General features: G+C 71.0%; 57 protein-coding genes, 2 tRNA genes and 1 riboswitch (1 of these 60 cut by a window edge). Of the genes, 32 read left to right on the top strand and 27 right to left on the bottom strand.

All coding sequences use genetic code 11. The features are described from left to right. From ACZ3OF_RS10005 to ACZ3OF_RS09990, 4 genes are all read left to right on the top strand, one after another. Nucleotides 1–1694: the 3' portion of a UPF0182 family membrane protein gene (locus ACZ3OF_RS10005; RefSeq protein WP_361668631.1), read on the top strand. The gene continues 1288 nt to the left of window position 1, outside the view; the window shows 1694 of its 2982 coding nt (coding positions 1289–2982); its start codon lies off the left edge, out of view; the stop codon is at nt 1692–1694. Between the two features lie 51 nt (nt 1695–1745). Next, nucleotides 1746–1819, top strand: a tRNA-Met gene (locus ACZ3OF_RS10000). A gap of 208 nt (nt 1820–2027) precedes the next feature. Next, the gene (locus ACZ3OF_RS09995) at nt 2028–4049 is read left to right on the top strand and encodes a tetratricopeptide repeat protein (RefSeq protein WP_361668633.1); all 2022 of its coding nucleotides are present in this window, start codon (nt 2028–2030) and stop codon (nt 4047–4049) included. A 46-nt stretch (nt 4050–4095) separates the two neighbouring features. Continuing rightward, nucleotides 4096–4169, top strand: a tRNA-Met gene (locus ACZ3OF_RS09990). A gap of 131 nt (nt 4170–4300) precedes the next feature. Here ACZ3OF_RS09990 and ACZ3OF_RS09985 read toward each other — a convergent pair. The 3 genes from ACZ3OF_RS09985 to hisN form a co-directional block, all read right to left on the bottom strand. Then, nucleotides 4301–4720, bottom strand: coding sequence for a Fur family transcriptional regulator (locus tag ACZ3OF_RS09985; protein ID WP_361668635.1), 420 nt, complete (start codon nt 4718–4720; stop codon nt 4301–4303). Between the two features lie 197 nt (nt 4721–4917). Next, complete coding sequence (locus ACZ3OF_RS09980; protein WP_361668638.1) at nt 4918–5319, bottom strand: CBS domain-containing protein; 402 nt, start codon at nt 5317–5319, stop codon at nt 4918–4920. 174 nt (nt 5320–5493) lie between these two features. Next, on the bottom strand, nt 5494–6294 hold the full coding sequence (hisN, locus tag ACZ3OF_RS09975) for a histidinol-phosphatase (protein WP_361668641.1): 801 nt from the start codon (nt 6292–6294) through the stop codon (nt 5494–5496). A 106-nt stretch (nt 6295–6400) separates the two neighbouring features. Between hisN and ACZ3OF_RS09970 the strand changes: the two genes are divergently transcribed. After that, complete coding sequence (locus ACZ3OF_RS09970; protein ID WP_467303917.1) at nt 6401–7084, top strand: TetR/AcrR family transcriptional regulator; 684 nt, start codon at nt 6401–6403, stop codon at nt 7082–7084. On the opposite strand, the gene ACZ3OF_RS09965 is transcribed toward ACZ3OF_RS09970, so the two are convergent. From ACZ3OF_RS09965 to ACZ3OF_RS09950, 4 genes are all read right to left on the bottom strand, one after another. Continuing rightward, nucleotides 6976–7299: a DMT family transporter gene (locus ACZ3OF_RS09965; RefSeq protein WP_361436452.1), complete on the bottom strand. Its 324-nt coding sequence runs from the start codon at nt 7297–7299 to the stop codon at nt 6976–6978. The genes ACZ3OF_RS09970 and ACZ3OF_RS09965 overlap by 109 nt on opposite strands. Nucleotides 7300–7391: 92 nt before the next feature. Beyond that, nucleotides 7392–8405, bottom strand: coding sequence for a ribosome small subunit-dependent GTPase A (gene rsgA / locus ACZ3OF_RS09960; protein WP_361668645.1), 1014 nt, complete (start codon nt 8403–8405; stop codon nt 7392–7394). A 3-nt stretch (nt 8406–8408) separates the two neighbouring features. After that, nucleotides 8409–9737, bottom strand: a complete 1329-nt coding sequence (gene aroA / locus ACZ3OF_RS09955) for a 3-phosphoshikimate 1-carboxyvinyltransferase (protein WP_361436456.1) — start codon at nt 9735–9737, stop codon at nt 8409–8411. Nucleotides 9738–9766: 29 nt separating this feature from the next. Further along, nucleotides 9767–10453: a M50 family metallopeptidase gene (locus ACZ3OF_RS09950; RefSeq protein WP_361436458.1), complete on the bottom strand. Its 687-nt coding sequence runs from the start codon at nt 10451–10453 to the stop codon at nt 9767–9769. Between the two features lie 61 nt (nt 10454–10514). Here ACZ3OF_RS09950 and ACZ3OF_RS09945 point away from each other — a divergent pair, with 61 nt between their 5' ends. The 8 genes from ACZ3OF_RS09945 (at nt 10515) to def (ending at nt 18019) form a co-directional block, all read left to right on the top strand. Next, nucleotides 10515–11330: an SOS response-associated peptidase gene (locus tag ACZ3OF_RS09945; RefSeq protein WP_467303912.1), complete on the top strand. Its 816-nt coding sequence runs from the start codon at nt 10515–10517 to the stop codon at nt 11328–11330. 37 nt (nt 11331–11367) lie between these two features. Further along, the gene (locus tag ACZ3OF_RS09940; protein WP_361668650.1) at nt 11368–12003 is read left to right on the top strand and encodes an alpha/beta hydrolase family protein; all 636 of its coding nucleotides are present in this window, start codon (nt 11368–11370) and stop codon (nt 12001–12003) included. A 240-nt stretch (nt 12004–12243) separates the two neighbouring features. Continuing rightward, nucleotides 12244–12900: a sigma-70 family RNA polymerase sigma factor gene (locus tag ACZ3OF_RS09935; RefSeq protein WP_055641410.1), complete on the top strand. Its 657-nt coding sequence runs from the start codon at nt 12244–12246 to the stop codon at nt 12898–12900. Next, a complete protein-coding gene (rsrA, locus tag ACZ3OF_RS09930) occupies nt 12897–13196 on the top strand; it encodes a mycothiol system anti-sigma-R factor (RefSeq protein ID WP_361436466.1) in 300 nt (99 codons plus the stop codon). The genes ACZ3OF_RS09935 and rsrA overlap by 4 nt, the downstream gene beginning before the upstream one ends. Before the next feature lie 137 nt (nt 13197–13333). After that, on the top strand, nt 13334–14962 hold the full coding sequence (locus ACZ3OF_RS09925; RefSeq protein ID WP_467304436.1) for an HD-GYP domain-containing protein: 1629 nt from the start codon (nt 13334–13336) through the stop codon (nt 14960–14962). Next, nucleotides 14959–16260, top strand: coding sequence for an HD-GYP domain-containing protein (locus tag ACZ3OF_RS09920; RefSeq protein ID WP_467303907.1), 1302 nt, complete (start codon nt 14959–14961; stop codon nt 16258–16260). Before ACZ3OF_RS09925 ends, ACZ3OF_RS09920 begins: the two co-directional genes overlap by 4 nt. Nucleotides 16261–16339: 79 nt before the next feature. Beyond that, on the top strand, nt 16340–17320 hold the full coding sequence (locus ACZ3OF_RS09915) for a tetratricopeptide repeat protein (RefSeq protein WP_260228954.1): 981 nt from the start codon (nt 16340–16342) through the stop codon (nt 17318–17320). A gap of 69 nt (nt 17321–17389) precedes the next feature. Beyond that, nucleotides 17390–18019, top strand: a complete 630-nt coding sequence (gene def, locus ACZ3OF_RS09910; RefSeq protein ID WP_361668653.1) for a peptide deformylase — start codon at nt 17390–17392, stop codon at nt 18017–18019. Between the two features lie 75 nt (nt 18020–18094). Here def and ACZ3OF_RS09905 read toward each other — a convergent pair whose 3' ends face one another. From ACZ3OF_RS09905 to ACZ3OF_RS09880, 6 genes are all read right to left on the bottom strand, one after another. Next, entirely contained in the window at nt 18095–19111 is a 1017-nt protein-coding gene (locus ACZ3OF_RS09905; protein ID WP_361668655.1) for a ribonucleotide-diphosphate reductase subunit beta, read from the bottom strand. Beyond that, on the bottom strand, nt 19111–21474 hold the full coding sequence (locus ACZ3OF_RS09900; RefSeq protein WP_361668657.1) for a ribonucleoside-diphosphate reductase subunit alpha: 2364 nt from the start codon (nt 21472–21474) through the stop codon (nt 19111–19113). The genes ACZ3OF_RS09905 and ACZ3OF_RS09900 overlap by 1 nt, the downstream gene beginning before the upstream one ends. 128 nt (nt 21475–21602) lie before the next feature. After that, nucleotides 21603–21729: riboswitch (cobalamin riboswitch) on the bottom strand. A gap of 53 nt (nt 21730–21782) precedes the next feature. Next, nucleotides 21783–22286, bottom strand: coding sequence for a GNAT family N-acetyltransferase (locus ACZ3OF_RS09895; RefSeq protein ID WP_361668660.1), 504 nt, complete (start codon nt 22284–22286; stop codon nt 21783–21785). Nucleotides 22287–22368: 82 nt separating this feature from the next. Next, on the bottom strand, nt 22369–23988 hold the full coding sequence (gene mctP, locus ACZ3OF_RS09890) for a monocarboxylate uptake permease MctP (protein ID WP_361606474.1): 1620 nt from the start codon (nt 23986–23988) through the stop codon (nt 22369–22371). Continuing rightward, nucleotides 23985–24239, bottom strand: a complete 255-nt coding sequence (locus ACZ3OF_RS09885; protein ID WP_361668662.1) for a DUF3311 domain-containing protein — start codon at nt 24237–24239, stop codon at nt 23985–23987. Before ACZ3OF_RS09885 ends, mctP begins: the two co-directional genes overlap by 4 nt. Before the next feature lie 210 nt (nt 24240–24449). After that, entirely contained in the window at nt 24450–25214 is a 765-nt protein-coding gene (locus ACZ3OF_RS09880; RefSeq protein WP_361436696.1) for a GntR family transcriptional regulator, read from the bottom strand. Between the two features lie 283 nt (nt 25215–25497). Here ACZ3OF_RS09880 and ACZ3OF_RS09875 point away from each other — a divergent pair, with 283 nt between their 5' ends. The 4 genes from ACZ3OF_RS09875 to ACZ3OF_RS09860 all read left to right on the top strand — a co-directional run bounded on the left by ACZ3OF_RS09875 (nt 25498) and on the right by ACZ3OF_RS09860 (nt 30259). Next, nucleotides 25498–26778 carry an extracellular solute-binding protein gene (locus ACZ3OF_RS09875; protein WP_361668664.1) on the top strand — a complete coding sequence of 427 codons (1281 nt, stop codon included), beginning with the start codon at nt 25498–25500 and terminating at the stop codon, nt 26776–26778. A 75-nt stretch (nt 26779–26853) separates the two neighbouring features. Continuing rightward, the gene (locus tag ACZ3OF_RS09870; protein WP_467303897.1) at nt 26854–27846 is read left to right on the top strand and encodes a carbohydrate ABC transporter permease; all 993 of its coding nucleotides are present in this window, start codon (nt 26854–26856) and stop codon (nt 27844–27846) included. A gap of 44 nt (nt 27847–27890) precedes the next feature. Further along, nucleotides 27891–28733 carry a carbohydrate ABC transporter permease gene (locus tag ACZ3OF_RS09865; RefSeq protein ID WP_361668808.1) on the top strand — a complete coding sequence of 281 codons (843 nt, stop codon included), beginning with the start codon at nt 27891–27893 and terminating at the stop codon, nt 28731–28733. Between the two features lie 8 nt (nt 28734–28741). Continuing rightward, the gene (locus ACZ3OF_RS09860; protein ID WP_467303895.1) at nt 28742–30259 is read left to right on the top strand and encodes a glycoside hydrolase family 3 protein; all 1518 of its coding nucleotides are present in this window, start codon (nt 28742–28744) and stop codon (nt 30257–30259) included. Between the two features lie 76 nt (nt 30260–30335). Here the strand turns inward: ACZ3OF_RS09860 and nagB are convergent, their stop codons facing one another. Together nagB and ACZ3OF_RS09850 are read right to left on the bottom strand one after the other, a co-directional pair. Then, entirely contained in the window at nt 30336–31121 is a 786-nt protein-coding gene (gene nagB / locus ACZ3OF_RS09855; protein ID WP_467303893.1) for a glucosamine-6-phosphate deaminase, read from the bottom strand. Nucleotides 31122–31305: 184 nt separating this feature from the next. Next, nucleotides 31306–32058, bottom strand: a complete 753-nt coding sequence (locus tag ACZ3OF_RS09850; RefSeq protein ID WP_467303891.1) for an SDR family oxidoreductase — start codon at nt 32056–32058, stop codon at nt 31306–31308. Between the two features lie 82 nt (nt 32059–32140). Between ACZ3OF_RS09850 and ACZ3OF_RS09845 the strand changes: the two genes are divergently transcribed. Further along, nucleotides 32141–32749: a TetR/AcrR family transcriptional regulator gene (locus tag ACZ3OF_RS09845; RefSeq protein WP_467303889.1), complete on the top strand. Its 609-nt coding sequence runs from the start codon at nt 32141–32143 to the stop codon at nt 32747–32749. A 400-nt stretch (nt 32750–33149) separates the two neighbouring features. Next, nucleotides 33150–34616: a sensor histidine kinase gene (locus tag ACZ3OF_RS09840; RefSeq protein ID WP_361668810.1), complete on the top strand. Its 1467-nt coding sequence runs from the start codon at nt 33150–33152 to the stop codon at nt 34614–34616. Between the two features lie 159 nt (nt 34617–34775). Here the strand turns inward: ACZ3OF_RS09840 and ACZ3OF_RS09835 are convergent, their stop codons facing one another. Then, nucleotides 34776–35033 carry a WhiB family transcriptional regulator gene (locus tag ACZ3OF_RS09835; protein ID WP_003953983.1) on the bottom strand — a complete coding sequence of 86 codons (258 nt, stop codon included), beginning with the start codon at nt 35031–35033 and terminating at the stop codon, nt 34776–34778. Between the two features lie 317 nt (nt 35034–35350). Next, complete coding sequence (locus ACZ3OF_RS09830; RefSeq protein WP_467303887.1) at nt 35351–36319, bottom strand: diacylglycerol/lipid kinase family protein; 969 nt, start codon at nt 36317–36319, stop codon at nt 35351–35353. A 117-nt stretch (nt 36320–36436) separates the two neighbouring features. Here ACZ3OF_RS09830 and ACZ3OF_RS09825 point away from each other — a divergent pair, with 117 nt between their 5' ends. Beyond that, nucleotides 36437–36850 carry a hypothetical protein gene (locus ACZ3OF_RS09825; protein WP_361436503.1) on the top strand — a complete coding sequence of 138 codons (414 nt, stop codon included), beginning with the start codon at nt 36437–36439 and terminating at the stop codon, nt 36848–36850. A 6-nt stretch (nt 36851–36856) separates the two neighbouring features. Here ACZ3OF_RS09825 and ACZ3OF_RS09820 read toward each other — a convergent pair whose 3' ends face one another. The 3 genes from ACZ3OF_RS09820 to ACZ3OF_RS09810 form a co-directional block, all read right to left on the bottom strand. Beyond that, entirely contained in the window at nt 36857–37915 is a 1059-nt protein-coding gene (locus tag ACZ3OF_RS09820; RefSeq protein ID WP_361668682.1) for an RNA polymerase sigma factor SigF, read from the bottom strand. Further along, complete coding sequence (locus tag ACZ3OF_RS09815; protein WP_361436509.1) at nt 37912–38325, bottom strand: ATP-binding protein; 414 nt, start codon at nt 38323–38325, stop codon at nt 37912–37914. Before ACZ3OF_RS09815 ends, ACZ3OF_RS09820 begins: the two co-directional genes overlap by 4 nt. A 248-nt stretch (nt 38326–38573) precedes the next feature. Further along, a complete protein-coding gene (locus tag ACZ3OF_RS09810) occupies nt 38574–38834 on the bottom strand; it encodes a UBP-type zinc finger domain-containing protein (RefSeq protein ID WP_361668684.1) in 261 nt (86 codons plus the stop codon). 47 nt (nt 38835–38881) lie between these two features. Here ACZ3OF_RS09810 and ACZ3OF_RS09805 point away from each other — a divergent pair, with 47 nt between their 5' ends. Continuing rightward, entirely contained in the window at nt 38882–40477 is a 1596-nt protein-coding gene (locus ACZ3OF_RS09805) for a Na+/H+ antiporter (RefSeq protein WP_467303883.1), read from the top strand. 28 nt (nt 40478–40505) lie between these two features. On the opposite strand, the gene ACZ3OF_RS09800 is transcribed toward ACZ3OF_RS09805, so the two are convergent. Continuing rightward, nucleotides 40506–41399: a 1-aminocyclopropane-1-carboxylate deaminase/D-cysteine desulfhydrase gene (locus ACZ3OF_RS09800; protein WP_467303881.1), complete on the bottom strand. Its 894-nt coding sequence runs from the start codon at nt 41397–41399 to the stop codon at nt 40506–40508. Between the two features lie 97 nt (nt 41400–41496). After that, on the bottom strand, nt 41497–42087 hold the full coding sequence (locus ACZ3OF_RS09795) for an N-acetylmuramoyl-L-alanine amidase (protein WP_361668693.1): 591 nt from the start codon (nt 42085–42087) through the stop codon (nt 41497–41499). A 274-nt stretch (nt 42088–42361) separates the two neighbouring features. Here ACZ3OF_RS09795 and ACZ3OF_RS09790 point away from each other — a divergent pair, with 274 nt between their 5' ends. Then, nucleotides 42362–43777, top strand: coding sequence for a family 2B encapsulin nanocompartment shell protein (locus ACZ3OF_RS09790; protein WP_361668695.1), 1416 nt, complete (start codon nt 42362–42364; stop codon nt 43775–43777). A gap of 101 nt (nt 43778–43878) precedes the next feature. Continuing rightward, nucleotides 43879–44922, top strand: coding sequence for a family 2 encapsulin nanocompartment cargo protein polyprenyl transferase (locus ACZ3OF_RS09785; protein WP_361668698.1), 1044 nt, complete (start codon nt 43879–43881; stop codon nt 44920–44922). Nucleotides 44923–44926: 4 nt separating this feature from the next. On the opposite strand, the gene ACZ3OF_RS09780 is transcribed toward ACZ3OF_RS09785, so the two are convergent. Further along, nucleotides 44927–45502 (bottom strand): TetR/AcrR family transcriptional regulator, encoded by a 576-nt coding sequence (locus ACZ3OF_RS09780; RefSeq protein ID WP_361668700.1) that lies wholly within the window; start codon nt 45500–45502, stop codon nt 44927–44929. A 130-nt stretch (nt 45503–45632) separates the two neighbouring features. Here ACZ3OF_RS09780 and ACZ3OF_RS09775 point away from each other — a divergent pair, with 130 nt between their 5' ends. Genes ACZ3OF_RS09775 through ACZ3OF_RS09765 form a run of 3 tightly spaced genes read left to right on the top strand, consistent with a single transcriptional unit; the run spans nt 45633 to nt 47045 of the window. Continuing rightward, the gene (locus tag ACZ3OF_RS09775; RefSeq protein WP_361668702.1) at nt 45633–46214 is read left to right on the top strand and encodes a dihydrofolate reductase family protein; all 582 of its coding nucleotides are present in this window, start codon (nt 45633–45635) and stop codon (nt 46212–46214) included. Nucleotides 46215–46241: 27 nt separating this feature from the next. Beyond that, entirely contained in the window at nt 46242–46583 is a 342-nt protein-coding gene (locus tag ACZ3OF_RS09770) for a hypothetical protein (RefSeq protein WP_361668704.1), read from the top strand. Between the two features lie 42 nt (nt 46584–46625). Then, nucleotides 46626–47045 carry a DUF6304 family protein gene (locus tag ACZ3OF_RS09765; RefSeq protein ID WP_361668707.1) on the top strand — a complete coding sequence of 140 codons (420 nt, stop codon included), beginning with the start codon at nt 46626–46628 and terminating at the stop codon, nt 47043–47045. 103 nt (nt 47046–47148) lie between these two features. Here ACZ3OF_RS09765 and ACZ3OF_RS09760 read toward each other — a convergent pair whose 3' ends face one another. Together ACZ3OF_RS09760 and snpA are read right to left on the bottom strand one after the other, a co-directional pair. Then, on the bottom strand, nt 47149–47607 hold the full coding sequence (locus tag ACZ3OF_RS09760; protein WP_361668710.1) for a group II truncated hemoglobin: 459 nt from the start codon (nt 47605–47607) through the stop codon (nt 47149–47151). A 144-nt stretch (nt 47608–47751) separates the two neighbouring features. Then, complete coding sequence (snpA, locus tag ACZ3OF_RS09755) at nt 47752–48387, bottom strand: snapalysin (protein WP_361668712.1); 636 nt, start codon at nt 48385–48387, stop codon at nt 47752–47754. 202 nt (nt 48388–48589) lie between these two features. On the opposite strand from snpA, the gene ACZ3OF_RS09750 reads away from it, so the two are divergent. The 4 genes from ACZ3OF_RS09750 to ACZ3OF_RS09735 all read left to right on the top strand — a co-directional run bounded on the left by ACZ3OF_RS09750 (nt 48590) and on the right by ACZ3OF_RS09735 (nt 51246). Further along, the gene (locus tag ACZ3OF_RS09750) at nt 48590–49546 is read left to right on the top strand and encodes a LysR family transcriptional regulator (protein ID WP_361668715.1); all 957 of its coding nucleotides are present in this window, start codon (nt 48590–48592) and stop codon (nt 49544–49546) included. Next, nucleotides 49543–50070 carry a GNAT family N-acetyltransferase gene (locus ACZ3OF_RS09745; protein WP_361668718.1) on the top strand — a complete coding sequence of 176 codons (528 nt, stop codon included), beginning with the start codon at nt 49543–49545 and terminating at the stop codon, nt 50068–50070. Before ACZ3OF_RS09750 ends, ACZ3OF_RS09745 begins: the two co-directional genes overlap by 4 nt. Then, complete coding sequence (locus tag ACZ3OF_RS09740) at nt 50067–50399, top strand: hypothetical protein (RefSeq protein ID WP_467303871.1); 333 nt, start codon at nt 50067–50069, stop codon at nt 50397–50399. The genes ACZ3OF_RS09745 and ACZ3OF_RS09740 overlap by 4 nt, the downstream gene beginning before the upstream one ends. 181 nt (nt 50400–50580) lie before the next feature. Then, nucleotides 50581–51246, top strand: coding sequence for a hypothetical protein (locus ACZ3OF_RS09735; protein ID WP_467303869.1), 666 nt, complete (start codon nt 50581–50583; stop codon nt 51244–51246). A gap of 181 nt (nt 51247–51427) precedes the next feature. Here ACZ3OF_RS09735 and sodN read toward each other — a convergent pair whose 3' ends face one another. After that, on the bottom strand, nt 51428–51823 hold the full coding sequence (sodN, locus tag ACZ3OF_RS09730; protein WP_361668726.1) for a superoxide dismutase, Ni: 396 nt from the start codon (nt 51821–51823) through the stop codon (nt 51428–51430). A 151-nt stretch (nt 51824–51974) separates the two neighbouring features. On the opposite strand from sodN, the gene sodX reads away from it, so the two are divergent. After that, the gene (sodX, locus tag ACZ3OF_RS09725; RefSeq protein WP_361668727.1) at nt 51975–52397 is read left to right on the top strand and encodes a nickel-type superoxide dismutase maturation protease; all 423 of its coding nucleotides are present in this window, start codon (nt 51975–51977) and stop codon (nt 52395–52397) included. Here sodX and ACZ3OF_RS09720 read toward each other — a convergent pair. Beyond that, entirely contained in the window at nt 52301–52930 is a 630-nt protein-coding gene (locus ACZ3OF_RS09720) for a CGNR zinc finger domain-containing protein (RefSeq protein ID WP_361436560.1), read from the bottom strand. The genes sodX and ACZ3OF_RS09720 overlap by 97 nt on opposite strands. A gap of 94 nt (nt 52931–53024) precedes the next feature. On the opposite strand from ACZ3OF_RS09720, the gene ACZ3OF_RS09715 reads away from it, so the two are divergent. Continuing rightward, a complete protein-coding gene (locus tag ACZ3OF_RS09715) occupies nt 53025–53789 on the top strand; it encodes a class I SAM-dependent methyltransferase (RefSeq protein ID WP_361668730.1) in 765 nt (254 codons plus the stop codon). Nucleotides 53790–53893 lie beyond the last annotated feature (104 nt).

Raw genomic sequence — 53893 nt, 5'->3', positions numbered from 1 at the left:
CGAAGCGGAACTGGATCAACGACCACTTCACGTACACCCACGGCTACGGCGCGATCATGGCCGCTGGCACGCAGACGGACGCCAACGGCTCCCCGGTCTTCACCGAGGCCGGCCTGCCGACCACGGGGATGCTCGGCCCGTACCAGCAGCGGATCTACTACGGCGAGAAGACCGACCAGTACTCGATCGTCGGCGGGCCGCAGAAGGAGCTGGACTACGAGGAGAACGGCGAGAAGACCACCAGCTACGAGGGCAAGAGCGGGGTCAACCTCTCCAACACCTTCAACCGCGCCGCGTACGCGGTCGCCTTCAGCGAGCCGCAGATCCTCTACTCGGGGGCCATCGGCGAGGGCTCGCGGATCCTCTACAACCGCACGCCCAAGGAGCGCGTCGAGGCGGTCGCGCCCTGGCTGACCATCGACGGCGACGCCTACCCGGCCGTCGTCGGCGGCAAGATCCAGTGGATCGTCGACGCCTACACGACCACCAACGGCTACCCGTACGCCTCGCGCACCACGCTCGGCGACACCACGGCGGACTCCCTGACCGTGGGCAACCAGCAGCGCGCGGTGGTCGCCCAGCAGAACCAGGTCAACTACATCCGCAACTCGGTGAAGGCCACCGTCGACGCCTACGACGGCACGGTGACCCTCTACCAGTGGGACACGGAGGACCCGGTCCTCAAGACGTGGATGAAGGCGTTCCCGGACACCGTGCAGCCGCGTGAGGCGATCAAGCCCGACCTGATGCAGCACCTGCGGTACCCGCAGGACATGTTCAAGGTCCAGCGCGAGCTGCTCACCCGGTACCACGTGAAGGACCCGGCGCAGTTCTACAGCGGTTCGGACGCCTGGCAGGTGCCGGACGACCCGACCAACAAGGACGGCAACGCGGTCCCGCCGTACTACCTGAGCATGAAGATGCCCGGGGACAAGCAGCAGCAGTTCTCGCTGACGACGACGTTCACCCCGAACGGGCGGCCCAACCTGGGCGGCTTCATGGCGGTCGACGCCGACGCGGGCAGCAAGGACTACGGCCGCATAAGGCTGTTGAGAGTCACCTCCGAGGTCCCAGGACCCGAGCAGGTGCAGAACAAGCTCAACAGCCTTCCGTCGGTGGCCACTTTCGTCCGGGACATGAAGGGCGCCGACTCCGACATCCAGTACGGCAACCTGCTGACGGTGCCGCTCGACGGCGGCTTCCTGTACGTCGAGCCGGTCTACGCCCAGGGCCGCAACGCGCACTACCCGCTGCTGAAGAAGGTCGCGGTGTCGTACGTGGACGCGGACCAGCCGGACGGTGACACGACCAAGGACACCACGGTGTTCGAGGACAACCTCACCGCCGCCCTGAACGCGGTGTTCGGGGTGGACGGCGCCACGCCGCCCGAGCAGCCCGAGGAGCCGGGTACCAAGCCGCCGACGACGCCGACCACGAACGACGCGGCGCTGAAGCAGGCCATCGCCGATGCGCAGAAGGCGATGGACGACGGCGAGGCGGCTCTGCAGAAGGGGGACTGGACCGCCTACGGCAAGGCCCAGGACGCCCTGCAGGACGCCCTCCAGCGGGCCGCGGAGGCGGGCGCGAAGCTGCCCTCGACGGACCAGAAGCCGGGCGGTACGGAGCCGAAGCCGGGGGCGACCCCGTCGACCGAGCCGACGCCGTCCTCGAGCGCGAGCCCACCGGCCCCCTGATCGCCGTGGTCGGGAGCCACCCCGCGTCGTGATACCTTTGAGGAACAACGACGCGGGGTGGAGCAGCTCGGTAGCTCGCTGGGCTCATAACCCAGAGGTCGCAGGTTCAAATCCTGTCCCCGCTACTGAAGACTAGGGCCCGGATCCTTCAGGATCCGGGCCCTAGTCGTGTGTTCCCGAGGGGGCGCGCGACGCCCCGAAGAGCGGTGGGGATGGGGCGAGTTGGGGTGAGTCGTGTTTGACTTATCTCTCTGTGGGCATGTCGACAAAACGCTGAAGTGACCTCACTGGCTGCGGTATACCAGGTGTACGCGCGTTGCGGGTGGTGCGACGATGGTTTTTATGGGGGACAGGGCAACTCTGTTGGAGACAGGGCGGTTTGTGCAGCGGCACGCGCGACGTGCCGCGGATGACATCATCGAGGCCGCGGTGGCCGTCGATGCCGCCGTCGACACCACCGCCGACACGGAGACCGAGAGCGACACGGAGACCGAGGCACGCCACCGTCGCGCCGCCGAGAACGGCGATGCCGCGTCCATGAGCGTGCTCGGCGCGCTCCTGCTGCGCCGGGGCGACCTCGACGGCGCCGAGCCCTATCTGCGCGGCGCGACGGCCGAGGGGGACCGCGCCGCCGCCAACAACCTGGGCGTCCTGCTGCATCAGCGCGGATACGCGGAGGAGGCCGCCGGCTGGTGGCGGGTCGCCGCCGTCGCGGGCTCCGCTCCCGCCGCCCACGCGCTCGGCCGTCACCACCGCGAGCGCGGCGACGAGCCCGCCGCCGAGTACTGGCTGCGCCAGTCCGCCGAGCAGGGCCACGCCCTGGGCGCGTACGCCCTCGCCGACCTCCTGGAGCACCGCAGCGACGTCGGGGCCGAGCGCTGGCTCCGCGCCGCCGCCGAGCAGGGCCACCGCGAGGCCGCGTACCGCCTCGCCCTGGCCCTGGAGCGGCGCGCGACGGAGGGCGACGGCCCGGGCCGCCTGGGCGGCGCGACAGCGGCTACGGCCCCCGCCGCGGGCCCCGGCACGGCCGCGCCCACCGCGCCCGGGGCCGTCGCCGGCACGGCTGCCCGTGGCGACGCCGCCCCCGGCACGGGCGCCGGTACGGCGAACGGCCCTGCGGCCGGTGCCACCACCGCCCCCGCCGGAGAGCTCGGCGAGGCCGAGCAGTGGTTCCGGCAGGCGGCCGCGCGGGGGCACCGCCGGGCCGCGCTGCACCTCGGCGCGATCCTGGAGAAGCGCGGCGAGCTGAAGGAGGCGGGCCGCTGGTACCTGAGCTCGGCCAAGGAGGGCGAGGCCAAGGCCGCCTGCGCGCTCGGATTCCTGCTGCGCGACGCCGGGGACGAGGAGAGCGCCGCCGTGTGGTGGCTGCGCGCCGCCCAGGACGGGGACGGCAACGCCGCCAACGCGCTCGGCGCCCTGCACGCCGCCCGCGGCGAGCAGCAGACCGCGGAGCGCTGGTACCGCGCCGCCATGGACGCGGGCGACGTCAACGGGGCGTACAACCTCGGGCTGCTCTGCGCCGCCCAGGACCGCAACCAGCAGGCCGAGCAGTGGTACCGCCGTGCCGCCTACGCGGGGCACCGCGAGGCCGCCAACGCGCTCGCCGTGCTCCTCCTCCAGGCCGGCGACGCGAACGGCGCCGAGCCCTGGTTCTCCAAGGCGGCCGAGGCCGGCAGCGTCGACGCCGCCTTCAACCTCGGCATCCTCTACGCGGGTCGCGACGACGACCGTACGGCACTGAGCTGGTACGAGCGCGCGGCGGCGGCCGGGCACACCGAGGCCGCCCTCCAGGTCGGCATCGCCAGCCTGCGCGACGGCGACGAGCAGACCGCCGAGCGCCATCTGCGGTGCGCGGCGGGCGGAGGCAGTGCCGAGGCAGCGTTCCGGCTCGCGAGCGTCCTCGACGCGCGCCGCCCCGAGCCCGGCCCGCCCGCGCTCGGCGCCCCGCGCGAGGAGAAGACCGAGTGCGAGGAGTGGTACGAGCGCGCCGCCCAGCAGGGGCACCGGCGTGCCCAGGTGCGGGTGGGCATGCTGGCCGCGGCCCGCGGTGACGTGGCGGAGGCGGCCCACTGGTACCGGGAGGCCGCGGAGGCGGGCAGCCGCAACGGCGCCTTCAACCTCGGCCTGCTCCTGGCCCGCGAGGGCAGCGAGCGCGAGGCGTCCCTGTGGTGGACCCGCGCCGCCCGCGCCGGACACGGCCGTGCCGCGTTGCGGCTCGCGCTGCTCGCGGCCCGGCGCGGAGAGCTGACGGAGGGCCGGCGCTGGTGCGCGCGGGCCGTGGAACTCGGTCCGGCGGAGGTGGCCGAGCGGGCCGCGCGACTGAGCGAGGCGCTGCACCAGGAGCTCACCGCTTAAGTGATTTGCGCTGGTCGTGGCCGTCCCGTAAGGTTGGGCTCACCGACGCGGGGTGGAGCAGCTCGGTAGCTCGCTGGGCTCATAACCCAGAGGTCGCAGGTTCAAATCCTGTCCCCGCTACTCAGTAGCAACGAAGGCCCGGATCCAGTCACTGGATCCGGGCCTTCGTCGTGTTCGCGTGCACTTCGGCACCCGGCGGGCACACGAAGAAGCCCCCCACCGAGGTGGGGGGCTTCGGCGGCGCGTGGTGCTCAGGCGATCGCGGCGCAGTTCGGGCAGAGGCCCCGGTAGGTGACCTCGACGTCGGAGATCGTGAAGCCGAAGCGCTCCGAGTCCGGGAGGTCCGCCAGCGGGTTGCCGGAGGGGTGGACGTCACGGATCGCGCCACAGCGGCCGCAGACCAGGTGCTGGTGCGGGCGATGGGCGTTCGGGTCGTACCGCTTGGCGCGGCCGTCCGTCGCGACCTCCATCACCTCGCCGAGCGTGACCATCTCGCCCAGCGTGTTGTAGACGGTCGCCCGGGAGATCTCCGGCAGCCGCGCCACGGCACGGGCGTGGACCTCGTCGGCGGTCAGATGGACATGATCTCCGTCGAGGACCTCGGCCACGACGCGCCGCTGCGCTGTCATTCGCCAGCCGCGGCCGCGCAGACGTTCCAACAGGTCACTCATAGGAGCCAGAGTAACAGCGGGGGTCCAAGATCCCGAACGGGTGTGACTTTGGATGCCTACTTGACTTAGACATTGTCTATCATAGGATCGACGGGCAAGCGGCTGGAGGCCGCGGTCCAGGCCCTGCGTGGCCGAGGGTGCGCTTGTCGTGAAGGGGAGAGGGCCGGTGTGCGATCGCGCACCGGCCCTCTCTCGTGTCAGCTCGCCATGGTCGTCGCGTGGTGATGTGCCGGGGTCCAGCAGCGGATGATGTCGCGTACGGAGACGATGCCCACCGGCCCGTGTCCGTCGAGGACGACGAGGTGGCGGAAGCCGCCGTGGGTCATCGCGGCGGCCGCCTCCTCCAGGGTCCAGGCGGGTGCGGCGAAGACGACGTCGGTGGTGGTGTGGGAGCCCGCGATCTCGTGGTCGGGGTTCTGGCCTGCGCCGATCGAGTTGAGGATGTCGCGCTCGGTGAGGATTCCGAAGCCGCCGGCGTCGGTGTCGTGGACGACCGCCGCGCCGACGCGACGCGCCGACATCAGCCGAGCGGCCTGGCGGAGGGTGTGGGCGGGGCCGATGGTCAGGACCACCGTGCTCATGGCGTCACGGACGAGCATGAAGGGAGCCACCTCCTCGGTGATTCGCTCCCGCTTTCAACGAGAACGAATTCACAAGTTCACAAGTGGGGGGACTCTCAGAGTCGCAGCGGGCCGAGGGCCTGACAAGGGGGCGCGCGAGGCGGCCTGAGGGGGTGTGCGAGGTGCCGCGAGGCGCCCCTCGGGCCGGGTGTGTCAGCTCTTCTGGTTGAGGTAGCTCAGCAGTTCGCCGTGGAGCAGGCCGTTCGACGCCGCCGCGTTGCCGCTGTGCGGACCGTGCCGGCCGTCGAGGCCGGTGAACGTGCCGCCCGCCTCCTGGACCACGATCGCCGTCGCCGCCATGTCCCAGAGCGACAGCTCAGGCTCGGCGCAGAGGTCCACGGCGCCCTCGGCGACCATCATGTACGGCCAGAAGTCGCCGTACGCCCGGGTCCGCCAGCACGCGCGCGTGAGGTCGAGGAAGCCGTCCAGGCGGCCCCGCTCCTCCCAGCCGCTGAGCGAGGAGTACGCGAACGAGGCGTCCCCGAGGTCCGCGACCTTCGAGACCTGGAGCCGCGTCGCCGAGGTCAGGCTGCGGCCCGTGTACGCCCCCGCGCCCTTCGCAGCCCACCAGCGGCGCCCGAGCGCGGGCGCCGAGACCACGCCGACCACCGGCTGGAAGCCCGTGTCACCGGCCTCCATCAGCGCGATCAGGGTCGCCCAGACCGGCACCCCGCGCACGTAGTTCTTCGTGCCGTCGATCGGGTCGATCACCCAGCGGCGCGGGCCCGTGCCCTCCACGCCGTACTCCTCGCCGAGGATCGCGTCGCGCGGCCGCGCCCGCTGCAGCTGACTGCGGATCAGCTCCTCGGCGGCCTTGTCCGCCTCGCTCACCGGCGTCATGTCCGGCTTCGTCTCGACCTTCAGGTCGAGCGCCTTGAACCGGTCCATGGTGGCCGCGTCGGCGGCATCCGCGAGGACATGGGCGAGACGCAGATCGTCGTGGTAATCGGCCATGGTCGAAACTCTATCCCTCGAAGGGACGTGGCCCCGCGGGAGCCCTTGACACTGCGTGGCGGCCCGTCAACTCTGAGCGCAGAACCGTTCTGGCCGGGAGGCGACGATGCCGACTGCCCGTGAGGCCCTGCTGGATGCCGCCCTCGCGTCGCTCTCGGGGCTGCCCTGGTCCGCGGTCCGGATGGTCGACGTCGCCTCCGCCGCGGGCGTCTCCCGGCAGACCCTCTACAACGAGTTCGGCAGCAAGGAGGGCCTGGCCCGCGCGCTGGTACGACGCGAGGCCGACGCGTACCTCCAAGGCGTCGAACGGATCCTGGCCGCACCCTCGCCCGGACTTCCCGATGGACCCCCGTCGCCCCGGCGCAACCTCGCGGCCGTCGCCGAGTGGACCGTCACCCAGGCCTTCACCCGGCCCGTTCTGCGGGCCCTGCTCACCGGCTGCTGGGGGGAGCGGCTCCCCGTGCCCCGCCCGGCCAGAGCCGGATCGCGTGCCTCCGCCGTGCCCGCGCAGCGCCGTGCCGACGCGGGCGTACCGTCCCCCACCGACCTCCTCGGCCTCGCCCGCGACCGCGCCGCGACGGCGCTCCAAGGCCGCGACGGAGACGTACGGAACTCGTGCGAGATCGTGCTGCGGCTGGCGCTCTCCTATGTCGTCGCCCCGGCTCCCCTCTTCGAGGAGGGTCAGTGCGCCGACCCCGAGAGCTGGAGCCCGACCACCCCGACGATCACCAGCGTGATCGACACGATCTTCAGCGTCGACACGACGTCACCGAGGAAGACCATCCCGTAGATCGCCGTCCCGGCCGCGCCGATGCCGGTCCACACCGCGTACGCGGGGCCCACGTCCAGCTTGCGCAGCGCCAGCGTCAGAAGTCCGAAGCTGCCCAGGGCGAAACAGGCGAACGCGATCGTCGGCCACAGCCGGGTGAAACCGTGCGAGAGCTTCAGGCAGACCGCGAATCCCGTTTCCAGGAACCCGGCGACCACCACGAGCAGCCACGCCATCGTCAGTGCCTCCCGCGCCGTAGGTGACTGCTTCGTCGCACTTGGTGCGATTATGCACTTACCAGCAGCGGTGGAACGCAAACGTGGGCGACTCAGTCACCCTCGCGTCGCTCCCGGGTCGCGAGCAGCCGCCGCAGCGAGTACAGCCGCGCCGGATCCGCGTGCCCCTCGGCCACCCACGCGTCCAGCGCGCAGTCCGGCTCGTCGTGGCTGCACGCCCGCGGACAGTTCTCCGTGCCGGGTACGAGATCGGGGAAGGCGAGGATGACCCGGGACGGGTCGACGTGGTTGAGGCCGAAGGAGCGCACGCCCGGGGTGTCGATCACCCAGCCGCCCTCCCTGTCGTCGAGCGGGAGGGCGAGCGCCGAGGTGGTGGTGTGCCGGCCGCGCCCCGTCACCGCGTTGACGTGGCCGGTGCTCCGCCGCCGGTCCTCCGGGACCAGGGCGTTGACCAGGGTCGTCTTGCCGACGCCGGAGTGTCCGACGAACGCGGTCGTCCGCCCCTTGAGGTGCTCGTGCACCCGCTCGGCAGCGACCCCGTCCACGAACTCGTCGCGCGTGGTGACCACGTACGGCACACCCAGCGCTCCGTACATCTCCAGGAGTTCGTCGGGCTTCGCCAGGTCCGACTTCGTCAGGACCAGGAGCGGGGTGAGCCCGCCGTCGTACGCGGCGACCAGACAGCGGTCGATCAGCCGGGGGCGCGGCTCGGGGTCGGCCAGCGCGGTGACGATCGCCAGCTGGTCGGCGTTGGCGACGACCACCCGCTCGAACGGGTCGTCGTCGTCGGCCGTGCGGCGGAGCACGGAGCTGCGCTCACCGATCCGTACGATCCGGGCCAGCGTGTCCTTCTCGCCGGACAGATCGCCCACGATCGAGACCCGGTCGCCGACGACCGCGGCCTTGCGGCCCAGCTCGCGCGCCTTCATCGCCAGGACGATCCGGTCGTCGACGAGACACGTGAGCCGGCCGCGGTCCACGGTGAGGACCATGCCCTCGACCGCGTCCTCGTGCTTGGGACGGATGCTGGTACGGGGACGGTTGCCCTTGCGGTTGGGCCGCTGGCGGATGTCGTCCTCGTCGGTGTGCTTGCCGTAGCGCCGCATGGCTCAGACTCCGAGCATTTCGGTCCACATCCTGGGGAAGTCGGGCAAGGTCTTGGCCGTCGTCGCCACGTTCTCGATCTCCACGCCCTCGACCGCGAGGCCGATGATCGCGCCCGCGGTCGCCATCCGGTGGTCGTGGTACGTGTGGAAGACACCGCCGTGCAGCGGGCGCGGGCGGATGAGCAGCCCGTCCTCGGTCTCCGTCACATCGCCGCCGAGCTCGTTGATCTCCTTGGTGAGCGCGGCCAGCCGGTCCGTCTCGTGGAGCCGCAGGTGCGCGACGCCGCGCAGCGTCGAGGGCGAGTCGGCGAGCGCCGCGACCGCCGCGATGCCGGGCGTCAGCTCGCCGACCTCGCTCAGGTCCACGTCGATGCCGTGGATCCGGCCGGTGCCGGTGAAGGTGAGCCCCGCCTCGGTCAGCTCGCAGGAGCCACCCATCTCGGTGAAGATCTCCCGCAGCGCGTCACCGGGCTGGGTGGTCCTGGACGGCCAGTCGGGGACCGTCACCCGGCCTCCGGTGACCAGGGCCGCGGCCAGGAACGGCTGAGCGTTCGACAGATCGGGCTCGACGGTCAGGTCGCGGCCGAGCAGGGCGGAGGGGGAGACCCGCCAGACGTTCGGCTCGCCGCCGGTCTCCGGCTCGTCGACCTGGGCGCCGACCACCCGGAGCATGTCGACGGTCATCCGGATGTGGGGGAGGGAGGGGAGCTTGGCGCCCACATGACGTACCTCCACCCCCTGGTTGAAGCGGGGCGCCGAGAGCAGCAGGGCGCTGACGAACTGGGAGGACGAGGAGGCGTCGATCTCCACCGGGCCGCCGTCCAGCGCCCCGCCGCCGTGCACGGTCATCGGCAGCGCGCCACGCCCGTCGTCGTCGATCCGGGCGCCGAGCACGCGCAGCGCGTCGATCACCCCGTGCAGCGGGCGCTCGTGGGACCGGGCGTCGCCGTCGAAGTGCACCGGGCCGTCGGCGAGGGCGGCGACCGGCGGCAGGAAGCGCATGACCGTCCCGGCGTTGCCGACGTCCACGGTCGCCGGGCCGTGCAGCCCGGCCGGGATGATCCGCCAGGCCTCGCCCGTGCCGTCCGGGCCCACGCCCTCCTCGATCTTCACGCCCAGCGTGCGCAGGGCCTCCGCCATCAGGAGCGTGTCGCGGGAGCGCAGCGGGCGGCGCAGCCAGCCCGGCTCGGCGGCGAGCGCGGCGAGGACCAGGCCGCGGTTGGTGACCGACTTCGATCCGGGCACGGTGACGGTCGCGTCGACGGCACCGCTCGCATAGGGGGCGGGCCAGAGGTCGGTGTGCAGGTCGGAGTGCGGGGAGGTATCGGTCATGCCCCTCACTTTAGTGGGGCACGCGGCGGCTACAGCCCCAGCAGCCAGCGGCCTCCGCCGATCAGGGAGCAGATCGCGACCGCGTGGAAGAAGAAGAGCCAGAGCGCCGGATGGACGTGGGTGAGGCGCGCGAGCTGGTCGGCGTCCGAGTCCGGAGCCCCTCCGTGGCGCCGCTTGCCCTGCAACTCGAAGACCGGGCGCACCCCGCCGAGGAGCAGGAACCAGACGACGGAGTACGCGAACGCCGACTGGACGTCCGGACCGGTGAGCCAGGAGATCAGCAGGAACGCCGCGCCCGTCAGGAGGACGGTGAAGATCCCGTACGCGTTCCGGACCATCACCAGCATGGCCAGGAGCAGCGCGGTCGCCACCCAGAGGAGCAGGGTGATCCGGTGGTCGGCGAGCAGCCAGGCGCCGCCCAGACCGAGCAGCGGGGCGGCGGTGTAGCCGGCGGCGGCGGTGAGGATCATGCCGATGCCGGTGGGGCGGCCGCGCGAGACGGTCAGCCCGCTGGTGTCCGAGTGGAGCCGGATGGACTGGAGCCGGCGGCCGGTGAGGAGGGCGATCAGACCGTGGCCGCCCTCGTGGGCGATGGTGACGGCGTTCCGCGAGAGCCGCCATATCGCGCGCGGGACGGTGGCGAGCAGCGCGGCCACGCCGGTGACGATCACCAGCCACTCTTCCGGGGCGGGCTGCGTACCGAGGACTTCGGTCATTTCTGGACTGGCTCCTCGGACGAGATCGGGATCGGATCGGGATCGTGGCAGTGTGGCACGTATGTGCGGACGGTATGCAGCGAGTCGTCGGCCCGAGGACCTGGTGGGGATCTTCGAGGTCGAGAAGTGGGAGCCGGAGGAGACCCTGGCTCCCGACTGGAACGTGGCCCCGACCAAGGAGGTCTACGCGGTACTGGAGCGTCCTCTCAAAGACGCGGATTCGCCGCGGCCGGTTCGCCAGCTGCGGAGACTGAAATGGGGCCTCGTGCCCTCCTGGTCGAAGACGCCGGAGGGCGCGGCCAGGATGATCAACGCGCGGGCGGAGACGATCGCCGAGAAGCCGTCCTTCAAGCGGGCCTTCGCCGCGCGCCGGTGCATCCTGCCCGCCGACGGCTACTACGAGTGGGTGACCGGGGCCGGCGAGCGCGAGCTGGAGGTGGAGGGGAAGAAGAAGCGGACGCGGAAGCAGCCGTACTTCGTCACCCCCGCGGACGGGTCCGTCTTCGCGATGGCCGGCCTGTACGAGTTCTGGCGCGACCGCACCCTGCCCGACGACCATCCGGCGGCCTGGTGGGTGACGTGCTCGGTCGTCACGACGGAGGCGGAGCAGGGGCCGCTCGGCGTGGCCCCCGAGGAGGGCCCCCACTCGCTCGCCGCCATCCACCCCCGGATGCCCCTCATGCTCACCCCGGACCGCTGGGACGCCTGGCTGGACCCGCGGCGCACGGACATCGAGGAGCTCAAGGGGCTCCTCGGTGCACCGCGCGAGGGGCTGATGCGGGCGTTCCCGGTCGCCACGGCGGTGAGCAACGTACGCAACAACGGGCCGGAGCTCATGACGGAACTGGACGGCCCGGAGGTCGGCACGCTGTTCTGAGCACGGCTGGGACGCCCCCGCGCGGCAGGATGGGGGCGTGACCAAGAGCGAGATCGTTCCGACCGACACCGGGGACGCCCGGATCACCTGGTACACCGGGAAGAAGCCATGGGCGGTCCTCGCCCTCAGCCATGGGGCCGGGGGCGGGATCGAGGCGCGCGACCTCCAGGCCCTGGCGGGCGCGCTGCCCGCCCGAGGAGTGACCGTCGCGCTCGTCGAGCAGCCGTGGCGGGTCGCCGGGAAGAAGGTGGCGCCGGCGCCGAAGACCCTGGACACCGGCTGGCGCGGGATCTGGCCCGCCCTCACCGGGCCCGGCCTCCCCGTGATCGCCGGCGGCCGCAGCGCCGGCGCGCGGGTCGCCTGCCGGACCGGGAAGGAGCTCGGCGCCGCCGCCGTCCTCGCGCTGAGCTTCCCGCTGCACCCGCCGGGCAGGCCCGAGAAGTCCCGGGCCGACGAACTGCTCGGGACGGACCTGCCCACCCTCGTCGTCCAGGGCGGCAACGACTCCTTCGGGCAGCCCGGAGAATTCCCCGAAGGGCCGTACCGGCTCGTCGAGGTGCCGTACGGCGATCACGGCTTCGCCACCGCCAAGCGGGCCCCCGTGACACCGGAGGAGACCCTCGCGCTCATCGTCGGCGAGGTCGCCTCGTGGGTCGCGTCACTCCGCTCCTGAGGGCGGGAATGTTGCGCGTGCGACCACGGTTGTGCCCCATGTCGGTGTGAGAGCAAGGAAGAGGGAGTCCGTCGCATGGGTTCGACCATCTGCCCCGAGCGCGCGCAGGCCGCTGACCTCGACTGGACAGTGCTGCCCGCTCCCAAGACCGCCACTATTCGGGCGGCGGGCGGAGCGGTTCCTCGTCTATCCTCCGAATCGAGCGGGTCCGCATTCGGATTCGCCGCAGCGCTGGAGGAGGTGGGTCCGGTCACTGGGACCGACACAGGGACCGACGACGGCCCCGAGGAGACGACCGCGGAGCGCAACGCGCGCTTCGAGCGGGACGCCCTCGGATTCCTCGACCAGATGTACTCCGCCGCGCTGCGCATGACGCGGAATCCCGCGGACGCCGAGGACCTGGTGCAGGAGACGTACGCCAAGGCGTACGGCTCGTTCCACCAGTTCCGCGAGGGTACGAATCTGAAGGCGTGGCTGTACCGCATCCTCACCAACACCTTCATCAACTCGTACCGCAAGAAGCAGCGCGAGCCCCAGCGCAGCGCCGCCGAGGAGATCGAGGACTGGCAGCTCGCCCGTGCCGAGTCGCACATGTCGACCGGACTGCGCTCCGCCGAGTCGCAGGCCCTCGACCACCTGCCGGACTCCGACGTCAAGGAAGCGCTTCAGGCGATCCCCGAGGAATTCCGCATCGCCGTCTATCTCGCGGATGTCGAGGGCTTTGCGTACAAGGAGATCGCGGACATCATGGGGACACCCATCGGTACGGTGATGTCCCGACTGCACCGGGGCCGCCGCCAGTTGCGCGGCATGCTCGAGGACTACGCCCGCGACCGCGGGCTCGTTCCCGCGGGCGCCGGAGAGTCGTCGAACGATCTGAAAGGCTCGGGCTCATGAGCTGCGGAGAGCCGCACGAGACGGACTGCTCAGAGGTCCTGGATCATCTCTACGAGTTCCTCGACCGGGAGATGCCCGACAGTGACTGCACGAAGTTCGAGGTGCACTTCGAGGAGTGCTCCCCGTGCCTGGAGAAGTACGGCCTGGAGCAGGCGGTGAAGAAGCTCGTCAAGCGCTGCTGCGGCAGTGACGACGTGCCCACCGATCTGCGGGCCAAGGTGATGGGCCGCATCGATCTGATCCGCTCGGGCCAGGCCGTGCCCGAGCAGGACGTCACGGCGACCGCTCAGGAGTAGCCCCGCGCGTCGACGAAGGGCCGCCGTGAGGTGATCACGGCGGCCCTCGCGCATACATCAGCTTGTATCACCCGATGGTGCGAATCGGCCGTCGTGGCCCCGCGTGCCCCGCTCAACTCGCTAGCGTGACAGGCGTGATGGGCGTGATGGTGATTCCGCGAGCGGCACGCGTGTACATCGGCTGCGCCCTCGTCGGCGCCGTCGGCTGCGCGCTGCCCGCGCTGCGCCCCGGCGCGCACACCCCCTGGAGCGCCGTCGCGCTCCTCGCCGGGCTGTACGCCCTGTGCGAGTTCCCCGCCCGCTGCCCCGTCCTCGGCCGGCTGCTCGGCGGCGCCACCGCGTCCATGGGCGCCGGCTCCTTCTTCCCCGTCCTGCTCGCCTCGGCGCTGCTCCTGCCGCCCTCCGCCGCCGCGCTCACCGCGCTGCCCGGGGCGCTGGTCGCCCGCATCGAACAGTCGCCGGCGGGGGTGCGCCGGATCTGGCGGACGTCCCAGCTCCTGATCGCCGTCTGGGCCGCGGCGCTCGTCGCGGAGACCCTGGGCCGGGACGAGGCCCTCGGGAACGGGGCGCACACCCCCGACTTCCCGTACGCCCTGCTCCCGGCCGCGGCCTCCGCGCTCACCTTCTGCCTGGTCCTGACGGCCCTCGACGGCGGGATCCGGATCGCCGCCGAGAGGATCCCGCCGCGCACGGCCTGGCGGGGGCAGCTCGGCCGCGCGCTCGCCCCGTACGCGGTGCACGGCCTCGCCGGGCTGATGATGGCGGTGCTCTGGCGCAGCACGTACGGCCCCGCCGCCGCGCTCTTCGTCCTGCTGCCGATGTACATCTCCTGCTGGGTCTTCGCCCAGTACCACCGTGAACGCGGCGCGCACCAGGCGACGATCCGCGCTCTCGTGCAGGCCGTCGACATCAAGGACAAGTACACCCGTGGGCACAGCGAACGGGTCGGCCGGGCGTCGGTACTGATCGCCCACGAACTGGGTATGGCGGAGGAGCGCCTGGAGATCCTCCGCTTCGCGGGGATCCTGCACGACGTGGGCAAGCTCGGAGTACCGACCCGGGTGCTGCGGAAGGACGGGCCGCTGACCCCCGAGGAGCGACGGATCATCGAACTGCATCCGGAGTACGGACACGAGATGGTCCGGGGCATCGGCTTCCTCGAGGAGGCGCGGGCGGCGATCCTGCACCACCACGAGCGGATGGACGGCAGCGGATACCCGTACGGGCTCAGCGGGAGCCAGATCCCCGAGTTCGCCCGGGTGGTGGCGGTCGCCGACGCCTTCGACGCGATGACCTCGACCCGGTCCTACAGCCGCGCCCGGCCGGTGGCGACGGCGGTGGCGGAGCTGGAACGGTGCGCGGGTACACACTTCGACCCCCGGATGGTGGGCGCCCTGGTCCGCGCGCTCGACCGGCACGGCTGGCAGACGACGGTCACGGCCGACGAGCCCGACCCGGCGGGCACGGCGGCCCCACCGTCCCGTCGGCCCGCGCCGGGCGCGAGCCCGTCCCCGGCCCGCGCGGGGGCCGCCGCCGACGCTCGGGCGAACAGGGCCACCGCCCCCGGAGCCCCGCCCGGAAACGTTCCGCCCGCGCGTGTCCCCGCCACGGCGCCGAACACCGTGCGGGCGCCCCGCGCGGAGGCCGGACCGCCGCCCGCCCCCGACGCGATCACCGCCCTCGGCGACCGCGCGGCCCACCCGGCACGGCGCCCGCGAGCCCGCGTCGCGCCCCACGCGCACGTGCCCCCCGGCGGCCGCGCGTGAGCCGGCCCGGGAGACTCGCCCTCGGGGCGGTCCACGGCGCCGCGCTCGTGCTCACCGCCACCGGCTTCGGCTTCACGCTCTGGAACGGGGTCAGCGACCCCGGCAACGCCCTCGCGTTCGGCGTCCTCATCGCCGTCGGCGAGCTCACCCGCTGGGGCGCCCCGCCAGAGTGCGGGGCGGCCCCCGCACTCGGCGAGCTGCGGGGACGGGAGCCCGCGCCGCTCGCCGCCGCCGGAGCCCTCGCGTACGCCCTCCTCGGCGAACAGGCCGGGCACGCCACCACCCACGGCGCCCTCCAGATCATCGCCGTCGTCGTCGCCGGCGGGCTCGTCGGGACCGTCCCGCACATCGCCCGCGGCAAGGAACCCGACCTCGACCACCAGGCCCGCCGCATCCTCACCGTCGGCTTCGCCGCCCTCTGCTTCCAGCCGCTCTACAACTCGGGCGAGGTCACCGCCCGCCTCGGCCACGGCCCCGCCTACGCCCTCTTCCTCGCGCTCCTCCTCGTCCTCACCGCCCTGTGCGACGCCGTCCTCGCCGCCGTGATGCTCCGCGCCCGCACCGGCTTCCCGTACGCTCCCCTGCTCCGCGACGAGCTCCGCGCCCTGATCGGCATCGGCTCCGCCGTCTGTGCCACCGGTGCCGTCATGGCCCTCGGCGTGGCCGCCGCCGGACTCTGGGCCCTGCCCGTCTTCTGCGTGCCGCTGCTGCTCACCCAGGTCTCCTTCCGGCGGTACGAGGCCGTACGCGCCACCAACCGGCAGACCATCGCCTCGCTCGCCCGCGCCACCGAGATCGCCGGCTGCACCTCACCGGGGCACGCCCGCCGCGTCGCCGCGCTCAGCGGCGCCGTCGGCCGCGAGCTGGGCCTCTCCGGGCCCGATCTGACCGTCCTGGAGTACGCCGCCCTCATGCACGACATCGGGCAGCTCTCCCTCGTCGACCCCGTCCCGGAAGGCGCCACCGCCCTCCTCCCGGCCGAGGAGCAGCGCCGGATCGCGCTCCTGGGCGCCGCGGTCGTCCGCCAGACCGGCGTCCCCGCGGCCGTCGCCGTCGTCGTGGAGCGCCAGGCCGACCCGTACCGCGACCAGCCGCTGCCCGCCCGGATCGTCCGTACCGTCAACGCCTACGACGACCTCACAGGCGCCGACGCCGGGGCCGCCGGGTCGCTCGCCGCCCTCGAACGGCTCCGCTTCTCCACCGCCCGCGACCACCACCCCGAGGTCGTCGAATCCCTCGCCAGAGTCCTCGCACGAGGCGGTGTGACCGGGGGCGTCGCCCCCGTCCCTCCTGGGTAACCCATGGGTAATGAGCGCGCGTCCAACCGGGCATGGTTGGATGCGAACAAGAGGGTGAAGCGACCGGCAGGCGGGAATCGTGAGGATCTTCGGGAAGGTACGGCATCGGCCCTCCGCCTCGTGGCGGCAGGCCACCGACCGCGCGTTCACGCTGATCGGCGACGGCCGGTACGAGGACGCGGGCGCGCTCCTGACGCGCGCGGCGGACCTGGAGCCCTGGCTCTCGGAGTCCTGGTTCAACCTGGCGCTGCTGCACAAGTTCCGCCACGACTGGGAGCAGGCCCGGGCAGCCGGGCTGCGCGCCGTCGCGCTCCTCGACAAGGAGACCGGCGCCCCCGACTGGTGGAACGTCGGCATCGCCGCCACCGCGCTCCAGGACTGGCCGCTGGCCCGCCGCGCCTGGCAGGCGTACGGGCTGAAGGTGCCCGGGGCCTCCGCCGGGACCGGTGAGCCCGCCGGGATGGAGCTGGGCAGCGCCGCCGTCCGGCTCTCGCCGGAGGGCGAGGCCGAGGTCGTGTGGGGCCGCCGGCTGGACCCGGCCCGTATCGAGGTGCTCTCCATCCCGCTGCCGTCCTCCGGCCGCCGCTGGGGCGAGGTCGTCCTCCACGACGGCGTGCCCAACGGCGAGCGCACGACCAGCGCCGGCCCGTCCTACCCCGTCTTCGACGAGATCGAGCTCTGGGCGCCCTCACCCGTCCCCACCTGGGTGGTCCTCCTGGAGGCCGCCACCGAGGCCGACCGGGACGCCCTGGAGCAGCTCGCGGCCGACGCCGGATTCGCCGCGGAGGACTGGTCCTCGTCGGTCCGGCTGCTCTGCCGCGCCTGCTCGGAGTCGACCATGCCCAGCGCCGAGGGCGAGGGCGAGCACCTCGACCCGCACGACCACAGCGAGCCGGGCCACCCCGGCCCCCTCGGCCACCGCTCGCCCGGCGAGCTCTGGGTCCCCGAACGGGAGTGCGGGATCGCCGCGCCCGTGGGTCTGGTCCGCGGCCTGCTGGACGGCTGGGTGGCGGACAGTCCCGACAGCCGTGAGTGGCGGGATCTCGAAGAGGTCTGCTGAACCGCCCGGATCCTGCCCTTAGGCTGTACGGGACCATCGACTGGGGTTCTGAGGAAGGCGTGCGGCGGAATGGCGCAGCAGGAGACTGACGAGCAGATCAACGACGGTTTCGTCGTCGACACGGAGGACTGCGAGGCGCGCGAGCTCGCGTACCGCGAGCGCGGTACGGCACGCCCGATCACGGTCGTCGGCAACCCGGTGCTCCACCGGGAGTGCAAGGACGTCACGGAGTTCGACGACACGCTCGCGGCGCTGATCGACGACATGTTCGCCAGCCAGAAGGCCGCCGAGGGCGTGGGCCTGGCCGCGAACCAGATCGGCGTCGACCTGAAGGTCTTCGTCTACGACTGCCCCGACGACGAGGGCGTCCGTCACACCGGCGTCGTCGTCAACCCGGTGCTCCAGGACCTGCCGGCCGACCGCCGCAATCTGGACGACTCCAACGAGGGCTGCCTCTCGGTCCCGACCGCGTACGCCTCGCTGGCCCGCCCGGACTTCGCCGAGGTCCACGGCCAGGACGCCCAGGGCAACCCGATCAAGGTCCGGGGCACCGGCTACTTCGCGCGCTGCCTCCAGCACGAGACGGACCACCTGTACGGCTTCCTGTACATCGACAAGCTCTCCAAGCGCGACCGCAAGGACGCCCTCCGCCAGATGGAAGAGGGCACCCCGCGCTACGAGACGGTCCCGAACGACTGACCCCGGCGTACGGCGAAGGGCCCCGCTCCCCCCGGAGCGGGGCCCTTCGTCGCGTACACCCGGAACGCGTGGGGACTAGAAGTCCTCGTCCAGGTCCACCGAGCCCTCGACCGCCACCTGGTAGGCGGACGGGCGGCGCTCGAAGAAGTTCGTCAGCTCCTGGACTCCCTGGAGCTCCATGAACGCGAACGGGTTCTCGGAGCCGTACACCGGGGCGAAGCCCAGCCGCTGGAGGCGCTGGTCGGCGACGCACTGGAGGTACTCGCGCATCGACTCGGTGTTCATGCCCGGCAGTCCGTCGCCGCACAGGTCCCGGCCGAACTGCAGCTCCGCCTCGACGGCCTCCCTCAGCATGTCGGTGACCTGCTGCCGGAGCGCGTCGTCGAAGAGCTCCGGCTCCTCCTTGCGGACGGTGTCCACGACCTCGAAGGCGAAGTTCATGTGCATCGTCTCGTCGCGGAACACCCAGTTGGTGCCGGTCGCGAGGCCGTGCAGCAGACCGCGGGACCGGAACCAGTACACGTAGGCGAAGGCGCCGTAGAAGAACAGGCCCTCGATGCACGCGGCGAAGCAGATCAGGTTCAGCAGGAAGCGACGGCGGTCGGCCTGCGTCTCCAGGCGGTCGATCTTCTCGACCGAGTCCATCCACTTGAAGCAGAACTGCGCCTTCTCGCGGATGGAGGGGATGTTCTCCACCGCGTCGAAGGCCGCCGCGCGGTCCTCCGGGTCGGGCAGGTAGGTGTCGAGCAGCGTCAGATAGAACTGGACGTGCACGGCCTCCTCGAACAGCTGGCGCGAGAGGTACAGCCGCGCCTCGGGGGAGTTGATGTGCTTGTACAGCGTCAGCACGAGGTTGTTGGCGACGATCGAGTCACCGGTCGCGAAGAACGCGACCAGCCGGCCGATCATGTGCTGCTCACCCGGCGTCAGCTTGGCGAGGTCGGCGACGTCGGAGTGGAGGTCGACCTCCTCCACCGTCCAGGTGTTCTTGATCGCGTCCCGGTAGCGCTCGTAGAAGTCCGGGTAACGCATCGGACGCAGGGTCAGCTCGAAGCCCGGGTCCAGCAGGTTCTTCTGTTCGTTCGAGCTCATTACTGGCAGGCCTCGCAGGACTCGGGGTTTTCGAGGGAGCAGGCGACGGCCTCTTCGGGGGTCGCCTGTACGGGAATCGGGGCGCTGGCCTGGGCCGCGCGGGCGATCCGGGTCGCCGGACGGGAGCGCAGGTAGTACGTCGTCTTCAGGCCCTGCTTCCAGGCGTACGCGTACATCGACGACAGCTTGCCGATCGTCGGCGTCTCCAGGAACAGGTTCAGGGACTGCGACTGGTCCAGGAACGGCGTACGGGCCGCCGCCATGTCGATCAGACCGCGCTGCGGGATCTCCCACGCCGTCCGGTACAGCTCGCGCACCTCGGCCGGGACCCAGGTGAAGCCGGCCACCGAGCCGTTGGACTCGCGCAGCGCCTCACGGGTCTGCGCGTCCCACACGCCGAGCCTCTTCAGCTCCTGCACCAGGTACGAGTTGACCTGGAGGAACTCGCCCGAGAGCGTCTCGCGCTTGAACAGGTTGGAGACCTGCGGCTCGATGCACTCGTACACGCCCGCGATCGAGGCGATCGTCGCCGTCGGCGCGATGGCGAGCAGCAGGCTGTTGCGCATGCCGACCGCCGCGATCCGCTCGCGCAGGGCCGCCCAGCGCTCGGGCCAGTTCAGCTCCACCTCGTAGTGGTCGGGGTGCAGGACACCGCGGGCCGCGCGGGTCTTGTCCCAGGCCGGTACCGGCCCGTTGCGCTCCGCGAGGTCGGCGGACGCCTCGTACGCGGCGAGCATGATCCGCTCCGCGATACGGGTCGACAGCGCACGCGCCTCGGCGGAGTCGAAGGGCAGCTTCAGCTGGAAGAAGACGTCCTGGAGGCCCATCGCGCCCAGGCCCACCGGCCGCCAGCGGGCGTTGGAACGGCCCGCCTGCTCGGTCGGGTAGAAGTTGATGTCGACGACCCGGTCGAGGAAGGTGACGGCCGTACGGACGGTCGCGTCGAGCCGCTCCCAGTCGATGTCCGAACCGACGACGAAGGCGCCGAGGTTGACGGAGCCCAGGTTGCAGACGGCCGTCTCGCCGTCGTCCGTGACCTCCAGGATCTCCGTGCAGAGGTTGGAGGAGTGGACCGTGTGGCCCGGCTCCGCGGTCTGGTTGGCCGTGCGGTTCGAGGCGTCCTTGAAGGTCATCCAGCCGTTGCCGGTCTGGGCCAGGGTCCGCATCATCCGGCCGTACAGATCACGGGCCGGCATGGTCTTGCGGGCCAGGCCCTTCGCCTCGGCGGCCCGGTACGCGGCGTCGAACTCGTCGCCCCACAGGTCGACCAGCTCGGGCACGTCCGCCGGGGAGAAGAGCGACCACTCGGCGTCCGCGTTGACCCGGCGCATGAACTCGTCCGGGATCCAGTGGGCCAGGTTCAGGTTGTGCGTACGCCGGGCGTCCTCACCGGTGTTGTCGCGCAGCTCCAGGAACTCCTCGATGTCCGCGTGCCAGGTCTCCAGGTAGACCGCGGCCGCGCCCTTGCGCCGCCCGCCCTGGTTCACGGCCGCCACCGAGGCGTCCAGCGTCTTCAGGAACGGCACGATGCCGTTGGAGTGCCCGTTGGTGCCGCGGATCAGCGAACCGCGGGCGCGGATGCGGGAGTACGAGAGCCCGATGCCGCCCGCGTGCTTCGAGAGGCGCGCGACCTGGTGGTACCGGTCGTAGATGGAGTCCAGCTCGTCCAGCGGGGAGTCGAGGAGGTAGCAGGACGACATCTGCGGGTGGCGGGTGCCGGAGTTGAAGAGCGTGGGGGAGGAGGGCAGGTAGTCGAGCCGGCTCATCAGCCCGTACAGCGCGGCGACCTCGTCCAGAGCGCGCGTGGAGTCGTCCTCGGCGAGGCCGCAGGCGACGCGCAGCATGAAGTGCTGCGGGGTCTCGATCACCTGGCGGGTGATCGGGTGGCGCAGCAGATAGCGGGAGTAGAGGGTCCGCAGACCGAAGTAGCCGAAGCGGTCGTCCGCGGCCGCGTCGACGAGCGCGTCGAGCCGCTCGGCGTGCAGCTGGACGAACTCGGCCGTACGGTCGGCGATCAGGCCCTCACGGTGACCGACCGTGACGGAAGCGGAGAAGGTGACCGAGCCCTGCGAGGCCGCCTCGTCGGCGATCGTGATCGTGAGCAGCCGGGCGGCGAGCCGGGAGTACGCCGGGTCCTCGGCGATCAGACCCGCGGCCGCCTCCGTGGCCAGCTCGCGCAGCTCCGCCTCGTCCGAACCGGCGTTGCGGCCCCGCAGCGCGGCGGCGGCGACCTTGCCCGGGTCGGTGTCGGTGAGATCGGCGGTGAGGTCGGTCAGGGTCCGCAGAAGCACGGTCCCGGGTCCGTCGCTCTCGTTGCCGTCGCTCTCGATCGCTGCGGCCGGATCGGCGGGCGCGATGGTCACGTGGGGGCTCTCCTCGCTCGGCTCGGGGCCGGCGGAGGGAGGCGGGCGGCGGCCGCACCCGTGGACAGGGGAGGCCGCGCCACGGCCCACTCCGCGAGGCCCGGACGTCTGTGGCACCCGGAACGGACGGACCGGGCGCGCTGTCCACAGGTCTTCGGACTCGGCCCGCGCGCACAAGCACGCAGAAACCACACCGTTGCGGGACAGTTCCGGATTTCCACCGGATTCCCCTGCGAGGACAGCGAGCATGAGCATACATGTGGGGGGCGCCCCTCGAAGCACCCCCCACATGTTGTGTCGTTGGCGAGTCAGAGCTCCAGGGCATAGGTGAGCAGCGGGTCCAAGTCGGGCACGGGTCTCCAGTCCCGGCCGGGCGTACGGACGAAGCCCATGCGCTCGTAGATCCGGTGCGCCGAGGCCATCCCGGGCTGCGTGGAGAGCACCACGCGACGGCATCCCCCGCTCTCCCGCGCCCGCTCCACACAGGCCCGTACGAGCGCCTCGCCGACCCCCCGGCCCCGCGCGTCCTTCGCCACGGCGAGCATCCGGAACTCGGCCTCGCCCTCGCCCGCGATGTCGGCCCACTCCTCGCCGCCCCGGGCGAAGGTCACCCCGCCGAGCACGACGCCCGCGCGGTCCACCGCCACCAGGACCTCCGACTCCGCGACCCGCCGGGTCACGTCCCGCAGCAGATGGAGGTAGTCGTCGTCCTCGCCGAAGTCGAGGTGTCCGTCGTCGAGATAGGCGCGCGCGGTGATGTCACCGAGGGCTTCGTGCTCCTCGGGCCGTACCGCCCTGATGGTGAGGTCCATGAGCGCAGTCTGCCTCGGGGGCACGGCGAAGGGCCCGGGATTTCCTCTCGGAGATCCCGGGCCCTCGCGCGTACCGGAACGGTCAGTGACCGGCGCCGACCTTCGGCAGCGGCTTGACGCCCGCGTCGCCCGCGTCCGCCGTGTAGTCCGACGGGGAGGTCTCGTCCACGCCGTCCGGCGCCTTGACGGCCCTCAGGACGAAGGTCAGGACGACGGTGACGATCACGTTGATCACGAAGGCGGTGAGGCCGATGTAGCCGATCTCGCCGATGCCCGGGATCTCGGCGGACGAGCCGCCGAAGTGCTTCTGCGTCGGGCTGGCCACGCCGTACGCCGCCGCCGTGCCGTAGACCATGCCGACGGCCCAGCCGGCGAGCAGCGCCCAGCGGTGGAACCAGCGGGTGAACAGACCGCCGACCAGCGCCGGGAGGGTCTGCAGGATCCAGATGCCGCCGAGCAGCTGGAAGTTGATCGCGACCGTCTTGTCCATGGTGAGGACGAAGGCGAGCGCGCCGACCTTGACCAGCAGCGACACCAGCTTGGACACCTTGGTCTCCTGCTCCGGCGTGGCGTCCGGCTTCAGGAAGTCCTTGTAGATGTTGCGGGTGAAGAGGTTGGCGGCGGCGATCGACATGATCGCGGCCGGCACCAGGGCGCCGATGCCGATGGCGGCGAAGGCCACACCCGCGAACCAGTCCGGGAACATGTTCTCGAAGAGCTGCGGGATCGCGAGCTGGCCGTTGGAGACCTTGACCCCGGCGGCGATCGCCATGAAGCCGAGCAGCGCCAGCAGGCCCAGCATCAGCGAGTAGAGCGGCAGGATCGTGGTGTTGCGGCGGATCACGTCACGGCTGCGCGAGGAGAGCGTCGCCGTGATCGAGTGCGGGTACATGAAGAGCGCGAGCGCCGAGCCGAGCGCGAGCGTCGCGTAGCCCCACTGGCCCATCTCGCCGGGCACCAGCGCGCCGCGCGGCTTCTCGGTCGCCGGGTTGATCGTCGCGTACGCCTCGCCGGCCTTGGCGAAGATCTCGTCGAAGCCGCCCAGCTTGATCGGGATGTAGATGATCGCCACCGCGATGACGATGTAGATCAGGGTGTCCTTCACGAAGGCGATGAGCGCGGGGGCGCGCAGACCCGAGGAGTAGGTGTACGCCGCGAGGACGCCGAAGGCGATGAGTAGCGGCAGGTCCTTGATGAACCAGTGCGTGGTCTCGCCGCCGCCCACGCCCATCACGTCCAGGACGGCCTGGATGCCGACCAGCTGGAGCGCGATGTACGGCATGGTCGCGAGGATGCCGGTGACGGCGACCGCGAGCGACAGGCCCTTGGAGCCGAAGCGGCCGCGGACGAAGTCCGAGGTGGTGACGTATCCGTGCTTGTGCGACACCGACCAGAGGCGGGGCAGGAAGGTGAAGATCAGCGGGTAGACCAGGATCGTGTACGGCACGGCGAAGAAGCCGGCCGCGCCCGCCGCGTAGATCGCCGCGGGGACGGCGACGAAGGTGTACGCGGTGTACAGGTCGCCGCCGAGCAGGAACCAGGTCACCCAGGTGCCGAACGAGCGGCCGCCGAGACCCCATTCGTCGAGGCTGTTCTCGTTCTCGGCTCTGCGCCACCGCGAGGCGAGGAAGCCCATGACCGTGACGGCCAGGAAGAAGAAGATGAAGACGGCGAGTGCGACGCCGTTCACGCCGTCCTTCACTTCGACGCACCTTCCTTGCGGGCGCGCTGGTCACGCTGCCACAGCTTGTAAGCGATCATGGTCAGCGCGGTCGAGATGACCACCCAGGCCATCTGGTACCAGTAGAAGAACGGGATGCCGACGAAGGTCGGTTCGACCTTCGCGTACGAGCTCACCCACAACATCGCCACGAACGGCGCGATCAGACAGAGCGCCACCACCACGCGGACCGGTGTGACGACCGGTTGTTTCCCTTGTGTCACTTCAGACATACGGCGACTCCGTCCCCTCGCTGAACACCATGGATCGCATGGATCACCTGCGTAATGCGCGTGAAATCTAGGGGACTGTTTCGTTCCATGGAACCCCCGTCCGAATAACGGACGGGTGTCGATCTCCGCGGCCCGGCGGACACGACAATGCCCCGACACTCCTCACGGATGTGCCGGGGCATCGGTTCACGCCGAAACGGCGTGCTCCGCTCAGCCGTTGGGGCGCTGGAGCCTGGCCACGAACTTGTACCGGTCGCCGCGGTACACCGAGCGCACCCACTCGACCGGCTCGCCCTGGGCGTCCAGCGAGTGGCGGGAGAGCATCAGCATCGGCAGGCCCACGTCCGTACCGAGCAGGCCCGCCTCGCGCGGGGTCGCCAGCGAGGTCTCGATGGTCTCCTCGGCCTCGGCGAGGTGCACGTCGTACACCTCGGCCAGTGCCGTGTAGAGCGAGGTGTACTTCACCAGGGAACGGCGCAGCGCCGGGAAGCGCTTGGCCGAGAGGTGCGTGGTCTCGATCGCCATCGGCTCACCGCTCGCCAGCCGCAGCCGCTCGATCCGCAGCACGCGCCCGCCGGGCGAGATGTCGAGCAGCCCGGCGAGGGTGTCGTCGGCCGTCACGTACCCGATGTCCAGGAGCTGCGAGGTGGGCTCGAGGCCCTGCGCCCGCATGTCCTCGGTGTACGAGGTGAGCTGGAGCGCCTGCGAGACCTTGGGCTTGGCGACGAACGTGCCCTTGCCCTGGATCCGTTCGAGCCGGCCCTCGACGACCAGCTCCTGCAGGGCCTGGCGCACGGTGGTGCGCGAGGTGTCGAACTCCGCGGCGAGTGTGCGCTCCGGCGGGACGGGAGTGCCGGGCGGCAGGGTCTCCGTCATGTCGAGCAAATGCCGCTTCAGTCGGTAGTACTTGGGCACGCGGGCGGTGCGGGTGGCGACCCCGCCCTCTTTCTCCGTGCTGCCCGCGTCCGTGGCCATGGCCTGCCTTCCCGACTCCTGTGCTGCTGCCGTCACCGGCTCCTCCGTCTGTCGCGGCTCACATGGTGGCACGGACCGGTCACGGGTCGTCGCCCTCCCTCAGGTGTCGGTCCGATAACGGACCCGACTGCCCTTCTTATACACCCTTGACACCCCTAAAGGTCTAGGCCAAGCTCCGGGTACTGGTCTAAACCATTAAAGACCAGGTCCCAGCCCCACGAGCACTACTCGACGTATGTCTTCGCGCGGTGGGGGGGTTGCAGGCATCCCTGAGGAGGGTGGCGTGAAGCGCAAGCTCATCGCGGCGATCGGCGTCGCGGGCATCATGGTCTCCATCGCGGCGTGTGGTGGGAACGACAAGAGCGGTGACAACGCCGGCGGCGACGCCAAGGAGCTGACCGTCTGGCTGACGGTCGACGCCCAGAACAACTGGCCGGAGCTGGTCAAGGCCGCCGACGACGCGGTGACCAAGAAGCACCCGGGCATCAAGATCAAGCACGAGTACTACGGCTGGCCGGACAAGAACACCAAGCTCGACGCGGTGCTCGCCACGGACAAGGCCCCGGACGTTGTCGAGATGGGCAACTCCGAGATGATCAGCTACATGGCCAAGGGTGCCTTCGCCGAGGTCGACGCCTCCAAGTTCGAGAACTCGGACCAGTGGCTCGACGCCCTCAAGGAGTCGGTCACCTACAACGGCAAGACCTACGGCGTCCCGTACTACGCCGGTGGCCGTGTGGGCACCTGGCGCAAGGACATCGCCGCCGAGGTCGGCGTCAAGGCCGCCCCGAAGACCTGGGCCGAGCTGACGGCCGCGCTCGACGCCATCCAGAAGAAGAAGGGCGACAAGTTCAGCGCCTGGTACCAGCCGGCACCGGACTGGTACGGCGCGATGGCCTTCGTCTACGGCGCCGGCGGCTCCATCGCCAAGCAGGAGGGCGAGACCTGGAAGGCGAACCTGTCCTCGCCCGAGTCCCTCAAGGGCCTCAACGAGTACAAGGGCATCCTCGACAAGTACATGCACGGCGACAAGACGAAGGACGAGGCCGACCGTCCCGTCGTCTTCGGCCAGGGCAACGCCGCGACGATGTTCGCCGCCGGCTGGGAGGGTGCCACCTCCGCCACCCCGGAGAACGACAAGGTCGGCGGGCTGAAGGACAAGGTCGAGAACTTCGTCATGCCCGGCCCGTCCGGCAAGGCCCTCCCGGTCTTCCTCGGCGGCTCGGACCTCGCCATCCCGGTCAAGTCCAAGGCGCAGGGCGTCGCGGCCGAGTGGATCGCCGCCTTCACCGGCGCCGAGGGCCAGAAGGGCCTCGCCGCCAAGGGCAACCTGCCCAACAACAAGAAGGACCTCGCCCCGCTGAAGGCCGACCCGGCCACCACGGTCCCGGCCACCGCCGCCGAGTCCAGCTGGTTCGTGCCGACCGCCCCGGGCTGGGGCCAGGTCGAGAAGGCCCAGATCCTCAAGACGATGCTCATCGAGATCGCCAACGGCAAGAAGTCGGTCGATGTCGCCGCGAAGGACGCGGACGCCGCGATCGACAAGGTCATCAACACCAAGTGACCTATGGGCAGGGCCCCGTCACGACGACGGGGCCCTGCCGCCCGTACCACGAGAGGGATCGCTGAGGAGCACGGGATGAGTGCCGCAGACACAACCACCGCGAAGGTGCCGCCGGTGCGGCAATCGCCACCATCCGGCTCCGGGGCCGGTACCCCGAAGCCCGGGAAGAAGCCGACCGCGGGCGGGGGTGGGACCCCCTGGCTGCTGCTCGCGCCCTGCCTGCTCGTCCTGCTCCTGGTGCTCGGCTATCCGCTCGTACGCCTGGTCACGCTCTCCTTCCAGGCCTTCGGACAGCCCCAGCTCTGGGGCTTCCAGGAGGCCGAGTGGTCGGGTGTCGACAACTTCACCAAGATCCTCGGTGACGGCGAGTTCTGGGCCGTCGTCCTGCGTACCGTGATCTTCGCGGGCGGCGCCGTCGTCCTCACGATGGTCCTCGGCATGCTGATCGCGCTGCTGCTGCAGCGGGTCTCCGGCTGGGTGAAGGCGCTCATCAACATCGTGCTCGTGGCGAGCTGGGGCATGCCCATCATCGTCGCCACCGCCATCTTCAAGTGGCTCTTCGACGCCGACTACGGTGTCCTCAACTGGCTGCTCAGCAGGATCCCGGGCGTCGACATGATCGGCCACAACTGGTTCGCCAGCGGCCCCCAGGGCCTGGCCGTGATCATGCTGCTCGTCGTCTGGGGCGCCGTGCCCTTCGTCGTCATCACGCTCAGCGCCGGCCTGACCCAGGTCCCCAAGGAGCTGGAGGAGGCCGCCCGCCTCGACGGCGCCGGGGCCTGGGGCGTCTTCCGCTTCGTCACGCTGCCCATCCTCAAGCCGATCATCGTCATGCTGACGACGCTCTCGGTGATCTGGGACATGGGCGTCTTCCCGCAGGTCTACGTGATGCGCAACGGCCACCCCGAGGCGGAGTTCCAGCTGCTCACCACGTACTCGTTCGACAAGGCGTTCGTCGTCAACGACTACGGCACCGGCTCCGCGATCGCGCTCGTCACCGTCGTCCTGCTGCTCGGCGTGGTCGCCGTGTACATGCGTCAGATGCTCAAGATCGGAGAAGTGGAGTGACCACGGACACCGCTGCTCCCGCCGTCCCCGCGGCCGCCCCGGCCGTGGCCCCGCGCCCCGTCACCCGGCGACGCAAGTCCAAGCTCGGCTGGAACCTCATCGGGCTCCTCGTCTTCGTGACGCTCGGCTTTCCGGTCTACTGGATGGTCAACACGGCCTTCAAGCCGGCCAAGGACGCCATCGACCCCGACCCGCACTTCTTCCCCTCCACCTTCACGCTGGAGAACTTCAAGCGCGCGCTGGACATCGCCGACTTCTGGGGCCCGGTCACCCGCAGCCTCATCGTCTCGTCCGTGGTCGTCGTCATCGGCATCGTCGTGGGCATGCTGGCGGCGCTCGCCATCTCCCGCTTCGCCTTCCGCGGCCGCAAGATCGTCATCGTCGGCATCCTCGCGGTCCAGATGGTCCCGCTCGTCGCGATGATCATCCCGGTCTTCCTGATGCTCAACGACCTGGGTCAGTACGACAAGATCAGCGGCCTGATCATCACGTACCTGACCTTCATCCTCCCCTTCACCGTGTGGACGTTGCGCGGCTTCATCGTCAACATCCCCAAGGAGCTGGAGGAGGCCGCCCAGGTCGACGGCTGCACCCGCACCGGCGCGTTCATCCGGGTCGTCTTCCCGCTGCTCGCCCCCGGCATGGTCGCCACGTCCGTCTACGGCTTCATCCAGGCGTGGAACGAGTACCTGTACGCGCTGATGCTCATGAGCCAGCAGAACCAGACGGCGACCGTCTGGCTCGGCAACTTCATCACGAAGAACGGCACCGAGTACGCCCCGATGATGGCGGGCTCCACGATGATGGCCGTTCCCATCGTGATCCTCTTCCTCCTCGTCCAGCGCAAGATGGCCGCGGGCCTGACGGCCGGCGCGGTGAAGGGATGACGCCGCCCATGACCACACTCGCAACCGCCTCGGACACCCTGACCCGGGACGCGCTCACGGTCCTCCAGCCCGGCTTCCTCGGCACCACCGCGCCCGACTGGCTGCTCCGCAGGATCGGTGAAGGCCTCTCCTCCGTCGGACTCTTCGGCCGGAACATCGCCTCCCCCGAGCAGCTCGCCGCGCTCACCGCCCGGCTGCGGGCCGAGCGCGACGACGTCCTGGTCGCGATCGACGAGGAGGGCGGGGACGTCACGCGCCTGGAGGTCCGGAACGGCTCCTCCTTCCCCGGCAACTACGCCCTCGGCGCGGTCGACGACGTCGACCTCACCCGGGCCGTCGCCGAGGAGCTCGGCCGCCGCCTCGCCGCCTGCGGGGTCGACCTCAACTGGGCGCCGTCGGCCGACGTGAACTCCAACGCCGACAACCCGGTCATCGGCGTCCGGTCCTTCGGCGACGGCCCCGATCTGGTCGCCCGGCACACCGTGGCGTACGTCGAGGGCCTCCAGGCCGTCGGTGTCGCCGCCTGCACCAAGCACTTCCCCGGGCACGGCGACACGAACGTGGACTCGCACCACGCGATGCCCCGGATCGATGTGGACCTCGCCACACTGCACGCCCGTGAGCTGGTGCCTTTCCGCGCCGCGATCGCCGCGGGTACCAAAGCAGTCATGAGCGCGCATATCCTGCTCTCCGCGCTCGACCCGGACCGCCCGGCGACCCTGAGCCCGCAGATCCTCACCGGTCTGCTGCGCCAGGAGCTGGGCTTCGAGGGGCTGATCGTCACCGACGGCATGGAGATGCAGGCCATCGCGTCGACGTACGGCATCGAGCGCGGATCCGTCCTCGCGATCGCCGCGGGCGCCGACGCGATCTGCGTCGGCGGCGGGCTGGCCGACGAGGACACCGTTCTGCGGCTGCGCGACGCGCTGGTCGCAGCGGTACGGACCGGTGAACTGCCCGAGGAGCGGCTGGCCGACGCCGCGGCGCGGGTACGCGCCCTGGCGGCCTGGACCCAGGCGCACCGGGCCAGGGGGGCTGTATCGGGGCCGGGCGCGGCAGTGCAGGAGGGGACCGCGCCCGGCACCGAGATCGGACTCGTCGCGGCCCGCCGGGCCCTGACCGTCACGACGGGGGAGGGGCCGTACACCCCGGTCACCGTCGCCCCCTACGTCGCCGCCTTCACCCCGGTCGCCAACATCGCCGTGGGCGACGAGACGCCCTGGGGGGTCGCGGCGGAGCTGGAGCGGCTGCTGCCCGGCACCGAGACGGGTGCCTACGACGAGCCCTCGGTGGACGCCGTGCTCGCCGCCGCGGGGGAGCGCCGGATCGTCGCGGTCGTACGGGACGCCCACCGGCACGCGTGGATGACCGAGGCCCTCGACGCCCTGCTCGCGGCCCGACCGGACACCGTCGTGGTGGAGATGGGCCTGAACCAGGCCGAGCCCCGGGGCGCGCTGCACATCGCCACGCACGGCGCGGCCCGGGTCTGCGGCCGCGCGGCGGCGGAGGCCATCGCCGGGGTCTGAGACCGGTCCGAGGGGCATACGCGGAGGGGCCCGGCACCTGGAACCAGGTGCCGGGCCCCTCTCGCCGTACCGGCCCTCAGATGCCCTGCCAGGAGGGCTTGTTGGCGTAGGTGTGGCGGAAGTAGTCCGCGAGCTTCAGCTTGGACGCGGCGGCCTCGTCCACCACGACCGTGGCGTACGGGTGCAGCTGGAGCGCGGACGCCGGTACGAGCGCGGCGACCGGGCCCTCGACGGTCTGGGCCACGGCGTCTGCCTTGCCCTCGCCGGTGGCCAGGAGCACCAGGTGCCTGGCCTCCAGGATCGTGCCGATGCCCTGGGTGATGACGTGGTGCGGCACCTGCTCGATGTCGTTGTCGAAGAAGCGCGCGTTGTCGACACGGGTCTGCTCGGTGAGCGTCTTGATCCGCGTCCGTGAGGCGAGCGAGGAGCAGGGCTCGTTGAACCCGATGTGCCCGTCGGTCCCGATGCCGAGGATCTGGAGGTCGACCCCGCCGGCGTCGCGCAGGGCCTGGTCGTACGCCTCGCAGGCCGCCTGGACGTCCTCGGCCGAGCCGTCGGGGCCCATGAAGGCGCCCTCGGAGAGCCCGAGCGGCTCGACGACCTGGCGCAGCACGGTGGAGCGGTACGACTCCGGGTGCCCGGTGGGCAGCCCGACGTACTCGTCCAGCTGAGCGATCCGGGCGCGCGAGGCGTCCACGGAACCGGCCTTGACCTGGGCGATCAGGGCCTCGTAGATGGGCAGCGGAGTCGAGCCGGTGGCAACGCCGAGCAGCGCGTCGGGCTTGCGGCGCAGGAGGCCGGCGATGCCGTCCGCGATGAGCTCTCCGCCTGCCGTGGCGTCCGGGACGATGACAACTTCCACGCTTTGCCTGCCGATCTGGTGAGGGGCTGGTGAGGGGCCTGGTGGTATAGACCAATCAAAGTTCAATCTAGCAGAGCGAAGGCCGTTCGCTCAGGCCCTTCCGACCCGCGGACGGTGCCGACGGGTGCCCTCCCCATGGTCGAACGGCGCGCCCCACGCAGCCACCCGGGCCCTGCCTCCTCCGTCAGGCGATCGAGCCTCCCGTGGCATCGATCCACTGACCGGTCACCCAGCGCCCGTCGTGCGAGGCCAGGAAAGCCACCACATCGGCTATGTCCGCGGGAGTGCCGACCTTCCCGAGCGCCGACAGCGCCGCCGCGCCCGCCCACGCCTCCTCGTTCCCCCGCAGCCAGTCCGCGTTGACGTCCGTGTCCACGATCCCCGGCGCCACCGCGTTGACCGTGATGCCCCGGCCGCCCAGCACCTTGGACAGATAGCGCGTGAAGGTGTCCAGGGCGCTCTTGGACATCGCGTACGCGATCAGCTCCGGCATGATCGCCGCGTGGCTCAGCCCGGTGGAGATGTTGATGATCCGGCCCCCGTCGCGCAGCCGCTCGGCCCCTCGCTGCGCCAGGAAGAACGCCGCCTTCGTGTTCACCGCGAAGACCCGGTCGTACTCCGCCTCGTCGATGGTGGCGAACGGCCGTGAGGTCCCGATCCCGGCGTTGTTGACGAGGATGTCCAGCCCGTCGGCCAGCTCGTCGAACCGCTCCCAGAGCGCGGCCGCGTCCCCCTGCACCCCCAGCTCCTGACCGATCGCGAAGGCCTCGCCGCCCGCCGCCTCGATCGCCGCGACGGTCTCCTTCGCGGCCGTCTCATTGGTCCCGTAGTGCACCGCGACCCGCGCGCCGTCCCGCCCGAGCCGCTCGGCGATGCCCCGCCCGATGCCCCGGCTGCCGCCCGTGACCAGTGCCGTCTTCCCCGTGAGCGCATCCATCGGACGCCCCCCTCATTTCCGTAGTGGTCGTTACAGAAAGAACCGTAGCACCCTTCCGTAACGCCCGCTATAGAATTGGCCCATGACGACGAAACAGCGCGGCCGCCCCCGCTCCTTCGACCGCCTGACGGCGCTGGAGCAGGCCACGATGGCGTTCTGGGAGCACGGCTACGAGACCACCTCCGTCTCCGACCTCACCCGCGCCATGGGCATCAGCGCTCCGAGCCTCTACGCGGCCTTCGGTGACAAGAAGGCCCTGTTCGAGGAGGTCGTGGAGGTGTACGCCGTCAGCTACGGCGCGTACGGCGGCCAGGCGTTCGAGGAGGAGCCGACGGCACGCGGCGCGCTCGGCCGGATGCTCGTGGAGGCGGCTGACGTCTTCACCGACCCGTCCCACCCGCGCGGCTGCCTGATGATCTCCGCCGCCACCAACTGCTCGACCCCGGAGGTCGAGGAGGCCCTGCGTGAGCGGCGCAACACCAACCTGGCGTCGTTCGAGGCGCGGATCCGGCAGGGTGTCGACGCGGGCGAGCTCCCGGCGGACACCGACGCGGGCGCGCTGGCCCGGCTGTACGGAGCGGTCCTCCAGGGCATGTCCCAGCAGTCCAGGGACGGTGCCACCAGGGCGGAGCTGGAGGCGGTCGCGCACGCGGCGATGCTGGCCTGGCCGGCCGCGCCGGCCGCGAGCTGAGCCTTCCAGCCTCCGCGGCCCCGCGGGCGAGGCGGCACACACGGGCCCGGCAGTATCCACAGGCCCCGAGAACACCCGCGGGCTACGGCGCCCGACGGGACCCTCAACCCGTCCGGCACCGCAGCCCGGAGTTGCTCGGCCGAGGATGTGCGGTCCCACGGCCGTGATGGGAGGTCTCGGCGCAGTCAGGGCAGAGAGCGCCGATCACCTCGTCCGCCCTCCTGTGCGGGGAGGGCGGAGGTATTCGAAAGAATGCTGCCTCGCCATTGTGGACTAGACCATTCTCGTCTGTCCATCCATCGGCAAGGCCGCGTTCCCGGTCCATCCTCCAACACGAAGGCCGCGAGATCCAGGTTCATCGCCCCTCGATTCCGCAGGTACGCTCGCTCATGTGCCCTCCATGAACGACCTCGTCCGCCAGCACACCGCTCTGAGTGAGTCCGACCTCGAGTGGCTCCACCTGCTGGTCTCGGAGTGGCAGCTGCTCTCCGACCTCTCCTTCGCCGACCTCGTTCTCTGGGTCCCTACCCTCGACGGCACGCGCTACGTCTCCGTCGCCCAGATGCGGCCCAACACCGGCCCGACCTCCTACCAGGACGACATGGTCGGCCATCTGGTTCCGCGCGGCCGCCGCCCGCTGCTCGACGCCGCCCTCGACGAGGGCCGGATCGTGCGCGAGGGCGACCCGGAGTGGCGCGAGGAGGTTCCCGTAAGGGTCGAGTCCATCCCCGTACGCCGCGAGGGCCGCGTCCTCGGTGTCATCGCCCGCAACACCAACCTGCTCACCGTGCGGACCCCCTCCCGTCTGGAGCTCACCTACCTCCAGTCCGCCTCCGACCTGGCCCAGATGATCGCCGCCGGCACCTTCCCCTTCCCCGGGGAGGCGAGCGACATGGACTCCTCGCCGCGCGCCGGCGACGGACTGATCCGGCTCGACGCCGACGGCATCGTCCAGTACGCCTCGCCCAACGCCCTCTCCGCGTACCACCGGCTCGGCCTCGCCGCCGACCTCGTCGGCCAGCACCTCGGGCAGATCACCGCCGAACTCGCTCCCTCCCGTGGCCCCGTCGACGAGGCCCTGGTCAAACTGGCCTCCGGCTACGCCCCGCGCGAGGCCGAGGTCGAGGGCAACGGCGGCGTGATCCAGCTCCGCGCGATCCCGCTCAAGCCCAAGGGCACCCGCATCGGTTCGCTCGTCCTGCTCCGCGACGTCACCGAACTGCGGCGCCGCGAGCGAGAGTTGATCACCAAGGACGCCACCATCCGGGAGATCCACCACCGGGTGAAGAACAACCTCCAGACCGTCGCGGCGCTGCTGCGCCTCCAGGCGCGCCGGATGGACTCCGACCGCGGGCGCGAGGCACTCAACGAGGCCGTTCGCAGGGTCGGTTCGATCGCCATCGTCCACGAGACCCTGTCCCAGAACCTGGACGAGCGCGTGGAGTTCGACGAGATCGCCGACCGGGTGATCGCGATGGTCGCCGAGATCTCCCCGGGCAAGGTGACCTGCCGGCGCAACGGCCGCTTCGGCATCCTCGACGCCGAGGTCGCCACCCCGCTCTCCATGGTCCTCACCGAGATTCTCCAGAACGCCCTGGAGCACGCCTTCGCACAGGGTGAGCAAGGCACCGTCGAGGTCACGGCCGTCCGCGGCGAACCCCGCGCCGACGCCCGGCTGCTGATCACGGTCAAGGACGACGGCCGCGGTCTGCCCGAGGGCTTCGACCCGCAGCGCGCCGGCAACCTCGGCCTGCAGATCGTACGGACCCTGGTGGAGGGGGAGTTGGGCGGCACGTTCGACATGCAGCCGGGCGCGGAGCGCGGGACCAGGGTCGTCCTCGACATCCCCGTACGGTCCCAGAAGTAGCCGAACGCCCCGGCGCGCGCCACCGAACAGCAGCGAGCCCCGGGCCGAAGGAATCGGTCCGGGGCTCGAATGCTGTGGGTTACTGCTGCGCGCTGCGGCTCGGGAGCGGTGATTGCGTACGCGATGTACGCGCCGCCTGCCTCAGGCTCTTCAGGGTGTTCAGGCGCTGGCGTTGCGCGCCCGGTTACGAGCGGCACGGCGCTTCATCGCGCGGCGCTCGTCCTCGCTGAGGCCACCCCAGACGCCGGAGTCCTGGCCGGACTCGAGCGCCCACTGCAGGCACTGCTCCATGACGGGGCAGCGGCGGCAGACGGCCTTGGCTTCCTCGATCTGCAGCAGCGCAGGACCGGTGTTGCCGATGGGGAAGAACAGCTCGGGGTCTTCCTCACGACAAACGGCGTTGTGACGCCAGTCCATGGCTGCTACCTCTCTGAGTGTTACAAGCTGGTTGCTTGTGAATGTGAACGCTTTCACGAATCCCCCCGTAAGTGAAGGGCCGACTGCCAGATGAACTGGTGTGGTCCTTGGACTGAGGAGGGGTTCTGGCTCTCAGTGGAGGCCGGTCTTGCGGGCCGTCCCGATCGCCAAGAAGAGACTCGCAAACCTCGGCAGCGGATACAACCCCTTCCGGAAAGTTTTTTTTGATTCCTCGGTGTCGACTAGGTCACAGCCGTACTTCTAAGGGGTGGATGGCAGCCTAAACGTTCGAGTGAAAGGACTTTAGGCCCTTCCACTCACACAATCACACGCAGTGCACGGCGAACGCCTGTGAACGTCACGCTCGTACGCAGTCCGAGGTGGTCTCCGTCCATCTGGAGAGGGAGTGGAACCTTCGAATGCAAGGTGAAGTCGGTGAGGTCGTGAAGAGTCAGGGCGTGCTTGCCGTGCGGGCCGCGTTCGGGGCTGGAAGTGAGCAGCTGAGTGGCGTACCGGGCCACCGCGGGGGCCGAGAGCCGGTTCAGTCCGAGCACGTCGAGGGCCGTCTCGAACGAGGCCTCCGGAGACGCGTACACCGGACGATTGCCCAGGTAGGTCCAGGGGGAGGTGTTGCAGATTATGGACAGGACCAGGTCCTCGACCGGCGCCTCGCCGGGGCGGGACAGGGTGATCGTTCCGTGTCGGCGGTTGGGCTCCTCCAGGAACTGACGGAACACCTGGCGGAGGTACAGCGCGTGCGTGGATCTCTTGCCGCGTTCCCGTTGCTGTTCGACTCGCCCGATGACACTCGCGTCGAAACCGAATCCGGCGCAGAACGTGAACCAGCGGGACGGGACCCCTTCGTCCTCCGTCCCGGGCGTACCGGACGCGAGCCCGAGGCTCACTGTGCGTGCACGGCGCTCACGGAGCGCGTCGAGCAGCGCGCCGGTCGCCTCGACGGCGTCGTTGGGCAGTCCGAGCGCCCGGGCGAAGACATTGGTCGAGCCGCCCGGGACGACCGCGAGCCCCGGCAGCCTGTCCGGATCCGGCCCACCGTGGAGCAGTCCGTTGACGACCTCGTTCACCGTCCCGTCGCCACCGAGAGCGACGACCAGCTCTATGTCCTCGGACTCGGCGGCCCGGCGACCGAGGTCCCGGGCGTGCCCGCGGTACTCGGTGGTGACGGCCTCCAGCTTCATCTCGCTCGCGAGGGCGTGGATGAGGACGTCACGCGTGCGGGCACTGGTGGTGGTGGCTGCCGGATTGACCACAAGAAGTGCGCGCATGGCCGCCAGCGTACCTACCCGGCGGTACCGATCCCAGTCGTGGCCATCAGGCGGACGCCCCCGCGGGACGGCCCCTGGCCCACGGTACGCACCCGGGCCCCGGCTACCCTGCCTGGTATGAGCAGTACGGAGCAGACTCCCCGACCCGCCCGGTTGACCGCGGCGGCGGCGGTGGCCGGAATCGAAGCCCTCGCGCTGGTGATCGGGGGCGTGTACGTGCTCGTGACGGCGTTCACCGGCGACCCGGACGGCCTGACGCAGGCGCTGATGGGCGGCGCGACTCTGATCGCGCTCGGTCTGATCCCGGGGGTCGCGGCACGCGGACTGCTGCTGCGGCGGAGCTGGAGCCGCGGGCCGGCGATCATCACCCAGATCCTGGCGCTGCCGGTCGCCTGGCAGCTCCTCCAGGCGAACAGCGCCATGATCCCGGCCGGCATCGCCCTCGCCGCCCTCGCCGTCGGCGGCCTGGTCCTGCTCGTCAACCCCGCGACGACCGAAGCCCTGGGCATCGGCCGCCGCGGCGAGGCGTGACGGCTCCTACTCCTCGACGAGCAGCTTCTCCCGGAGCTGGGCCAGCGTGCGCGCCAGCAGACGGGAGACGTGCATCTGCGAGATGCCGACCTCCTGCGCGATCTGCGACTGGGTCATGTTCCCGAAGAACCGCAGCAGCAGGATCCGCTTCTCCCGGGGCGGCAGGTCCTCCAGGAGCGGCTTGAGCGACTCCCGGTACTCGACCCCCTCCAGGGCCTCGTCCTCGGCGCCGAGCGTGTCCGCGACCGCCGGGGACTCGTCGTCCGTGTCCGGCACGTCCAGGGAGAGCGTCGAGTAGGCGTTCGCCGACTCCAGACCCTCCAGGACCTCCTCCTCCGAGATCCCGAGCCGCTCCGCGAGCTCGTGCACCGTCGGCGAGCGGCCGTGCAGCTGGGAGAGCTCCGCCGTCGCCGTCGTCAGCGAGAGCCGCAGCTCCTGCAGCCGGCGTGGCACGCGCACCGCCCAGCCCTTGTCCCGGAAGTGCCGCTTGATCTCGCCGACGACCGTCGGTGTCGCGTACGTCGAGAACTCGACACCCCGCTCCGGGTCGAAGCGGTCCACCGACTTGATCAGACCGATCGTCGCGACCTGTGTCAGGTCGTCGAGCGGCTCGCCCCGGTTACGGAACCGCCGGGCCAGGTGCTCGACCAGCGGCAGGTGCATCCGTACCAGCTGATTGCGCAGCTCCGCCTTCTCCGGGGAACCCTCCGGGAGCTTGCGCAGCTCGACGAAGAGCGCGCGCGCCCCGCTCCGGTCGTGCGGATCCGGGGCCTCGTGCGACTCGGAGACCTCGTGGACCTCGGAGTCCTCGGAAGCCTCATGAACCTCGGAGACCTCGGCGGCCCCGGAGACCTTGGCGGCCTCAGGAACCTCCGTGGCCCCGGAGACCGCCGTGGCCCCGGAGACCTCGGCGTGCTCCGCGTCCTCGGCGTCCTTGAGGACCTCTTTGTGCTGCTCGTGCTCGCTCATCTGGACCGCCTGCTCCGTAGCGACCTCGACCTCGACCTCCGGATGCGGCCGCGCCTGCTGCTCAGGGATGCCGGCCGTCGCGTCCCCGCTCCTCACGCCGGGCCTGGCCCCGCGCCGCGCTGTTTGTACAGGCTGATGGAGACGGTCTTGTCGTCCGCCACGGACGACTCGACCTTCCCGGCCAGCGCGGAGAGCACCGTCCAGGCGAAGGTGTCCCGCTCCGGAGCCCGCCCGTCCGTCGTCGGCGCCGAGACCGTCACGTCGAGCGAGTCGTCCACGAGCCGGAAGACACAGCTGAGGACGGAGCCCGGTACGGCCTGCTGGAGCAGGATGGCGCACGCCTCGTCGACGGCGATCCGCAAGTCCTCGATCTCGTCGAGGGTGAAGTCCAAGCGTGCCGCGAGGCCGGCCGTGGCCGTACGCAGCACGGACAGGTAGGCACCCGCAGCGGGCAGCCGGACTTCCACGAAGTCCTGGGACCCGGGCTCGCCTGCGATCTGGGACACCCTCACCTCCAAGGTGGCACAAGCTCATTCGGGGCCCGGGGGAGAAAGCCCCCCGAACCGGGCGGTACGCAGTCGGTTGCGCAATCCGCCGTGACGCTATCGCGATCCATGCTGCCGTGTCGCCGGGGGCCCCGGTCGGGACCCCGCCCCCGTCTGTCACTCATGGTAAGGCCATGAGTACGGACAGTGGCTAGAGGTCTGCGGGGCCCAATTGCGAGCGACCGGCGGAGGATTGTCGTACCCACCCCTCAGACGATCGAACCGTCCACGAAACACCACCGCCAGCGCTCGTTCGGCTCGAAGGTCCGCATCACCGGGTGGCCGGTGGTCGAGAAGTGCCCGGTGGCGTGCTGCCCCGCCGAGGAGTCACAGCATCCCACGTGCCCACAGCTGAGGCAGAGCCGCAGTTGGACGGGGTGCGTGCCGTCGGTCAGGCATTCAGGGCAGGTGTCGGTCAGCGGCACCGGTTCGGGGCGCGGCATTTCGGCAACGTGAGGGCACTCGCTCATGATGGCCAGGTTACGTGGTGGAACGAGCCGGGGACGGGGACCGAGGGATGGACGCATTGCAGCTGGTGGCACTCGTCGCGGGGAGTGCCGTGGTGGCGGGAGTGGCCCGCAGGACACCGGTACCGGCGCCGCTGCTCCTGGTGGCCGCCGGCCTCGCCGCCTCGTACGTGCCCGGCGTCCCGGACTACACGCTCGACCCGCACATCATCCTGCCGCTCATCCTGCCCCCGCTCCTCTACACGGCGGCGGTGGACTCCTCGTACCTCGACCTGCGGGCCAACATCCGGCCCGTCGCCCTGCTCTCGGTCGGGTACGTCCTCTTCGCCACCGTCGCCGTCGGCTGGCTCGCGTACCTCCTCGTCCCGGACCTGCCGCTGACCGCCGCGCTCGTGCTCGGCGCGGTCGTCGCGCCGCCGGACGCGGTCGCCGCGACGGCGATCGCCCGCAAGCTGGGCCTGCCGAACCGGATCACCACCATCCTCCAGGGCGAGTCCCTGGTGAACGACGCCACCGCCATCACCGCGTTCAGGGTCGCGCTCGCCGCGGCGGTCGGCGAGGGCATCAGCTGGGCGGGCGGCATCGGCGAGTTCGCGCTCGCGGCGGTCGGCGGCATCGGCGTGGGTCTGGCTTTGATGGTCCCCATCCACTGGCTCCGCTGCCACCTCGGCGAGGCCCTGCTGCAGAACACCCTCTCGCTCCTGATCCCCTTCATCGCCTACGCGGCCGCCGAGCAGGTCGGCGCCTCCGGTGTCCTCGCCGTGGTCGTCGTCGGCCTCTTCCTCGGACACCGCAACTGGCAGGTGGACTTCGCGACCCGCCTCCAGGAGGAGGCCGTGTGGAAGATGGTCGCCTTCATCCTGGAGTCCGCCGTCTTCGCCCTCATCGGGCTACAGCTGCCGTACGTCGTCCAGGAACTCGGGCGGTACGGGATCGGCGAGGCGGCCTGGTACGCCGCGGGGGTCTTCATGGCCGTGGTCGTCGTCCGCTTCGTCTGGGTCTACCCCGCCACCTTCCTGCCGCGCTGGATGTCGGCGCGGATCAGGGAACGGGAGCCGGAGGTGGACTGGAGGGCGCCGCTGATCGTCGGCTGGGCCGGCATGCGCGGCGTGGTCTCGCTGGCGATCGCCTTCTCCATCCCGGTGGCCACGCACGGGGAGGAGTTCCCCGCCCGCAACCTCGTCCTCTTCCTCACCTTCACCACCGTGATCGGGACGCTCGTGGTGCAGGGCCTCACCCTGCCGCCGCTGATCCGCCTCCTGAAGCTTCCCGGCCGCGACACGTACGCGGAGACCCTGGCCGAGGCGCAGGCCCAGAGCGAGGCCTCCCAGGCCGCGGAGGAGCGCCTGGACGCCCTGCTGGCCGACGAACGCAACGCTCTGCCGCAGCCGCTGGCCGACCGGCTCCGCACGGTCCTGGAACGGCGCCGCAACGCGGTGTGGGAGCGCCTCGGCGCCGTCAACGAGGTGACGGGCGAGACGGCCGACGACACCTACCGCCGGCTCGCCCGCGAGATGATCGAAGCCGAGCGCGAGGTGTTCGTCCGCCTCAGGGACGAGCGGCGCATCGACGACGAGATGATGCGGACGCTGCTGCGCCGCCTCGACCTGGAGGAGGCGGCGGCGTATCGGGAGGGGACGGCCTGAGGGCGGGGAGCGGTGTCCCGACGGGGCGTCACCGCGGGGCGCCGGTGATCACCGCCGCGACGGTGGTGCCCGGGGCGAACGCGCCCTCCTCGGCCAGGGCGGCGAGTCCGTAGAGCATTTTGGCGACATACAGTCGCTCGATGGCGAGTCCGTGCCAGGCCTCGAACTCCTGGGCGAACGCGTCGAGAGCCGGTGTCGTACGGGCGTAACCGCCGCCGTGGAAGCGCTCGTCGAGGCTCCACTCGCCCCGGGAGCCGCCGAACGCGGCGCGTTGCAGGGCGCGTATCTCCTCGCCCAGGAAGCCGCCCTTGAGGACCGGGACACCGAGCGCCCTCTGCCCGGGGCCCAGACCGGCCGCCAGGCCCGCGAGCGTGCCCCCTGTGCCGCAGGCGACGGCGACCACGTCGGCCGCCCCGCGCAGCTCGCGACCGAGCTCCACACAGCCCTCGACGGCGAGCGCGTTGCTGCCGCCCTCCGGCACGACGTACGTCCCCGGAGGGGACTGCGCGAGCAGGCCCGCCAGCACCTCGGGGTCCGACTTGGCGCGGTACGTGGCCCGGTCCACGAACATCAGCCGCATCCCGTCCGCCGCGCACCGGGCCAGTGAGGGGTTCAGGGGGCGGTCGGCCAGCTCCTGCCCGCGTACGACCCCGATGGTGTGGAAGCCGAGCAGCCGTCCGGCGGCTGCCGTCGCGCGCAGATGGTTGGAGTACGCGCCGCCGAAGGTGAGGACCGGACGGCCGTCGGCCGCCCGCAGGTTGAGTGCCAGCTTGCGCCACTTGTTGCCCGGCAGATCCGGATGGATCAGGTCGTCACGCTTGAGCAGCAGGCGCAGGCCGCGCCGGGTGAAGCGCTCGTCCTCGACCGGCTCCAGGGGGGACGGGAGCCGGGGCCGCAGGCCGGAGAGGTCGAACGCGTTCACCCGGCCATTGTCGCCGCCGGTGGGGGCGGGGCGCGCCTGGCGGCCACCTCGGCCGCCTGGCCGCCCGCAGCCGCCCCGTGCGGCCCGGCCGCCCCGGCTACCGCAGGCGCTCGCCGATCCGCCGGCGCATCGAGGCCATCGTGAAGCCGCGCGGGTCGACCTTCCCCGGCTGCCACTCCAGGTGGCCGATCACCGAGCGCTGGGTCCAGCCGTGCACCCGGCAGACCGCCGCCGCGGCCTTCTCGATGGCCTCCAGCTGGACCTTCGGCCAGGGGTCCACCCCGTCCCCGAGGTTCTCGCACTCGAACCCGTAGAAGTGCCGGTTGCCGTCCCTGTTCACCTCGTTGTCCGGCGGGAGACCCTGCTCGGCGATGACCGCCCGCAGGACGTCGTCGTCGCCGGCTCCCGCGTGGTTGGCGCGGCCGTAGCCGACGAGATGGACCGTGCCGTCCTTGGCGATCACGCCGTGACAGAGCGGCCCGGGCAGGGCGTCGTCGCCGTCCCGGCAGATCCGGACGGTGTTCGCGGTGCCCCGGGTGACCGTGTGATGGATCATCACGCCGTGGACCGGGCCCCAGGGGCCCTTGTGGTTGCGGTTGTGCGTACGCCACTCGCCGACCTGGACGACCGAGAGGCCCTCGGCGCGAAGGGCGTTGAGAAACCTGGTCGCCGACATGGGTGGGGCCATGACCGCCTCCTTCGGGATGAGCGGAACGGGACGGGGAGCGAAGCGCCCCGGGTAACGGAGTACCGGAGCGAGAGACTCCGCGGCCATCCGTTCGGACCCTGTGCGAGCCGATCCGGACACCGGGCCATGGGGCGGGCGGGGCTGCGCTGTTCGAGTGGGACCCAGACATGCCCAGCCGGAAGCCGATCACTCCCACTCATTTGTGTAATGGCGCAGGCACTCTGCGTGCTGGAAGGCTTCCTCTCGCAGGTCATTCACATCGAGAGGGAGTTCCATGTCCGTTGGTTCGGTTGGCGACGAGGTCCGCGCGGAACAGACAGCGCCGCAGCAGAGTCTCGGTACCGCCGCCGCGCGGAACCTGGCTACCACCACCAAGTCCGCGCCCCAGATGCAGGAGATCACCTCCCGGTGGCTGCTCCGCATGCTGCCGTGGGTGCAGGTCCAGGGTGGTACGTACCGGGTGAACCGGAGGCTCAGCTACTCCGTGGGTGACGGTCGCGTCACCTTCGTGCAGACCGGAGAGCGTGTCGCGGTGATCCCCGCCGAACTCGGCGAACTCCCCGCGCTGCGTGGCTACGAGGACGAGGAGGCCCTCACCGAGCTCGCCTCGCGATGCAGTCAGCGGGAGTACGCGGCGGGTCAGGTGATCGCCGCCGCCGGCGAGCCCGCCGACCGTGTCCACCTCCTGGCGCACGGCAAGATCGAGCAGATCGGCGAGGGGCCGTACGGCGACGAGGCGATCCTCGGAGTCCTCGCCGACGGTTCGTACTTCGGCGACAGCGCGCTGACCCACGCCGACGCCACCTGGGAGTGGACCGCCCGCGCGGCCACCGCCTGCACCGTCCTCGAACTGACCCGTGACGACGTGCGCAACCTGGCCGAGCGGGTCACCTCGCTCGCCGACCACCTCGCGAGCATCGCCGCGCTGCCCCACCAGCGCACCAACAAGTACGGAGAGGCCGAGATCGACCTCTCCGCGGGCCACGTCGGCGAGGCGACCGTCCCGCACACGTACGTGGACTACGACGCCTCGCCGCGCGAGTACGAACTGTCGGTCGCGCAGACGGTCCTGAAGGTCCACAGCAGGGTCGCCGACCTCTACAACCAGCCGATGAACCAGACCGAGCAGCAGTTGCGGCTCACGGTCGAGGCGCTGCGCGAGCGCCAGGAGCACGAGCTGATCAACAACCGCGAGTTCGGTCTGCTCTCCAACTGCGACTACGGACAGCGCCTCCAGCCCCACGACGGCGTGCCCAGCCCGGACGACATGGACGAGCTCCTCTCCCGCCGCCGGGGCTCCAAGATGTTCCTCGCCCACCCGCGCGCCATCGCCGCCTTCGGGCGCGAGTGCAACCGGCGCGGACTCGTCCCCGAGTCCATCGAGATCAACGGCAACCGGATCCCGACCTGGCGCGGAGTGCCGATCTATCCGTGCAACAAGATCCCGGTCTCGGACGCCCGGACCACGTCGATCATCTGTATGCGCACGGGCGAGTCCGACCAGGGCGTGATCGGCCTGCACCAGACGGGCATCCCGGACGAGATCGAGCCGAGCCTGTCCGTCCGCTTCATGGGCATCGACGAGCAGGCGATCATCTCCTACCTGGTCACCGCCTACTACTCGGCGGCGATCCTCGTGCCCGACGCCCTGGGAGTCCTGGAGAACGTGGAGGTCAGCCGCTGGCGCTGACGCGCCGACCCCGGTGACCGTGACGGGGGGCCGTGCCGACCGGGCCCCCGTCACGACCGCCGTAGGAGCACCGAGCCCCGACGAGAGAGGGAACTGTGACCATGACCCGGGCGGACGCCGTGGCCGACCCCCAGGACGCCGTGGCGCTCCTCGACCAGACGCGGAGCGTCGTCGATCCCCAACTGCGGTCCACCATCGAGGCGTTACCGCGCTCCATACGCAGGGTCGCGATGTACCACTTCGGCTGGGAGCAGGCCGACGGCTCCCCGGCCGACGGGCGGGCGGGCAAGGCCATCCGGCCCGCTCTGGTGCTCGCCGCCGCCCGCGCGCTCGGCGGTGACCCGGCGCCCGCCGTGCGGGCCGCCGCCGCGGTGGAGCTCGCGCACAACTTCAGCCTGCTCCACGACGACATCGTGGACGAGGACCCGACCCGCCGGCACCGGCCCACGGCCTGGACGGTGTTCGGCATCCCCGAAGCGCTGATCGCGGGCGACGCCGTGCTGGCCCTCGCACTGCGGCTGCTCGCCGAGGACGGACACCCGGTCGCGGCCGCCGCCTCGGCCCGGCTCGCCGCCTGTGTCATCGAGCTCTGCGCCGGCCAGCAGATGGACTGCGCCTTCGAGCGGCGCGCCCCGCACGAGATCACCCTGGACGAGTGCGTGGCGATGGCCACCGCCAAGACGGGCGCCCTGCTCGGCTGCGCCTGCGCCCTCGGCGCGCTGTACGCGGGCGCGGGCGGGGAGGAGGTCGCGGCGATGGACGCCTTCGGCCGGGAGGCCGGGCTCGCGTTCCAGCTCATCGACGACCTGATCGGCATCTGGGGCGACCCGGAGCGTACGGGCAAGCCGGCCGGAGCGGATCTCGTCGCCCGCAAGAAGTCGCTGCCTGTGGTGGCGGCGCTCGCCTCGGGGACCGCGGCGGGGGAGGAGCTGGCCGAGCTGTACTCCCGTAAGGAACTGGACGCCCCCGCCGTACGGGCGGCGGCTGACGCGGTCGAGCGGGCGGGCGGCCGGGACTGGGCGCAGGCCCAGGCGGCCGACCGGATGGCCCGGGCGGTGCAGCAGCTCTCCCGGGCGGTCCCCGATCTGGCCGCGGCCGGAGATCTGCTCGCCCTGTCGGAGTTCGTCACGCGACGGACGCGCTGACCGGTCAGTCCTCCGGAACGATCCGGCGGACCACGGTCTCGATGAGGGCGTCCAGTTCGCGGTCGTCGTGGAGCCCGGGGACCGTGAAGTGGTCGAAGAGCAGTCCGGTCAGGGCGAAGTAGAGCAGCCGGACCGTGTCCGCGTCGCCCGGCATTCCGGTCTCGACGTGCGTGCGGATGTTGTAGTCGAGATCGGCGCGCAGCACCTTCGTGAGCTGCGTGCGCAGTTCCGGACGCCGTGTGGCCTCCAGCCGGAGCTCGAAGAGGCCCAGATAGCAGGTGCGTTCGGCGGCCATCCGCCGGGCGAGCCAGCGCATCAGCTCGACGACGAGCTCACGGCTGGGCTTCGGCCGCATGGCCGCGACCAGCGAGTCCGGCTCCGGGGTCATGCGGACGAAGATCCGGTCCGCGACCTGCGAGAGCAGCTGGTCCCGGTCGGTGAAGTAGTTGGACGAGGTGCCCATGGGGACGCCCGCCCGGGCGTCGACCGCCCGGAAGGTGAGCCCGCGGGCGCCCTCGTCCCCGAGCACCTCGATCGCCGCGTCGAGCAGCGTCGTGCGGCGTTCCTGGTTCCTGGCCACCGGACCTCCTGGTTCCGCTTCTTTTCGGATTTCTTCGGAAGATAGCTCTTGCGCAACCACTACAGGTGAAGCACTATAGCCGTCGTGGTTGCGACCGCAGCTCACCTCTCGAATGACGAAAAGGATCGGTTTGCGCAAGCTCACCTACTTCATCGCCTGCTCCATCGACGGCTTCATCGGTGACCCCGACGGTGACGCCGCGTCCATGTACCAGTTCGTGGACGCGCCGTTCCTGGAGTTCCTCAAGGGCGAATACGCCGAGACGATCTCGACGCAAGGGCGTGAGGCCCTCGGGATCGACTCCGAGAACAAGCGTTTCGACACCGTCATCCAGGGCGTGAAGTCCTACAAGGTCGCCCTGGACATCGGCATCACCAGCCCCTACGCCCACCTGCGGGAGATCGTCGCGACCCGCTCGCTCACCGAGTCGCCCGACCCGAACGTCGAGCTGATCTCCGACGACCTGGTCGGCCGCGTGCGCGAGCTCAAGGCCGAGGACAGCCCGCTCGGCATCTGGCTCTGCGGCGGTTCGCAGATCGCCGGCGCCCTGGTCGACGAGATCGACGAGCTGGTCATCAAGACGTACCCCCAGGTCTACGGCTCCGGCATGCCGATGTTCGGCGCCGGCTTCGAGCCCCGCGACTTCGAACTGGGCGAGGTGCGCACCTTCGACAACGGCGTGCTCGTCCGTACGTACACCAGGAAGCGGTGACCAGGGGCGCGTCCTACCCTGGGAGGTATGGGCAGCGAAACCCCGCGTACGGTACGGGACCCGCAGGCCACGCCCTCGTGTACGGCCTGCGGACAGTCCCTCGGCATCGTCGCGAAGCGGCACAAGGTCCTGGGGGCCTGGGTGCCGGAGTGGGAAGTGCAGCCGTGCCGTAACCCGCGGTGCGCGCTCTACGTCCGGCCCGATCACGCCGAAGGGGAGGGCGGGGAGCCGGGCGATGCCTCGGCGCAGACGGCGGGAGCGGTCGCGAACGGGACCCCGGCGGGAGTCCCCGACGACGGCACGGAAGCCGCTACCCCGCACGTGACCGGCAAGAACGGCGAGACCGGGAGAAGTCCGACCACAGGGTGACCGGCCGCGCGAAGGAGCCGGTCAGACCGCTACAGTCCGCGCATGTCATCGGAGTCGACGGAAGTCTGGACCGGCTGGTACCGGGACCGCAGCGGCGCGGAAGCGATCGTGATCACGGTGGACGGACGACAGGTGTCCGCCCGCATCAGGGGAGTCGAGTACACGGGCGCGGGCTTCGCCGCCCTGAGCGCGGCGGAGAAGGCCGGCGAGGCCCTCACCGGCTGCGTCCTGGAGTGGGACCTGCCGCTCCCCGTCGTCGTGGACGGCGCCGCCCAGCAGGCCACCCTCAGCTGCCTGCTGACGCTCGGCGAGCGGGCGGACCTGAGCCTGACGCTGCACTACGGCGGCACGGCCTACGAGTCGGGCATCGCGGGCGGCGACTTCGAGGAGGCGCTCGACCGGGTGAGGCGCCAACTGCCGGAAGGCGCGGCGTTCGGCCGCCACCTGCTCCAGACGGCCTGACGACGGCCTGGCGACGGCTCTTGAACGACCTCCTGCCCTGAGGCGAAAGCGGTGGTGTCTTCGGCCCCATCACAGGGGATGCCACCACGTGGCGGGGCGGCCGTCAGGCGAGGCCGTCCCAGCCCCAGCGCGGGGTGGGGCCGGGCTCGCCGAGATCCGTGCCCGGCGCCGAGGCGGACACGTCCTTGGCGATCCGCGTCCCCCAGCCGAAGTACTCCACCACCCGGTCGCGCAGCAGGGCGTCGTCCGGCAGCTCCTTCTCCACGGCAGCCGTCATCAACTCCATCCACCGCAGCCGCTGCTCCTCCGTGATGCCGAGGCCGAGATGCGCGCGGAGCAGGGCCTGATGCCCGCCGAGCTCCGCCGTGAACCCGGCGGGCCCCGAGAAGACCTCCGCCAGCCATACGGCGACGTGCTGGACGTGGGCGGCGGTGAAGTCGGCGAAGACGGGCGCGAGGAGGGGGTCGGCCAGGACCGCTTCGTAGAACGTCTCGGAGAGCCGGCGCAGCGCGTCGGCACCGCCCACGGCCTCGTACAGGGTGTTCGTGTGCTCGGCGGTCATGAACGCCTCCGGGATCCGGGATGTGTCCTCCCAGCTTTCACACAACACACCCCGGATCCAAGGATGTTCGCTCTCGGCGGGGCGAACGGCGGCCGCTGCCGTCCGCCCCGCCGAGGTGTGGGTCCGGTTCGGGTCCTGGTGGGGTCAGAACGCCTTGAAGGCCGTGGCGAGGCCGTTGCGCCAGAGCTGGTCGACGCGCGCCCGCTCCTGGGTGTTGGGCTGGGCGTTCTGGCATGAGGTGCCCGGGCCGCCGCCGGACATCAGCTCGCTGCACGGGCCCGAGTAGTGGTCGGGGAGGCCGAGGACGTGCCCGGTCTCGTGGGCGGTGACGCGGGTGGAGTTGTACTGCTGGTTCTGCCGGTAGTCGAGGAAGATGTAGCCGTTGCCGTGGCCGTCGGTGCTGGCGTACGAGCCACGCGGGTCATTGCCCTCGTAGTAGCGGAAGTCCGGGTTGCTGCCCTCCACCAGCCGTACGTTGACCACCGAGCTGTTCCATATCTGGGTGCTGCGGGAGATCTGCGTACGGAAGCTCGGGGCGTTGGAGGCGCTGTAGACGACGGTGACGGCGGCCGCGCCGGGGTTGGCGGCCCGCTTCTTCGCCACGGACTTCATCACGGCTTCGTGGAAGGCCTTGGTCGCCTTGGCGTCCTCGGCGGACCCGGCGTAGGCCGCGTAGCCGGACGGCGCGGCGGAGGCGACGGGTGCGGCACCGAGCGCGGCGGCGAGTCCGAGGCCGAGGGTGGCGGCGAGCGAGGCGGTGAGGACCTTGGGGTGTCTCATGGGGGGGGCTCCTCCTGGTCGGTTGGGGAGAGTGTCGGGGGAGCCGGGGCGGGTGCGGATGATGGCAGCAGGGGATAACGCGAACGCATCACCGCCGCGCCGGGACAGGTCCGAGGGATAGGTCCAACTCCCTGTGATTCAAGGGTAATTGGAGTGATGTGGGTGTCTGGTGCGGTGCAGGGTACCGCCCTACCCTCGGGGCATGGAGCTGGAGGTGAGGCATCTGCGCGTACTCTGCGCCATCGCGGAGACGGGCAGCCTGCACAAGGCGGCGCGGCAACTGGGCATGAGCCAGCCCTCGTTGACGACCCAGCTGCGCCGGATCGAGAACTCCCTCGGCGCGGAGCTCTTCACGCGTGGGCGCACCGGCTGCCGGCCCACACCGCTCGGCCGCTCGGTGCTCAGCAGGGCCCGCCCGCTGGTCGACCAGATGGCCACGCTGATCACCGAGGCCCGCGCCGCGGCGGCGCGCAGCGACGGTCCGCGGCTGCGGGTCGGATCGACGGCGAGCAGGGCCCTGCCGGGCTGGCTGCGCCGGCTGCGCCAGGGGCTCGTCGGCACGGACATCGCGCTCCACATGGACGTCTCCGCCAACGCGCTGCTGCGGTCGGTCGCGGCGGGCCAGCTCGACGTGGCCTTCGTCCACGAGGTCGAGGGCTGCCCGCTGCGGGTGCCGGACGGCCTCCTGGCACGGGTCCTGGTCGAACGGGAGCCGCAGTTCGTGGCGCTGGCCCGCGACCATCCGGCCGCCGCGCTGCCGGTGGTGGAGCTGACCGACCTGGCGGAGGACCGCTGGATGGTCGACCCGACGGTGGACGGCGAGTGGGACGGGCTGCGGCGCGTCCTGAGCGAGGCCGGCATCGACCCGCCGCTGCTCCACGGCGACTACCACACGGCGGCGTCCCTGATCGCCCTCGGTGAGGCGGTGGCGCCCTGCCAGCCGACATCGTTGCCACGCGAGGACATGGCGATCCGTCCTCTGCGCGACGATCCCCTGGCCGTACGTCTCCTCCTGTACGCCCGTGAGGAGGCCCTTCTGGACCCCCTGTACGCCGACCTCACGGAGGCCTACCGCGAGGCGGCTCTGCGCGCCTCCCCGTACCGTCAGTGGCTCCGCCGGCACGGGATGTCAGTGGGGGCGGGCATGATGACGGCATGACGGATCACGGCGGCAGCTCACCAGACGCGAACGGCCACGGGGCGAGCCCCCGGTCGACCGCCGCACGCGTACGGCCCGCGCGCCCCGAGGACCTCGGCCGGGTGGCCGAACTGGCGGCGGAGCACGCCGCGTACGAGAAGGCCGCCCCGCCCGCCCCGGGCCTCGCGGAACGCCTGAGCCGCCTCCTCTTCGGGCCGGAACGGCCCCGCCTGCGCTGCCTGGTGGCCGAACTCCCCGACGGCCGCCTGGCCGGTTACGCCACCTGCGCCCCGGAACTCTCCACGTGGGACGGCGCCGAGTACCTCCACATGGACTGCCTCTACCTCTCCCCGACGGAACGCGGCCTGGGCCTCGGCCCCCTCTTCATGACCGCCCTCCAGACCGAGGCCCGGGCACTCGGCCTGACGGAGATCCAGTGGCAGACCCCGACGTGGAACGAGGGTGCGATCCGCTTCTACGACCGCCTGGGCGCCACGGCGAAACCGAAACTCCGCTACACCCTCCCGGTGGACCCCAGCCGATGACCCCTTGGTGCGTCCGTTCCGCCGACGGCCTCGCCGGCGAGATCACGGTGACCGGCGGCGACTTCCCATGGCTCAACGGCCGCTTCACGCCGGGCCCGGCGTACGACACGGTGAAGGACCTCTTCGCGCGCGAACTGGCCCTGCTCGAACCGATCCTCGAAGGCCCCGACGACGACGGGGCGACGGAAGCCTGGGAGTCCGCCTACGACGCCGTGAGGTCCGCCGTGACCCTGGAGTCCCCGGACGGCGTCCCGGTCCCGGAGTTCCTCCTCCACATCGAGGGCCCCGAAGCCTGGTTCCGCTGGTCCCCGGAGCCGTTCGAGGACTGACCGAGCGCGTGAACATCGCCTCGGAGGAATGCACTTGACCGTCCAGCGCATTCCGGGGTGGCTCGTTGCCCTGACGACCACCGTCGGCGGAGCAGCACTCACGCTGTGGACGCAGCGCTGACAGGAAGCTCCCCGCACTCGCGCCGTGCGCCGCCGGGTGGCGATGCCGCAGACTCTCCGGGTGATCGTTCTGCAGCCCGTCCTGGAGACCAGTGCCACCGATGGCTTCGAGCTGTGGCCCGTGATCGAGTGCGGTGCGTACGGATTCATGGCGCTGAGCGGCGCACTCGGCGCCGCCGAGGTCGGCACGGCCGTCATGCGTATCGCCGAGTGCAACGACGTGGAGCCGGAGGACGGAGGACCGCCGCGGCCCACCGACCCGCTGGGGAGCTTCCTTCACGGTCTGCTCACCATGGACACCCTCTTCGTCGCCGGCGGCCTCCGGGTGGCCGACACGGCGACGGGAGTCGTGCTGGTGCCGGGCTGCTGCAACGGGCTGGACGAACGCCGTGACTGGCTCGACGTCCTCGACGGCGACGGCTGGGCCGCCTTCGGTCACGACCCCTCGCCGATCGCCGAACGCGTCGGCGACGTGGTGCGTCTGACCGTGGACACCGAGCGGCCGGACAGCCCGGTGATCGAGCTTCCCCTCCCCGATCTGCGCCGCCTGCTTGCCGACGCGGAACGTGACCTGACCGACTTCCTCCACCTGGCCACCGCCTGGGCGTCCGCACACCTGCCCGGCCTCGCCGCCCCCGTGTGCGCGGCTCTCGCCCGCGCCCTCACCCTGCCGGCACCGGCCGTACCGCGTCTGCCGGAGGCGAGCGCCCCGCTCGACAGGGGCTAGGCCAGGTCCCCGTGACGGCGATCTCCGACTCGTCCTGCGGATCCACGTCGTTGACCTGTTGCCCGGGAAAAAGACCGCACCCGGACCGTCACGGTCGCCATGTTCGGCGGTCGAGCGGGCCGGGTGCGGGCTGGAGACCTCGTGGCCGAGGGGGCCGTGGGTCCGAGGGCGTGACCGGAGGTCAGGCCTTCTTCGTCTCCTTGAAGATGCGGTCCACCTCGGCGATGAGCTCCAGCGCCTTCTCGCCCGTCTTCGGGTCCGTCGACGCCTTGGCGGCCGAGAGGGCCTTCAGGGTGTCGTTGATGAGCTGGTGCAGCTCCGGGTGCTTCTCGAAGTGCGGGGGCTTGAAGTAGTCGCTCCACAGCACCGAGATGTGGTGCTTCGCGAGCTCCGCGCGCTGCTCCTTGATGACCGTGGCACGCGCGCGGAAGTGCGCGTCCTCGTTGGCCTGGTACTTCTCCTGGACGGCCTTGACCGACTCGGCCTCGATCCGGGCCTGGGCCGGGTCGTAGACACCGCAGGGGAGGTCGCAGTGGGCGCTGACCTTCACCTTGGGGGCAAACAGGCGGGAGAGCATTGAGCTGTCCTTCCTCGTGATCGTCTTCTCAGGTGGGAGATTACTCCCCGAGAAGGCTGTTTTCGCGAGCGCCCCCTAGGGCTTAGGACAAAAGTCCAGGGTCACCATGGGACTCGTGTACGAGTGGACGATCGGATCGGGAGGTGCCGGAATGACGGACGCGGGGCGGGAGGCCGGGCCTCTGTTCGGGATCGCCGAGGTGACGGGGGTGTCCATGGTGCCCACGCTGCTCCACGGCGACCAGCTCCTCGTGCACTACGGCGGACGGCTGCGGCCCGGGAGCGTGGCCGTGCTGCGTCACCCGCTCCAGCAGGATCTCCTCATCGTGAAGCGTCTGATCGAGCGACAGGCCGCCGGCTGGTGGGTGCTCGGGGACAACCCGGACGCCGAGGGCGACAGCCGCGTCTTCGGTGCCGTACCGGCCGAGCTGGTCCTCGGGCGCGTACGGGCGCGGTACCGGCCCGTCACGCCCGGGCGTCAGCGGTCGGTACCGGTGGTGCTCGCCTGGCTGTTCTCCGCGCTGAGGCCGGTCCGGTCCGACCGTTCGGCCTCCAGGCGCTTGCGGGCCCGGTAGGCGGCCACGTTGGCGCGGGTCGCGCACCGGTCCGAGCAGTAGCGGCGGGAGCGGTTGGTCGAGGTGTCGAGGTAGGCGTTGCGGCACGGCGACGCCTGGCAGAGGCCGAGCCGGTCGGCGCCGAACTCCGTGAGGTGGAAGGCCAGCCCCATCGCCGCGATCGCCGCGTAACCCGAGGTCGCGTTCGAGGGGTGGTCGGCGAGATGCATGTGCCAGCGCGGATGCCCCTCCTCGTCCAGGTAGTCGTGGCCCGAGATCTGCGGGCTGACGGGGAACTCCAGGAGCAGCGAGTTCAGCAGGTCCACCGCCTGGGTGTGGTCGCCCTCGTCCGCCGCGGCGAAGACCGCCCGCAGCCGGGCCCGTACCGAACGGAACCGCGTCACATCGGCATCCGTCACCCGCCGGGCCATCTGCGAGGCCGTGCCGAAGAGCTCCCGGACAGCCTCGACCGAGGTGAGGGCGTCCTTGCTGCGGGCCGGCTCCTCGGTGTTGACCAGACGCACGGCGTAATCCGAGTAATAGGCCAGTTCCACTTGTAGTCCTTACGGCGGAGGTCTAGTGTCGGGTGCGGAGGGGGTAATGGATGTTCCCCCTTCGAGGGTATTACGAAGAGGGCGAGGTTGAGGGATGACGGACGCGGCGACGACCGGAACCGACTGGGCGGCCTGGCAGGAGAGCTGGGACCGTCAGCAGGAGTGGTACATGCCGGACCGCGAGGAGCGGTTCCGCGTGATGCTCGACATGGTCGAGGCCGTGGTGGGGCCGGAGCCCCGCGTCCTGGACCTGGCGTGCGGTACAGGGAGTATTACGGATCGGCTGCTCAAGCGGTTCCCGAAGGCGACCGGCGTCGGCGTCGACCTCGACCCCGCCCTCCTCGCCATCGCCGAGGGGTACTTCGAGGGCGACGAGCGCGTCACCTTCGTGACCGCCGACCTCAAGGACCCCGAGTGGGTCACGACGCTTCCGCACGACTCGTACGACGCCGTGCTCACCGCCACCGCGCTGCACTGGCTGCACACCGAACCGCTCACCGCGCTCTATGGGCAGCTCGCCGGCCTCGTCCGGGACGGCGGTGTCTTCATGAACGCGGACCACATGATCGACGAGACCACTCCCCGGATCAACGCCGCCGAGCGCGCCCACCGCCACGCCGCCATGGACCGCGCCAAGGCCGCCGGCGCTCTCGACTGGGCGGCGTGGTGGGCCGTCGCCGCCCAGGACCCGGTCCTCGCCGAACCGACCGCCCGCCGCTTCGAGATCTACGGCGAGCACGCCGACGGCGACATGCCGTCCTCCCGCCGCCACGCCGAGATCCTCCGTGCCGCCGGCTTCGCCGAGGCCCGCCCGGTCTGGGCCTCGCCCTCGGACACCCTCGTGCTGGCCGTGAAGTAGCGCGTACGAGGAAGGGGCGGTACGGAATCCCGTACCGCCCCTTCCCGACCTCCGGACTACAGCACCTTGGACAGGAACGCCTTCGTCCGGTCGTGCTGCGGGTT

It is taken from the genome of Streptomyces sp. NPDC022552, from assembly GCF_055561875.1.
Note: the sequence above shows the minus strand (reverse complement) of the source record. Positions and strands in the feature narration are given on the sequence as shown.

Excerpts from the sequence above, each read along its gene's own strand:
- ACZ3OF_RS09995 (WP_361668633.1), top strand. The coding sequence starts at position 2,028 with ATGGTTTTTATGGGGGACAGGGCAACTCTGTTGGAGACAGGGCGGTTT.
- ACZ3OF_RS09985 (WP_361668635.1), bottom strand. The coding sequence starts at position 4,720 with ATGAGTGACCTGTTGGAACGTCTGCGCGGCCGCGGCTGGCGAATGACA.
- ACZ3OF_RS09980 (WP_361668638.1), bottom strand. The coding sequence starts at position 5,319 with ATGCTCGTCCGTGACGCCATGAGCACGGTGGTCCTGACCATCGGCCCC.
- hisN (WP_361668641.1), bottom strand. The coding sequence starts at position 6,294 with ATGGCCGATTACCACGACGATCTGCGTCTCGCCCATGTCCTCGCGGAT.
- ACZ3OF_RS09970 (WP_467303917.1), top strand. The coding sequence starts at position 6,401 with ATGCCGACTGCCCGTGAGGCCCTGCTGGATGCCGCCCTCGCGTCGCTC.
- ACZ3OF_RS09965 (WP_361436452.1), bottom strand. The coding sequence starts at position 7,299 with ATGGCGTGGCTGCTCGTGGTGGTCGCCGGGTTCCTGGAAACGGGATTC.
- rsgA (WP_361668645.1), bottom strand. The coding sequence starts at position 8,405 with ATGCGGCGCTACGGCAAGCACACCGACGAGGACGACATCCGCCAGCGG.
- aroA (WP_361436456.1), bottom strand. The coding sequence starts at position 9,737 with ATGACCGATACCTCCCCGCACTCCGACCTGCACACCGACCTCTGGCCC.
- ACZ3OF_RS09950 (WP_361436458.1), bottom strand. The coding sequence starts at position 10,453 with ATGACCGAAGTCCTCGGTACGCAGCCCGCCCCGGAAGAGTGGCTGGTG.
- ACZ3OF_RS09945 (WP_467303912.1), top strand. The coding sequence starts at position 10,515 with ATGTGCGGACGGTATGCAGCGAGTCGTCGGCCCGAGGACCTGGTGGGG.
- rsrA (WP_361436466.1), top strand. The coding sequence starts at position 12,897 with ATGAGCTGCGGAGAGCCGCACGAGACGGACTGCTCAGAGGTCCTGGAT.
- ACZ3OF_RS09925 (WP_467304436.1), top strand. The coding sequence starts at position 13,334 with ATGGGCGTGATGGTGATTCCGCGAGCGGCACGCGTGTACATCGGCTGC.
- def (WP_361668653.1), top strand. The coding sequence starts at position 17,390 with ATGGCGCAGCAGGAGACTGACGAGCAGATCAACGACGGTTTCGTCGTC.
- ACZ3OF_RS09905 (WP_361668655.1), bottom strand. The coding sequence starts at position 19,111 with ATGAGCTCGAACGAACAGAAGAACCTGCTGGACCCGGGCTTCGAGCTG.
- ACZ3OF_RS09895 (WP_361668660.1), bottom strand. The coding sequence starts at position 22,286 with ATGGACCTCACCATCAGGGCGGTACGGCCCGAGGAGCACGAAGCCCTC.
- ACZ3OF_RS09885 (WP_361668662.1), bottom strand. The coding sequence starts at position 24,239 with ATGTCTGAAGTGACACAAGGGAAACAACCGGTCGTCACACCGGTCCGC.
- ACZ3OF_RS09880 (WP_361436696.1), bottom strand. The coding sequence starts at position 25,214 with ATGGCCACGGACGCGGGCAGCACGGAGAAAGAGGGCGGGGTCGCCACC.
- ACZ3OF_RS09870 (WP_467303897.1), top strand. The coding sequence starts at position 26,854 with ATGAGTGCCGCAGACACAACCACCGCGAAGGTGCCGCCGGTGCGGCAA.
- ACZ3OF_RS09860 (WP_467303895.1), top strand. The coding sequence starts at position 28,742 with ATGACCACACTCGCAACCGCCTCGGACACCCTGACCCGGGACGCGCTC.
- ACZ3OF_RS09850 (WP_467303891.1), bottom strand. The coding sequence starts at position 32,058 with ATGGATGCGCTCACGGGGAAGACGGCACTGGTCACGGGCGGCAGCCGG.
- ACZ3OF_RS09845 (WP_467303889.1), top strand. The coding sequence starts at position 32,141 with ATGACGACGAAACAGCGCGGCCGCCCCCGCTCCTTCGACCGCCTGACG.
- ACZ3OF_RS09840 (WP_361668810.1), top strand. The coding sequence starts at position 33,150 with ATGAACGACCTCGTCCGCCAGCACACCGCTCTGAGTGAGTCCGACCTC.
- ACZ3OF_RS09835 (WP_003953983.1), bottom strand. The coding sequence starts at position 35,033 with ATGGACTGGCGTCACAACGCCGTTTGTCGTGAGGAAGACCCCGAGCTG.
- ACZ3OF_RS09830 (WP_467303887.1), bottom strand. The coding sequence starts at position 36,319 with ATGCGCGCACTTCTTGTGGTCAATCCGGCAGCCACCACCACCAGTGCC.
- ACZ3OF_RS09825 (WP_361436503.1), top strand. The coding sequence starts at position 36,437 with ATGAGCAGTACGGAGCAGACTCCCCGACCCGCCCGGTTGACCGCGGCG.
- ACZ3OF_RS09810 (WP_361668684.1), bottom strand. The coding sequence starts at position 38,834 with ATGAGCGAGTGCCCTCACGTTGCCGAAATGCCGCGCCCCGAACCGGTG.
- ACZ3OF_RS09805 (WP_467303883.1), top strand. The coding sequence starts at position 38,882 with ATGGACGCATTGCAGCTGGTGGCACTCGTCGCGGGGAGTGCCGTGGTG.
- ACZ3OF_RS09795 (WP_361668693.1), bottom strand. The coding sequence starts at position 42,087 with ATGGCCCCACCCATGTCGGCGACCAGGTTTCTCAACGCCCTTCGCGCC.
- ACZ3OF_RS09790 (WP_361668695.1), top strand. The coding sequence starts at position 42,362 with ATGTCCGTTGGTTCGGTTGGCGACGAGGTCCGCGCGGAACAGACAGCG.
- ACZ3OF_RS09785 (WP_361668698.1), top strand. The coding sequence starts at position 43,879 with ATGACCCGGGCGGACGCCGTGGCCGACCCCCAGGACGCCGTGGCGCTC.
- ACZ3OF_RS09770 (WP_361668704.1), top strand. The coding sequence starts at position 46,242 with ATGGGCAGCGAAACCCCGCGTACGGTACGGGACCCGCAGGCCACGCCC.
- ACZ3OF_RS09765 (WP_361668707.1), top strand. The coding sequence starts at position 46,626 with ATGTCATCGGAGTCGACGGAAGTCTGGACCGGCTGGTACCGGGACCGC.
- ACZ3OF_RS09760 (WP_361668710.1), bottom strand. The coding sequence starts at position 47,607 with ATGACCGCCGAGCACACGAACACCCTGTACGAGGCCGTGGGCGGTGCC.
- snpA (WP_361668712.1), bottom strand. The coding sequence starts at position 48,387 with ATGAGACACCCCAAGGTCCTCACCGCCTCGCTCGCCGCCACCCTCGGC.
- ACZ3OF_RS09750 (WP_361668715.1), top strand. The coding sequence starts at position 48,590 with ATGGAGCTGGAGGTGAGGCATCTGCGCGTACTCTGCGCCATCGCGGAG.
- ACZ3OF_RS09745 (WP_361668718.1), top strand. The coding sequence starts at position 49,543 with ATGACGGATCACGGCGGCAGCTCACCAGACGCGAACGGCCACGGGGCG.
- ACZ3OF_RS09740 (WP_467303871.1), top strand. The coding sequence starts at position 50,067 with ATGACCCCTTGGTGCGTCCGTTCCGCCGACGGCCTCGCCGGCGAGATC.
- sodN (WP_361668726.1), bottom strand. The coding sequence starts at position 51,823 with ATGCTCTCCCGCCTGTTTGCCCCCAAGGTGAAGGTCAGCGCCCACTGC.
- sodX (WP_361668727.1), top strand. The coding sequence starts at position 51,975 with ATGACGGACGCGGGGCGGGAGGCCGGGCCTCTGTTCGGGATCGCCGAG.
- ACZ3OF_RS09715 (WP_361668730.1), top strand. The coding sequence starts at position 53,025 with ATGACGGACGCGGCGACGACCGGAACCGACTGGGCGGCCTGGCAGGAG.